This window comes from Rahnella sp. 1L-D-7-B-C2 (genome assembly GCF_057290995.1).
In genome coordinates, this window is the sequence record NZ_JBXAVQ010000022.1 from 1 (window position 1) to 57346 (window position 57346).

General features: G+C 51.5%; 55 protein-coding genes and 3 tRNA genes. 36 read left to right on the plus strand and 22 right to left on the minus strand.

Features of this window, described 5'->3' with window-relative positions:
* Positions 1-132: 132 nt before the first annotated feature.
* Entirely contained in the window at positions 133-1458 is a 1326-nt protein-coding gene (argA, locus tag AC0Z7K_RS21750; RefSeq protein WP_413530871.1) for an amino-acid N-acetyltransferase, read from the minus strand.
* A gap of 229 nt (positions 1459-1687) precedes the next feature.
* Here argA and amiC point away from each other — a divergent pair, with 229 nt between their 5' ends.
* A complete protein-coding gene (amiC, locus tag AC0Z7K_RS21755) occupies positions 1688-2938 on the plus strand; it encodes an N-acetylmuramoyl-L-alanine amidase AmiC (RefSeq protein ID WP_413530870.1) in 1251 nt (416 codons plus the stop codon).
* A 107-nt stretch (positions 2939-3045) separates the two neighbouring features.
* On the opposite strand, the gene AC0Z7K_RS21760 is transcribed toward amiC, so the two are convergent.
* The 3 genes from AC0Z7K_RS21760 to AC0Z7K_RS21770 all read right to left on the minus strand — a co-directional run bounded on the left by AC0Z7K_RS21760 (position 3046) and on the right by AC0Z7K_RS21770 (position 3420).
* Positions 3046-3122, minus strand: a tRNA-Met gene (locus tag AC0Z7K_RS21760).
* Between the two features lie 73 nt (positions 3123-3195).
* Positions 3196-3272, minus strand: a tRNA-Met gene (locus AC0Z7K_RS21765).
* A gap of 71 nt (positions 3273-3343) precedes the next feature.
* Positions 3344-3420, minus strand: a tRNA-Met gene (locus tag AC0Z7K_RS21770).
* Positions 3421-3642: 222 nt separating this feature from the next.
* Here AC0Z7K_RS21770 and mltA point away from each other — a divergent pair.
* Together mltA and tcdA are read left to right on the plus strand one after the other, a co-directional pair.
* Positions 3643-4755 (plus strand): murein transglycosylase A, encoded by a 1113-nt coding sequence (gene mltA, locus AC0Z7K_RS21775; RefSeq protein WP_413530869.1) that lies wholly within the window; start codon positions 3643-3645, stop codon positions 4753-4755.
* Positions 4756-4786: 31 nt separating this feature from the next.
* Positions 4787-5602: a tRNA cyclic N6-threonylcarbamoyladenosine(37) synthase TcdA gene (tcdA, locus tag AC0Z7K_RS21780; protein ID WP_485615927.1), complete on the plus strand. Its 816-nt coding sequence runs from the start codon at positions 4787-4789 to the stop codon at positions 5600-5602.
* Here the strand turns inward: tcdA and csdE are convergent.
* Positions 5590-6024 carry a cysteine desulfurase sulfur acceptor subunit CsdE gene (gene csdE / locus AC0Z7K_RS21785; RefSeq protein WP_485615929.1) on the minus strand — a complete coding sequence of 145 codons (435 nt, stop codon included), beginning with the start codon at positions 6022-6024 and terminating at the stop codon, positions 5590-5592. The two genes, tcdA and csdE, sit on opposite strands and share 13 nt — an antisense overlap.
* 33 nt (positions 6025-6057) lie before the next feature.
* Positions 6058-7263 carry a cysteine desulfurase CsdA gene (gene csdA / locus AC0Z7K_RS21790; protein WP_485615931.1) on the minus strand — a complete coding sequence of 402 codons (1206 nt, stop codon included), beginning with the start codon at positions 7261-7263 and terminating at the stop codon, positions 6058-6060.
* A gap of 189 nt (positions 7264-7452) precedes the next feature.
* Here csdA and AC0Z7K_RS21795 point away from each other — a divergent pair, with 189 nt between their 5' ends.
* The 4 genes from AC0Z7K_RS21795 (at position 7453) to rlmM (ending at position 10634) form a co-directional block, all read left to right on the plus strand.
* Positions 7453-7674 carry a YgdI/YgdR family lipoprotein gene (locus tag AC0Z7K_RS21795; protein ID WP_056781782.1) on the plus strand — a complete coding sequence of 74 codons (222 nt, stop codon included), beginning with the start codon at positions 7453-7455 and terminating at the stop codon, positions 7672-7674.
* A 450-nt stretch (positions 7675-8124) separates the two neighbouring features.
* Complete coding sequence (locus AC0Z7K_RS21800; protein ID WP_112168850.1) at positions 8125-9045, plus strand: transcriptional regulator GcvA; 921 nt, start codon at positions 8125-8127, stop codon at positions 9043-9045.
* Positions 9046-9139: 94 nt separating this feature from the next.
* A complete protein-coding gene (locus AC0Z7K_RS21805; RefSeq protein WP_413530865.1) occupies positions 9140-9535 on the plus strand; it encodes a DUF423 domain-containing protein in 396 nt (131 codons plus the stop codon).
* A complete protein-coding gene (gene rlmM, locus AC0Z7K_RS21810; RefSeq protein WP_413530864.1) occupies positions 9528-10634 on the plus strand; it encodes a 23S rRNA (cytidine(2498)-2'-O)-methyltransferase RlmM in 1107 nt (368 codons plus the stop codon). The genes AC0Z7K_RS21805 and rlmM overlap by 8 nt, the downstream gene beginning before the upstream one ends.
* An 86-nt stretch (positions 10635-10720) precedes the next feature.
* Here rlmM and xni read toward each other — a convergent pair whose 3' ends face one another.
* From xni to queF, 3 genes are all read right to left on the minus strand, one after another.
* Positions 10721-11473, minus strand: a complete 753-nt coding sequence (gene xni, locus AC0Z7K_RS21815) for a flap endonuclease Xni (protein WP_485615950.1) — start codon at positions 11471-11473, stop codon at positions 10721-10723.
* Positions 11474-11571: 98 nt separating this feature from the next.
* A complete protein-coding gene (ppnN, locus tag AC0Z7K_RS21820; protein ID WP_413530863.1) occupies positions 11572-12936 on the minus strand; it encodes a nucleotide 5'-monophosphate nucleosidase PpnN in 1365 nt (454 codons plus the stop codon).
* Between the two features lie 242 nt (positions 12937-13178).
* Positions 13179-14024 (minus strand): NADPH-dependent 7-cyano-7-deazaguanine reductase QueF, encoded by an 846-nt coding sequence (queF, locus tag AC0Z7K_RS21825; RefSeq protein WP_485615932.1) that lies wholly within the window; start codon positions 14022-14024, stop codon positions 13179-13181.
* A 79-nt stretch (positions 14025-14103) separates the two neighbouring features.
* Between queF and syd the strand changes: the two genes are divergently transcribed.
* The gene (syd, locus tag AC0Z7K_RS21830) at positions 14104-14655 is read left to right on the plus strand and encodes a SecY-interacting protein (RefSeq protein WP_485615933.1); all 552 of its coding nucleotides are present in this window, start codon (positions 14104-14106) and stop codon (positions 14653-14655) included.
* A gap of 660 nt (positions 14656-15315) precedes the next feature.
* Here syd and AC0Z7K_RS21835 read toward each other — a convergent pair.
* Complete coding sequence (locus AC0Z7K_RS21835) at positions 15316-16554, minus strand: MFS transporter (RefSeq protein WP_485615934.1); 1239 nt, start codon at positions 16552-16554, stop codon at positions 15316-15318.
* A 189-nt stretch (positions 16555-16743) separates the two neighbouring features.
* Here AC0Z7K_RS21835 and AC0Z7K_RS21840 point away from each other — a divergent pair, with 189 nt between their 5' ends.
* From AC0Z7K_RS21840 to AC0Z7K_RS21850, 3 genes are read left to right on the plus strand one after another with little or no spacing between them, the layout of a single operon-like run.
* Positions 16744-17058 carry a YqcC family protein gene (locus AC0Z7K_RS21840; protein ID WP_112168858.1) on the plus strand — a complete coding sequence of 105 codons (315 nt, stop codon included), beginning with the start codon at positions 16744-16746 and terminating at the stop codon, positions 17056-17058.
* A 1-nt stretch (position 17059) separates the two neighbouring features.
* Complete coding sequence (gene truC / locus AC0Z7K_RS21845) at positions 17060-17839, plus strand: tRNA pseudouridine(65) synthase TruC (protein ID WP_413530859.1); 780 nt, start codon at positions 17060-17062, stop codon at positions 17837-17839.
* Between the two features lie 53 nt (positions 17840-17892).
* Positions 17893-18342, plus strand: coding sequence for a flavodoxin (locus AC0Z7K_RS21850; RefSeq protein WP_485615935.1), 450 nt, complete (start codon positions 17893-17895; stop codon positions 18340-18342).
* A 94-nt stretch (positions 18343-18436) separates the two neighbouring features.
* Here the strand turns inward: AC0Z7K_RS21850 and AC0Z7K_RS21855 are convergent, their stop codons facing one another.
* The 4 genes from AC0Z7K_RS21855 to map form a co-directional block, all read right to left on the minus strand.
* Complete coding sequence (locus AC0Z7K_RS21855) at positions 18437-18826, minus strand: DUF3461 family protein (RefSeq protein WP_056781756.1); 390 nt, start codon at positions 18824-18826, stop codon at positions 18437-18439.
* 160 nt (positions 18827-18986) lie between these two features.
* Positions 18987-19811, minus strand: coding sequence for a 2,3,4,5-tetrahydropyridine-2,6-dicarboxylate N-succinyltransferase (gene dapD / locus AC0Z7K_RS21860; RefSeq protein WP_485615936.1), 825 nt, complete (start codon positions 19809-19811; stop codon positions 18987-18989).
* Between the two features lie 47 nt (positions 19812-19858).
* Positions 19859-22549 carry a bifunctional uridylyltransferase/uridylyl-removing protein GlnD gene (gene glnD / locus AC0Z7K_RS21865; RefSeq protein ID WP_413530856.1) on the minus strand — a complete coding sequence of 897 codons (2691 nt, stop codon included), beginning with the start codon at positions 22547-22549 and terminating at the stop codon, positions 19859-19861.
* A 95-nt stretch (positions 22550-22644) separates the two neighbouring features.
* Positions 22645-23436: a type I methionyl aminopeptidase gene (gene map, locus AC0Z7K_RS21870; protein WP_485615937.1), complete on the minus strand. Its 792-nt coding sequence runs from the start codon at positions 23434-23436 to the stop codon at positions 22645-22647.
* Positions 23437-23802: 366 nt separating this feature from the next.
* Here map and rpsB point away from each other — a divergent pair, with 366 nt between their 5' ends.
* The 21 genes from rpsB to AC0Z7K_RS21975 all read left to right on the plus strand — a co-directional run bounded on the left by rpsB (position 23803) and on the right by AC0Z7K_RS21975 (position 48065).
* Positions 23803-24528 (plus strand): 30S ribosomal protein S2, encoded by a 726-nt coding sequence (rpsB, locus tag AC0Z7K_RS21875; protein ID WP_056781750.1) that lies wholly within the window; start codon positions 23803-23805, stop codon positions 24526-24528.
* Between the two features lie 147 nt (positions 24529-24675).
* Entirely contained in the window at positions 24676-25527 is an 852-nt protein-coding gene (gene tsf, locus AC0Z7K_RS21880; protein WP_112168865.1) for a translation elongation factor Ts, read from the plus strand.
* A 169-nt stretch (positions 25528-25696) separates the two neighbouring features.
* Positions 25697-26428: a UMP kinase gene (gene pyrH / locus AC0Z7K_RS21885; protein WP_056781743.1), complete on the plus strand. Its 732-nt coding sequence runs from the start codon at positions 25697-25699 to the stop codon at positions 26426-26428.
* A 108-nt stretch (positions 26429-26536) separates the two neighbouring features.
* Entirely contained in the window at positions 26537-27094 is a 558-nt protein-coding gene (frr, locus tag AC0Z7K_RS21890) for a ribosome recycling factor (protein ID WP_112168866.1), read from the plus strand.
* Between the two features lie 161 nt (positions 27095-27255).
* Positions 27256-28452, plus strand: a complete 1197-nt coding sequence (gene ispC / locus AC0Z7K_RS21895; RefSeq protein WP_485615939.1) for a 1-deoxy-D-xylulose-5-phosphate reductoisomerase — start codon at positions 27256-27258, stop codon at positions 28450-28452.
* A 246-nt stretch (positions 28453-28698) separates the two neighbouring features.
* Positions 28699-29457 carry a (2E,6E)-farnesyl-diphosphate-specific ditrans,polycis-undecaprenyl-diphosphate synthase gene (gene ispU / locus AC0Z7K_RS21900; RefSeq protein WP_112168868.1) on the plus strand — a complete coding sequence of 253 codons (759 nt, stop codon included), beginning with the start codon at positions 28699-28701 and terminating at the stop codon, positions 29455-29457.
* 9 nt (positions 29458-29466) lie between these two features.
* Positions 29467-30315 carry a phosphatidate cytidylyltransferase gene (cdsA, locus tag AC0Z7K_RS21905; protein WP_485615941.1) on the plus strand — a complete coding sequence of 283 codons (849 nt, stop codon included), beginning with the start codon at positions 29467-29469 and terminating at the stop codon, positions 30313-30315.
* 42 nt (positions 30316-30357) lie between these two features.
* A complete protein-coding gene (gene rseP / locus AC0Z7K_RS21910; protein WP_413530852.1) occupies positions 30358-31713 on the plus strand; it encodes a sigma E protease regulator RseP in 1356 nt (451 codons plus the stop codon).
* A gap of 36 nt (positions 31714-31749) precedes the next feature.
* Complete coding sequence (bamA, locus tag AC0Z7K_RS21915; RefSeq protein WP_112168871.1) at positions 31750-34170, plus strand: outer membrane protein assembly factor BamA; 2421 nt, start codon at positions 31750-31752, stop codon at positions 34168-34170.
* Between the two features lie 154 nt (positions 34171-34324).
* Positions 34325-34822, plus strand: coding sequence for a molecular chaperone Skp (gene skp, locus AC0Z7K_RS21920; protein ID WP_056781728.1), 498 nt, complete (start codon positions 34325-34327; stop codon positions 34820-34822).
* Positions 34823-34824: 2 nt separating this feature from the next.
* Entirely contained in the window at positions 34825-35847 is a 1023-nt protein-coding gene (gene lpxD, locus AC0Z7K_RS21925) for a UDP-3-O-(3-hydroxymyristoyl)glucosamine N-acyltransferase (protein ID WP_413530849.1), read from the plus strand.
* Positions 35848-35961: 114 nt separating this feature from the next.
* Positions 35962-36450, plus strand: a complete 489-nt coding sequence (gene fabZ, locus AC0Z7K_RS21930) for a 3-hydroxyacyl-ACP dehydratase FabZ (protein WP_183850297.1) — start codon at positions 35962-35964, stop codon at positions 36448-36450.
* Positions 36451-36453: 3 nt separating this feature from the next.
* Positions 36454-37242 (plus strand): acyl-ACP--UDP-N-acetylglucosamine O-acyltransferase, encoded by a 789-nt coding sequence (lpxA, locus tag AC0Z7K_RS21935; RefSeq protein ID WP_056781724.1) that lies wholly within the window; start codon positions 36454-36456, stop codon positions 37240-37242.
* An 18-nt stretch (positions 37243-37260) separates the two neighbouring features.
* Entirely contained in the window at positions 37261-38409 is a 1149-nt protein-coding gene (gene lpxB / locus AC0Z7K_RS21940) for a lipid-A-disaccharide synthase (RefSeq protein ID WP_413530848.1), read from the plus strand.
* The gene (gene rnhB, locus AC0Z7K_RS21945; protein ID WP_413530847.1) at positions 38406-39002 is read left to right on the plus strand and encodes a ribonuclease HII; all 597 of its coding nucleotides are present in this window, start codon (positions 38406-38408) and stop codon (positions 39000-39002) included. The genes lpxB and rnhB overlap by 4 nt, the downstream gene beginning before the upstream one ends.
* Before the next feature lie 73 nt (positions 39003-39075).
* Positions 39076-42558: a DNA polymerase III subunit alpha gene (dnaE, locus tag AC0Z7K_RS21950; protein ID WP_413530846.1), complete on the plus strand. Its 3483-nt coding sequence runs from the start codon at positions 39076-39078 to the stop codon at positions 42556-42558.
* Positions 42559-42570: 12 nt separating this feature from the next.
* Complete coding sequence (gene accA / locus AC0Z7K_RS21955; RefSeq protein ID WP_413530845.1) at positions 42571-43530, plus strand: acetyl-CoA carboxylase carboxyl transferase subunit alpha; 960 nt, start codon at positions 42571-42573, stop codon at positions 43528-43530.
* A gap of 188 nt (positions 43531-43718) precedes the next feature.
* Positions 43719-45866 (plus strand): lysine decarboxylase LdcC, encoded by a 2148-nt coding sequence (locus tag AC0Z7K_RS21960; protein ID WP_485615944.1) that lies wholly within the window; start codon positions 43719-43721, stop codon positions 45864-45866.
* Positions 45867-45953: 87 nt separating this feature from the next.
* Positions 45954-46346, plus strand: coding sequence for a VOC family protein (locus AC0Z7K_RS21965; RefSeq protein ID WP_485615945.1), 393 nt, complete (start codon positions 45954-45956; stop codon positions 46344-46346).
* 4 nt (positions 46347-46350) lie between these two features.
* Positions 46351-47694 (plus strand): tRNA lysidine(34) synthetase TilS, encoded by a 1344-nt coding sequence (gene tilS / locus AC0Z7K_RS21970; protein WP_485615946.1) that lies wholly within the window; start codon positions 46351-46353, stop codon positions 47692-47694.
* A gap of 53 nt (positions 47695-47747) precedes the next feature.
* On the plus strand, positions 47748-48065 hold the full coding sequence (locus AC0Z7K_RS21975; RefSeq protein ID WP_485615947.1) for a c-type cytochrome: 318 nt from the start codon (positions 47748-47750) through the stop codon (positions 48063-48065).
* A gap of 66 nt (positions 48066-48131) precedes the next feature.
* Here the strand turns inward: AC0Z7K_RS21975 and rof are convergent, their stop codons facing one another.
* Positions 48132-48392: a Rho-binding antiterminator gene (rof, locus tag AC0Z7K_RS21980; protein WP_112168883.1), complete on the minus strand. Its 261-nt coding sequence runs from the start codon at positions 48390-48392 to the stop codon at positions 48132-48134.
* The gene (locus tag AC0Z7K_RS21985) at positions 48379-48579 is read right to left on the minus strand and encodes a YaeP family protein (RefSeq protein WP_112168884.1); all 201 of its coding nucleotides are present in this window, start codon (positions 48577-48579) and stop codon (positions 48379-48381) included. The genes rof and AC0Z7K_RS21985 overlap by 14 nt, the downstream gene beginning before the upstream one ends.
* Before the next feature lie 216 nt (positions 48580-48795).
* Between AC0Z7K_RS21985 and AC0Z7K_RS21990 the strand changes: the two genes are divergently transcribed.
* The 3 genes from AC0Z7K_RS21990 to nlpE all read left to right on the plus strand — a co-directional run bounded on the left by AC0Z7K_RS21990 (position 48796) and on the right by nlpE (position 50514).
* Positions 48796-49356: a YaeQ family protein gene (locus tag AC0Z7K_RS21990; RefSeq protein WP_413530840.1), complete on the plus strand. Its 561-nt coding sequence runs from the start codon at positions 48796-48798 to the stop codon at positions 49354-49356.
* A complete protein-coding gene (arfB, locus tag AC0Z7K_RS21995; protein ID WP_413530839.1) occupies positions 49323-49772 on the plus strand; it encodes an alternative ribosome rescue aminoacyl-tRNA hydrolase ArfB in 450 nt (149 codons plus the stop codon). Before AC0Z7K_RS21990 ends, arfB begins: the two co-directional genes overlap by 34 nt.
* A 64-nt stretch (positions 49773-49836) precedes the next feature.
* Positions 49837-50514 carry an envelope stress response activation lipoprotein NlpE gene (gene nlpE / locus AC0Z7K_RS22000; RefSeq protein WP_485615948.1) on the plus strand — a complete coding sequence of 226 codons (678 nt, stop codon included), beginning with the start codon at positions 49837-49839 and terminating at the stop codon, positions 50512-50514.
* Between the two features lie 82 nt (positions 50515-50596).
* Here nlpE and proS read toward each other — a convergent pair whose 3' ends face one another.
* From proS to metN, 6 genes are all read right to left on the minus strand, one after another.
* Positions 50597-52315 carry a proline--tRNA ligase gene (proS, locus tag AC0Z7K_RS22005; protein WP_485615949.1) on the minus strand — a complete coding sequence of 573 codons (1719 nt, stop codon included), beginning with the start codon at positions 52313-52315 and terminating at the stop codon, positions 50597-50599.
* A 118-nt stretch (positions 52316-52433) separates the two neighbouring features.
* Positions 52434-53141, minus strand: a complete 708-nt coding sequence (tsaA, locus tag AC0Z7K_RS22010) for a tRNA (N6-threonylcarbamoyladenosine(37)-N6)-methyltransferase TrmO (protein WP_413530836.1) — start codon at positions 53139-53141, stop codon at positions 52434-52436.
* On the minus strand, positions 53138-53545 hold the full coding sequence (gene rcsF / locus AC0Z7K_RS22015) for an Rcs stress response system protein RcsF (protein ID WP_413530835.1): 408 nt from the start codon (positions 53543-53545) through the stop codon (positions 53138-53140). The genes tsaA and rcsF overlap by 4 nt, the downstream gene beginning before the upstream one ends.
* A 166-nt stretch (positions 53546-53711) precedes the next feature.
* Positions 53712-54527, minus strand: a complete 816-nt coding sequence (locus AC0Z7K_RS22020; protein WP_112168890.1) for a MetQ/NlpA family lipoprotein — start codon at positions 54525-54527, stop codon at positions 53712-53714.
* A 63-nt stretch (positions 54528-54590) separates the two neighbouring features.
* The gene (locus AC0Z7K_RS22025) at positions 54591-55244 is read right to left on the minus strand and encodes a methionine ABC transporter permease MetI (RefSeq protein WP_112168891.1); all 654 of its coding nucleotides are present in this window, start codon (positions 55242-55244) and stop codon (positions 54591-54593) included.
* Positions 55237-56268, minus strand: a complete 1032-nt coding sequence (gene metN, locus AC0Z7K_RS22030) for a methionine ABC transporter ATP-binding protein MetN (protein WP_413530833.1) — start codon at positions 56266-56268, stop codon at positions 55237-55239. The genes AC0Z7K_RS22025 and metN overlap by 8 nt, the downstream gene beginning before the upstream one ends.
* A gap of 179 nt (positions 56269-56447) precedes the next feature.
* Between metN and gmhB the strand changes: the two genes are divergently transcribed.
* Complete coding sequence (gene gmhB / locus AC0Z7K_RS22035; protein WP_413530832.1) at positions 56448-57014, plus strand: D-glycero-beta-D-manno-heptose 1,7-bisphosphate 7-phosphatase; 567 nt, start codon at positions 56448-56450, stop codon at positions 57012-57014.
* Positions 57015-57346: the final 332 nt, after the last annotated feature.

Genomic DNA, 57346 nt, shown 5'->3' on the forward strand with positions numbered 1-57346 from the left:
GTGAAAGTTCCATTTAAAAAGGGTCCATGTTGAGCATGAACCCTTTTTACACGAGCCACTGGATCGGTCAACTGATCCTTAAACGATCGGCATTACGCGTTAGCGTCCTTTTTTATGGATGAAAATCAGAGTTCAGAGTTCGGAGATCAGGATTTTAGAACGGCGCTGGTAGTTATACATTTCCTGTTTCTGAATCGGCAGAACATCCACTTCGGCCGGTTTGAAGCCACGCTCCTGGAACCAATGGATGCTTCGGGTCGTGAGCACGAACAAACGGTTTAGCCCCATTTGCTTCGCCTGACTGGCCACTCGCTGCAACAGCATTTCGCCGCGTGATGAACTGCGGTAATCAGGATGCACGGCCACGCATGCCATTTCACCGATGCCTTCATCGTGGAACGGATACAGCGCCGCACAGGCGATGGTCAGGTTATCCCGTTCGATAATAGTGAATTTGTCGATTTCCATTTCCAGCTGTTCGCGGGAGCGGCGCACCAGAATTCCCTGTTGTTCCAGCGGACGGATAAGTTCGAGGATCCCGCCTATGTCGTTGATGGTAGCACGGCGAACCTGTTCGGCACTTTCCATCACGATTTGTGTACCGATACCGTCACGCGAGAACAGCTCCTGAATCAAAGCGCCATCTTCCTGGTAGCTGATCAAATGGCTACGACGTACGCCGCTGCGGCAGGCTTTCACGGCACCGCGCAGGAAGCGCACTGTACCGGAGAGGTAATCGCCGCTGGTTTCCATCGTATCAATACGAAGCTGCGCATCGTTTGGGAACAGCTCAGAAATGATATTGCCTTCTTCGTTTATCACGCCCTGTGAAGAACAGAAGCCGATCATCTTCTCCGCTTTCAGTTTGATGGCCAGCTGCGTCGCGACTTCTTCGGAAGTCAGGTTAAAACTTTCCCCGGTCACCGACACTGCAACCGGCCCCATCAATACGATGGCGTTGCTGTCGAGCTGGCGGTGAATGGCTTCTTCGTCGATGCGGCGAATACGGCCACTGTGGCAGTAATCAATGCCGTCATCCACGCCCAGCGGCTGAGCAATAATAAAGTTACCGGAAACGACGTTGATATGCGCGCCCTGTAGCGGAGTATTATTCAGACTCATCGACAGGCGGGCAGTGATATCCAGTTGCAAAAGTCCCGCCGCCTGCTTCACCAGTTCGAGGGCTCGGGCGTCGGTGACACGAATGTTTTTATGATAAATCGGCTCACAATTGTGGTCGGCGAGATTCTCGTCGATTTGCGGACGTGCGCCATAGACGACGACAAGCCGGATCCCTAAACTGTGTAATAGACCGATATCATTGACAATATTACTAAAGTTCTCATGTTCAATGGCTTCTCCACCAAGCATGACAACGAATGTTTTGCCACGGTGCGCATTGATATAGGGAACTGAGTGGCGAAATCCCTGAACCAGTTCAGTACTACGTTCCTTCACGGCAAAACCTCATTTGAATTTTTATTCGTAATTTCTGTATTTTTATTCTTTTAGGGCTGTGTGGCAAGTAAGAAATCTCTGTTTTTCTATTAACAACGATTACAAACATACAACAAATTGATATATCGAAATAATGTTTAGGAATGACATGCAGGGACGGATTGGTTAAAATTCCCAAACTGAGCTTTTTATCAACACTTTAAGACTTTAAAAATCTGCCTGAGACTGCATGACTGACGATAACCACAACCCCGGAAGACGACGACTCCTTCAAACCGTAGCGGCTTCCTGGATGCTCAGTGTGAGTAAAGTGGGGTTCGCTGCCAGTTCACAGGTTATTGCCGTGCGTATCTGGCCCTCTTCGACTTATACCCGCATCACGCTGGAATCCAGTACTCCTCTGAAGTATAAGCAGTTTCTGCTGAGCTCACCCGCACGCGTGGTGGTGGATATCGAAGGCGTTCACCTCAACAGCGTGCTGAAAGGCCTGGGGGATAAGGTCCAGCAAAGCGATCCTTATATTCAGCAGGCTCGGGTAGGGCAGTTTGATGCCAACACCGTGCGTATGGTGCTTGAGCTCAAACGCTCAATCAATCCTCACGTATTCACACTTAAACCGGTGGCAGAATTCCATAACCGACTGGTCGTCGATCTGTATCCGGAAGAAGGTGCGGTCAGCGCTGAGGATGATCCGCTGCTGGCATTACTGGAAGATTACAATCGTGGGGACGTGGAAAGGACTTTACCGCCGGAAGCGGTAAAAGACGGGCAGGCAGGTCGCAGCCGGCCTCTGGTCATCATGTTAGATCCCGGTCACGGCGGTGAGGACCCCGGTGCTATAGGCAAGTATAAAACGCGTGAAAAAGATGTCGTTTTGCAGATTGCCCGACGGTTACAAAAGCTTATCGCCCGTGAAAAGAACATGAAAGCGCATATGACCCGCAATGAAGACGTCTTTATTCCGCTGAAAGTGCGTGTCGCCAAGGCGCGAAAGCTGCGGGCAGATCTGTTTATCTCCATTCATGCCGACGCGTTTACCAGCCGAGCGGCTAAAGGCTCGTCCGTTTTTGCCTTATCGACTAAGGGCGCGACCAGCTCAGCAGCACGTTTTCTGGCGCAAACTCAGAACGAATCCGACCAGATTGGCGGCGTGAGTAAAAGTGGTGACAAGTATCTCGATCACACGATATTTGATTTGGTGCAGACTGCGACTATCAGCGACAGTCTTAAATTCGGCAAGGAAGTGCTGACGCGGATGGGCAAGATTAACCCTCTGCATAAAAACAAAGTGGATCAGGCCGGATTTGCTGTACTCAAAGCACCGGACATCCCGTCCATTCTGGTGGAAACCGCATTTATCAGTAACATTAATGAAGAGAAGAAACTGCGTACGGCTCATTTTCAGCAGCAGGTCGCGGAGTCTATACTGGCAGGGATTAAGGCCTATTTCGCTCAGGGTGGCATGTCTGCAAGGGGTTGAATATTTAAGGGGGCATCAGGAAGAAGGGGGAGAGGATTTTGTAGCCAAAATTCAGACACAAAAAAACACCGGTTAAGGTGCCTGATGTTTACTGGTTTTTTAGTAGTTGGTTGCGGGGGCCGGATTTGAACCGACGACCTTCGGGTTATGAGCCCGACGAGCTACCAGGCTGCTCCACCCCGCGTCCGTCACTACTTTGTACTGCATTTACTTCATCACATCATTCGAACTTTGCACATCATGCATAAGTCTCGAATTGGTTGCGGGGGCCGGATTTGAACCGACGACCTTCGGGTTATGAGCCCGACGAGCTACCAGGCTGCTCCACCCCGCGTCCGTAGCACTTCTTACTTCTTTACTTCATCGTTCAATTGAATCGGGCATTTTATTGCCTGCGAATCGAATTGGTTGCGGGGGCCGGATTTGAACCGACGACCTTCGGGTTATGAGCCCGACGAGCTACCAGGCTGCTCCACCCCGCGTCCGATGGAGGCGAACTATACTCCCCATGAGATTTCGCGCAACCCTTTATTTGAATTTATTCAAACAAAGCACTTAGTTGCTGGCTTTTTACCCACATCGTTGCTGTTTTGTACCCAATTTGGTTGAGGGCAATTTTTTCGGCTATGCCAATTCCTTTCTGATAGGCCGTTTGTTATCGTTTCGCCTGTCATTTCCCCTGAAAGTAAGAGAGCGCGGCAATAATGAAAGGACGTTGGAGTAAATATCTGCTGGGTGGTTTGGTGATTGCGGTGCTTGCAGGTTGTTCCTCGCGCCCGACCGACCGGGGTCAGCAATATAAGGATGGGCGGCTGGAAAACGCGCTGGAATACGTTAATGAGCCGAATGCGACAGGCAAACCTGTCAATGCCCTGGATTACTCCAATCAGGTCGCTGCCGTGCAAATCGCCTCTTCTTCCTTATATGGCCGAAATAATCCGACGTTTCAGGCTGTTCAGCAATGGCTGCGTTCCGGTGCAGATACCCGCAATCTAAGCCAGTACGGCATCAGTGCTTATCAGATGGAAGGTGCCGATAACTTCGGTAACGTTCAATTGACCGGGTATTACACGCCGGTGGTGCAGGCGCGCTATACCCGTCAGGGCGAATTCCAGTATCCGCTGTACCGCATGCCGCCAAAACGTGGCCGTCTGCCGGATCGCGCTGCCATTTATTCGGGCGCATTGAGCGAAAATTACGTCGTGGCCTGGACCAACTCCCTGATGGATAACTTCATGATGGAAGTGCAGGGTAGCGGCTATGTCGATTACGGCGATGGACGTCCTTATATGTTCTTTGGGTATGCGGGCAAAAACGGCCACGCTTATCGCAGTATCGGTAAAGTGCTGATCGATCGCGGTGAAGTAGCGCGCGAGAATATGTCCATGCAGGCAATCCGCCAGTGGGCCGATACGCACAGCGCCGCCGAAGTGCGCGAACTTCTGGAACAAAACCCGTCGTTCGTCTTCTTTAAGCCTGAACCTTTCGCACCAGTCCGCGGTGCCAGCGGCGTTCCATTGATCGCTAAAGCGTCCGTAGCGTCTGACCGTTCGCTCATCCCGGCCGGAAGCACTTTGCTGGCGGAAGTACCGGAGCTTAACGATAAAGGTAAGTTCACTGGAAAATATCACATGCGTCTGATGGTCGCGCTGGACGTTGGCGGAGCAATTAAAGGGCAACATTTCGATATGTATCAGGGGATTGGTACTGATGCCGGACACGCAGCCGGATTTTATAACCACTACGGCCGCGTCTGGGTGTTAAAATCAGCGCCAAATGGCAAACCGCTGTTCACCGCGTCTGCCCAGCCAAATTAAGTTTTCGACACGTACTGAGGTTCAGAAGGTCATGACAGCAACATACTCCGACGCATACCAGCAACGCTTTGGCGGCACTGCACGTCTTTATGGTCAGCAGGCACTGGCGTTGTTTTCGCAGGCACATGTTTGCGTGATTGGTATCGGCGGGGTAGGTTCCTGGGCAGCTGAGGCGCTGGCCCGCACCGGCATCGGCGCGATCACGCTGATTGATATGGATGACGTGTGCACCACCAATACCAACCGGCAGATCCACGCGCTACGTGAAAACGTCGGGCAGGCGAAAACCGAGGTGATGGCTCAGCGTATTCTGGCGATTAACCCGGAATGCCAGGTAACCTGCATCGACGATTTCATTACGCCGGATAACGTTGCAGAGATGCTCGATAAAGGGTTTAGCTACGTGATTGACGCCATCGACAGTGTGCGTCCGAAAGCGGCATTACTCGCGTATTGTCGCCGCTTCAAAATTCCTGTCGTGACCACCGGCGGTGCGGGCGGACAGATTGATCCGACCCAGATCGCGGTAGTCGATCTGGCGAAAACCATTCAGGATCCGCTGGCGGCGAAGCTGCGTGAGCGTCTGAAAAACGATTTCAACGTGGTGAAAAACAGTAAAGGTAAACTGGGGATCGACTGCGTATTTTCCAGCGAACCGCTGATGTACCCGCAGGCCGACGGTTCTGTCTGTGCGTCACGCGCCACGGCGGAAGGGCCAAAGCGTATGGACTGTGCGTCAGGATTTGGTGCGGCGACCATGGTCACCGCCACCTTCGGTTTTGTCGCGGTTTCCCATGTGCTTAAAAAGATGATGGCGAAACAGCAGCGTCAGGCTCAGGCGGTCTGACGGGCAAGACGTAATACGCCTTCTGCCAGCGCATTCAGCCCGCTGGCGCGGCTGGTGCTCAGCTGTTCCCGCAAACCTAAAACATCAAACAACGCCAGCGGATCCCGGTTCAGGATCTCGTCTGGCGTTTTGCCTTCTACCGCCGTCAGCAACACGGCCAACAAACCTTTGACGATCCTTCCCTCGCTGTCGCCGTAGAAATGCATTGTCCCATTTTCTGCTTTTTCTGCCCCCAGCCAGACCCTGTTTTCGCATCCCGACAGCTCATTTTCCGGCAGTTTCAGTGACGCATCCAGCGGCGGCAGAGATTTTGCCAGCAGGATTAACTGACGATAGCGATCTTCCCACTGACGGAATGCGGCAAATTTTTCCGTCAGCGAGGCTTCGGTGATCTCATGTCCAAAAGGATGTGGCGCGTGCATCGTATTCCTCAAAAAGCGTGTTTCTCAAATAAATTAATCGGCTAACAGACTGAGGGCATATTTTACCGCAGCGGTCAGGCGGACGACGTCATGCTCATTATTATAAGGCGCGAACGACGCACGTAATGTTCCGCTGATGCCCAATGCAGCCATCAGCGGCTGCGCACAATGTTGTCCGGCGCGCAGTGCGATGCCTTGTTCTGCCAGCAATGTCACCAGATCGCTGTGATGCACCCCGGCGATATCGAAAGCCAGCAGTGACGCGTTCTGAGCGCGGAAACTGCGGAAACCTTCGAACTGTGAAAGTTGTTCTTCTGCCAGGGTCGCCAGATTTTGCGCATAGCGCTCAGCGGCGTGCAGATCCACCGTTTGCAGCCATTTCAGAGCGGCCGCCATACCGATCACGCCGGCAATATTGGGTGTACCGGCTTCAAAACGATGCGGCACCGCCTGCGGTGTAAAGTCAGACATCGACGCCTGCGTCAGCATTTTCCCACCGCCGTGCCAGGGATCCATGCTGTCGAGTAATTCGGTTTTGCCGTACAGCACGCCGATGCCGGTTGGGCCATACAGTTTGTGGCCGGAAAACGCATAGAAATCGACGTCCAGCTGGCGGACATCCGGCGGCGAATGCACGACGCCTTGTGCGCCATCCACCAGAACCGGCGTGCCGTTGGCATGTGCCAGTGTGATCGCACGCGCAAGATCGGGCATGGCACCGGTGACGTTGGACATTTGCGTGACAGCCAGCAGCCGGGTGCGGGCGCTAAGCAAGGCGGGGAGCGCGGCGATATCGGGTGCGCCATGCTTGTCTACCGGCAGCGTGACGACCTGCGCCTGACACTGTTCCGCCAGCATCAGCCACGGGATCAGGTTCGCATGGTGCTCAGCCTGGCTGACAATAATTTCATCACCGGCCTGCAACCTTGGGCGCAAATAGCTTTGTGCCACCAGATTGATGGATTCCGTGGTGCCGCGCGTCCAGACGATATCGGCAGCTCTTGGGGCATGGATCCATTCCGCCACCAGAGCGCGTGCCTGCTCGTATTCATCAGTCAGCGTTTGCGCGGCGTGGTGTTGGCTGCGGTGAACCGTCGCGCCTTCCTGTGAATAGAAATTCACGGTGGCATCGATGACCGCTTGCGGTTTCAGTGCAGTAGCTGCGCTGTCGAGATAGCACTGGCACTGTGAGAGCGCGGGGAAGCGTTGACGAAAATCAGCGGCGTTAAAGTCTGTCATGCAAGATTAAATCCTTCGGCTGCGGGGTAAAGAGTACAAACTTTCCGTTTGTGCAAACCATCTATTCATTTTAGGAATGGTTACCTGGAAATATATCAGAGGTTTGTTATGCTGAATTACGAAGACTAGACGCATTACCCTGGGGGCTTCCCGGGAATTGAAAGCATTTTAATCTGCAAGGAGTCTACAATGAAAAAGATCGTCGCCGTAATTTCAGCCGCACTGCTGACCACTACACTTGCCGCCTGTTCGAGCAACTACGTGATGCACACCAACGATGGCCGTACTATCGTTGCTGAAGGCAAACCAAGCACCGACAGTGATACCGGTATGATCAGTTATACCGATGCGTATGGCAACAAGCAGCAGATCAATAAGTCTGAAGTGAAAGAGATGGCTGAAGGGAAATAATCCCCTGAGTGACACCACCTTCGGGTAACCTCACTGCGCCTCACGACAAAACCGGATACGTATGCGACGTAGCCGGTTTTGTCACATATGTACGTAGTGATTTTGGCGGGATGGCCGAAATCCGGACAAAAAAAAGCACCGCAAAATGCGGTGCTAAAAAATCACTTTGGACAGACAGGGTAATGTACAGGAAGTGAAAAGTTTGTAGCATTCAAGCTACGAGTCCGGATTGCCGGACAATTGCAAACACAACATCACAACCACAAGCCAAAAGTATTTCAGCATCCTCATACCAATCTACTTTTCGTTCCGGCTCAGGAAGTGGCGCCACTATAGGTTTTTGCCTGTACATCCTCAACGGACAAATTATAATGTCTCGGATTAAAAAAACTAATATCCAGAGCCACGGACAGGCGTCCCGCTGACCGGCACACAACAAGTATCCTATCTATGTCAAAACGTTTACCGCCTCTTAACTCACTGCGTGTGTTTGACGCCGCAGCGCGCCACCTTAGTTTTACTAAAGCGGCAGAGGAATTGTTCGTCACGCAAGCTGCCGTTAGCCACCAGATTAAGTCACTTGAAGACTTTTTGGGGCTAAAACTGTTTCGTCGCCGTAACCGCTCTTTGTTACTGACCGAAGAAGGGCAGAGCTATTATCTAGATATCAAAGAGATATTCTCATCGCTGAATGAAGCGACCCGTAAACTTCAGGCGCGCAGTGCGAAAGGTGCGCTGACGGTCAGTTTGCCGCCGAGCTTTGCTATCCAGTGGCTGGTGCCAAGATTGTCTGGCTTTAACTCAGCTTATCCGGGTATCGATGTGCGGATTCAGGCTGTTGACCGCGAGGAGGACAAATTGTCTGACGATGTGGACGTGGCGATTTTCCATGGGCGAGGCAACTGGCCGGGTCTGCGCGCCGAACGTTTATATGCGGAGTACTTAATCCCCGTTTGTTCTCCGTCTTTATTGATGGGCGATAATTTGTTGAAAGAACCTGCCGATCTCGGGCATCACACTTTGCTGCACGATGCGTCCCGCCGCGACTGGCTGGCTTACACCAAACAGCTGGGGCTGCAACAGGTGAATGTTCAGCAAGGGCCGATTTTCAGTCACAGCGCGATGGTGGTGCAGGCCGCCGTACACGGGCAGGGGGTGGCGCTGGTGAATAATGTGATGGCGCAGACTGAAATCGAAGCCGGTCGTCTGGTATGTCCGTTCAACGAGGTTTTAGTCAGTAAAAACGCTTTTTATCTGGTTTGTCATGACAGTCAGGCAGAACTGGGTAAAATAGCCGCCTTTCGCCAATGGATCCTTGCGCGTGCAGCCAGCGAGCAGGAAAAACTGCGCTTTCGGTTTGATCAGGCCTGAGGTCTGAATACCGGAAACTGATGGACATGAACGTACTGATGAGCCTGATTATTCAAGGTTTCCATCATTAAACAACGATAACAGGTAACGTATAATGACCAGCCGTTCAATGCTGATCTTCGCCGCGATCAGCGGTTTTATCTATGTGGCGTTTGGTGCCTTCGGCGCACACGTACTGAGTCAGTCGCTGGGAGAAGCCGAACTGGCCTGGATCCATACCGGCCTGACCTACCAAAGTATTCACACGCTGGCGGTGATGATTTTAGGCGTTGCGATGCAGCGTCAGCGTAATGTGTGGTTCTACTGGAGCAGCGCGTTTCTGGCGCTGGGAACCGTGTTATTCAGCGGCAGCCTTTATTGTCTGGCGCTGTCTCACCTCCGTTTATTTGCTTTTGTGACTCCGATTGGCGGTACCTTGTTTCTGGTCGGTTGGATTTTGATGTTGATCGGCGCACTGCGCCTGAAGAAAAAGGCCGAACGCCATGAATAAAGTTGCTCTCTACTGCCGTCAGGGTTTTGAAAAAGAATGCGCAGCAGAAATTACGGACAAAGCCGCGAAGATGGAAATCTTCGGTTTTGCCCGTGTAAAAGATAACAGCGGTTATGTGCTGTTTGAATGCTATCAGCCGGACGACGCCGATCGTCTGGCAAAAGAACTGCCTTTCCGCGAGCTGATCTTTGCCCGTCAGTTGATCGTTGTTGGCGAGTTGCTGAAAGACTTACCACCTGAAGATCGTGTTTCGCCGATCGTGGGCATGGTACAGAACGTCATCACCAACGGCGGTGAATTGCGCGTTGAAGTGCCGGATACTAATGAAAGTAAAGAGCTGACCAAGTTCTGCCGCAAATTGACCGTGCCATTGCGTACTGCGATGCGTGAACGCCGTGTGCTGGGCAAACGTGAAAACCCGCTGCGCCCGGTTGTGCATGTGTTCTTTATTGCCTCGGGTTGCTGCTATGTCGGCTACTCCTACAGCAACAACAACTCACCGTATTACATGGGGATCCACCGTCTTAAATTCCCTTCCGAGGCGCCAAGCCGTTCTACGCTGAAGCTGGAAGAAGCGTTCCACGTGTTCATTCCTGCCGATGAGTGGGAAGAGCGTCTGGCAAGCGGAATGTATGCGACGGATCTGGGGGCATGCCCGGGTGGCTGGACCTATCAGCTGGTGCAACGCAGCATGATGGTCACTGCAATTGATAACGGTCCTATGGCACCAAGCCTGATGGAAACCGGTCAGGTTATTCACCTGCGTGAAGACGGCTTCCGCTATAAATCCACCAGTACCAAGAACTACTGGCTGGTGTGCGACATGGTAGAAAAACCGGCGAAAGTGGCCGCACTGATGTGTGACTGGCTGGTCAACGGCTGGTGTCGTGAAGCGATCTTCAACCTGAAATTACCGATGAAGAAGCGCTACGAAGAAGTGTCTAACATTCTTGCGCGCATTGACGAACGTCTGAAAGAAAATGGTGTAAACGCCGAGATCTTTGCCAAGCAGCTTTATCATGACCGTGAGGAAGTGACAGTGCATATTCGTCGTTTCTGGTCAGCCATCGGTGGCCGTCGTGATGAACGCGATCACTGATCATCGCTAAGTGAATTCTGACGTGATGTGAAAAGGCGCTTTCTTCGGGAAGCGCCTTTTTTTTGGCCGCAGGTCGTGTGTCGGGGTTACGGCAGGCGCAGCTGCTGCAAATTTCCGTCGAGAACAATATCTGTTTGCAGTGTCGAAACCCGTTTACAGGCATACGCCAGTTCACGATGTTCCTGCAATTTAGACTGCCACTTTTCTGGCACGCCGCTGAGATTGTCATACAGCGCATCCAGCGAACCGGCCTGCGTCAGCAAGGTCACGGCGGTTTTGGGGCCAATCCCAGGTACGCCCGGAATTTTGCTGCTGCTGATCCCGGCAAGCCCCCAGTAATCGGTGAGCTGATGGGGCAGAACGCCGAAGGTATCACGCACAAACGGCATGTCCAGCCAACGTTTTTGGAAGTAGTCGCGAATTTGTACGTTAGGGGCCAGCAGTTGGCAGTAACCCTTGTCTGTCGAAACGATGGTTACCTGATGTCCGCCGGATGACACTTTGTCCGCCAGCGTGGCGGCTAAATCATCGGCTTCGTTGCCGGCGGAGTGCCAGCAGGTGATCCCCTGCGCTTCAAACCCGGCCTTCAGGCTGGGCATTTCGGCGAAAAGATTATCCGGCATCGGTGAGCGTCCGGCTTTGTAATCTGGCAGACACTGATGACGCCAGCTGTCGGCGCGATCGTCTTCATCAAACACTGCCACCGCATGGGTCGGCTGGGTATGTTGGATCAGTTGTCCAATCGCATTCTGACAGGTAACCAGGCAAGGCGAACCCTGCACCGCGTGAATACGGCGGATAAGGTTCAGGGCATCAATAATCAGCAGATGTATCGCCATCGGCAAACTCCATAATCCATTCTCCATAATCTATTCTTTATAAAAATCAGGGCGACATTTCGTCGCCCTGAAGTCTGCTTAAATTCGTACCCTCAACATCAGGCACAAATTTCATAGCAAGGAATATACGCACTGCCCGGCAATTTCATGCGGTGCTGTGCGACGAAGCCCTGCAACAGACTGTCCATTTTCTTCATTAACGCCGGATCGCCGTGCAACTTAAAGCGCCCGTGCTGTTCGATAGCGTGAATACCAAACTCTTTAACGTTACCGGCCACAATACCGGAGAAGGCGCGGCGCAGGGCGGCGGCCAGTTCCTGTGGCGGCTGGTTCGGATAGAGGTTCAGGTTCGCCATGTTTTCATGGCTTGGCTCGAACGGATGCTGCAAGTCCGGCGCAATGCGAATCGACCAGTTAAAGCTGTATGCATCACCGCTGTTACGGCGGTTCTCTTTCACCAGCGGCATCGCACGTTTCATCTGACGGGCGACTTCTGTCGGATCATCCACAATGATGGTATAGAACTTAGCGGCATCCTCGCCCAGCGTAGATTTAATGAAAGCATCGAGTACGTGGAAGTAATCTGCACTCTCTTTCGGTCCGGTCAGGATCAGCGGTAATACCTGATCGCTGTTTTCCGGATCCATCAGAATGCCCAACAGATACAGCAATTCCTCCGCTGTACCGACGCCGCCGGGGAAGATAATAATTCCGTGAGCGATACGAACAAACGCTTCAAGGCGCTTTTCGATATCCGGCATGATGATCAGTTCATTGACCAAAGGATTTGGCGGTTCCGCAGCAATAATGGAAGGTTCAGTCATACCGATGAAACGGCCTGCTTTGTAACGTTGCTGCGCATGGCCGACGGCGGCACCTTTCATCGGGGCTTCCATCGCGCCAGGGCCGCAGCCAGTGCAGATGTTCAGTTCACGCAGGCCCAGTTGGCTGCCGACATTGCGGGCATACTGATATTCCACCTCATTGATGGAATGCCCGCCCCAGCAAACGACCATATTCGGATCTTCATCGAGATGGAGTGCGCGGGCGTTGCGTAAAATGGAGAACACCATATTGGTGAGGTGTGCCGCATTGTCACTGTTAAAGTTTTCAAAGCGGGGGTTGCTGGCGATTTGCGCATTAACGAACAGGATGTCTCGCAGCACGGCGAACAGGTTTGCTTGTAATGAACGAATTATCCGTCCATCGACAAAGGCATCTTCTGGGGGATTGACCAGTTCGAGTTTCACGCCACGCTCGCGGCGCAGCACGTTAATATCAAAGCTTTCGTAACGTTCGAGGAGTTCTTTACTGCTGTCGGTCTGGCTGCCGCTGTTGAGGACGGCCAGTGAGCAATTTCGGAAAAGACGGTACAAGTCGCTGCTCGCAGTACGCTTGAGCATGTCGACTTCCAACTGCGACAACAAATCCATGGAGCCCAACGGGCTGATATGTGTAATCAAAGTTGCTCCTTGACACCAATCGGTGCTGTGATTATTTCTGCTGCCGGACGCCGTGCATGATTTTTCGGATCATGTTTTTTGCATCGCAAAGCGTTGGGCAAACAAAAACAATTATCTGTTAACAGAAAGGATGAACGGTGCAGGTTTGCCCGCCATCTCTTTCTGATTTAACAGTAACCTTGTCGTCCGGCTTTTACCAATACTCCCAGAGCGTTAGCGTAAAACTTGAGCAATGCCTCGCATTATTGCCTGACGAGTCTCGCGGTTGCAGGTTCAAACGGGAAGTTAGACCGCCACGGATTGATGTCCAGACCGCCGCGACGGGTATAGCGGGCGTACACGGCGAGTTTCTCAGGCTGACAGAAACGCAGGAGATCGTTGAAAATTCGCTCGACGCACTGTTCGTGGAATTCGTTGTGATGGCGGAATGACACCAGATAGCGCAGCAGGGCTTCTCGATCGATTTTCGGGCCACGATACTGGATTTGCACCGAACCCCAGTCTGGCTGGTGAGTAATCAGACAGTTGGATTTGAGCAGATGGCTGACCAGTGATTCTTCAACAATTTCATCGCCTGCAGCACTTGCCAGAAAGTCGGTGCTGAATTCGTAGCTATTGATTTCGATGTCCTGATCGTCAATGCATATTCCTGCAAAATGCCCGACCGGTGTGCCTTCAATTTCTGACAGGCGGCTGACTGTCACTTTGACATCGCCCTGCGCGCAGGCGCTTAAATCACGCGTTAAGGTTTCTTCGACGGTGCGCCAGTCCGGGAAAACGGTTTGATTAAAGCTGTTGAGGTAAAGCTTAAAGCTTTTGGATTCAATCAGATTCTGGCTGTTGGCATTCAGGCTGATTTCGCCGACGGCGACCTGTGGCAATCCTTTGGCATTGAGCCATGACAGTTCGTACAGGGTCCAGATATCTGCGCCATGAAAAGGCAGGTTATCTGGGAACAGGCCCAGCGGTTCACGGTTCATACTGCGGGGAACGGCTTGCAATAAAGAAGCATCGTAGTGATCGACGTAAGCCGTGCTTTTGCCCAGCGTCAGTTGCGCCAGTACGGGGTTATCCTGATAAGAGGACATGGTGTCACCTTGCTAAGAGATCGGTACAATAGAGAATAGTGACTAGTTTACCCCAGCCTTACCTGAAGATGAGAGAATTATGGAGTCTGAAGTTTCTGTAGCATTGCGTGAATTTACTCAGCGTTATGTCGATCTATGGCAACAGAAAACCGGTATGCCACCGTCGAGTGAGGCGTTGTTTGGCGTCGAATCCCCCTGTGTTGTGAAAACCGACGAAGACAAAGTGTTCTGGCTGACACACACCTTCAGCCCTGAAAGTACGCTGGAAAATGTCGAACGCGCGATGGAACTGCAGTTACGCCCGGAAGCGCATCAGTTCTACACCACGCAATTTGCTGGCGACATGACTGCCGAATGGCAGGGAAATGCATTGACGCTGCTGCAGGTCTGGAGCCTGGAAGATTTTACCCGCTTGCAGGAAAACCTGATTGGTCATCTGGTGACACAAAAGCGTCTGAAGCTGACGCCGACGGTGTTTCTGGCGACGACCGATTCAGAGCTGGATTTGGTTTCATTGTGTAATGTGACCGGTAATGTTTTTCTGGAGCAGTTCGGCAGCAAAAAAAGAACGATACTCTCGCCATCATTGTCGGAATTCCTTACAATGCTGACCGCTATCAACCCTATCTGATATTATCGGCAGAAGAACCCATTCCCGCAGAGCACAAATGGCTCACACGCGTGTGAGAGATCTCTCACAAAGACTGTAAGAGATCTCGCTAATTTGACTTAATCCCTCCCCATTTCAAATAATAAACTCATTGTAATTCAGATTGTTATATTGATCTCCTCTGTGAGTCGACTGACATTCCTCTATTTTGGCTTACAGCCTGTATTGCCTGAGAGGCCAAAATCAACGATTCTAGTCGGGCAGAAGGGAAGCATGAAACGGAACATCAGGATGATGGCTGTTTCATAAAGCAGGGGATGACTCAGGGTGAGTCAGGACGGCATCGGATTATGCCAGGATGTTTCAGGACGAAACCAGGGACACCTCCAGGACGGAGAAGAGAGCTCACAAAGGAAGCTGAGCGGGTCACAGATGACCAGGATGCGAGTCAGGATGGCTCAGGATAAACCGTCAGGATGAAAGTTGGACGATGCAAAGGACAGCAGGTTAGGATAACCGCAGGAAAAGTTTTCAGGGATTGAGCAGGGAGCACTTTGGTAGCTGGATTGCTATAAAACGAACCGGGGGCACTGTGAAAACAGTGCCCCCAACTTTTTGTCTGAATTTTGTGGTTTGATGAAAAACAAACGGACGCTCCGGCGTTAACCGAAGCGCCCGGCGTTAGCCAATAGCGCCCAGCACGTCATCCTGCCCCTGCTTTTTCGGTAACAGGAATAACGTCGCAAAGATATCCAGCAGGTAGATGGCGGCCAGTAAAGAAATGGCTGCGGTGAAAGAAACCTGCGCCACCAGCATCCCGATCACCAGCGGTCCAAAACCACCCACACCACGCCCCATGTTGAACAACAGATTTTGTGCCGTTGCCCTGACGCGTACCGGATAGAGATCGGAAATCAGCCCGCCGTACCCACCAATCATACCGTTCACGAACATCCCCATCACCGCGCCCGCGAACAGCATCAGCGTTGGGTCAGAAAGCTGCGCGTAACACACCACCATCACCACAGCGCCCACCTGATAGATCAGGAAGATTTTCCAGCGCGGAAAACGGTCAGATAAGACGCCAAACAGCCAGATTCCAAAAGTCATACCGATGACGGTCACCGCCGTCCATAAACCCGATTTAGTCAGCGAGAAGCCAAAGTTCTTCGACAGGTAGCTCGGCATCCAAATCATCAGGCCGTAATAACCAAAATTCTGCACAGAACATAAAATGAAAATACCGAGGCTGGCTTTGGTGGTCGCTTTATCGCGAAAGAGCAATTTGATGCGGCTGAAGAGTGAACCACCGTTGTCGGTGGAAGCGCTTTTCACGAACGCTTCTGGTTCGCCCATGGTCCGGCGGATCAGGAAGGACGCCAGCGCCGGTAACAGGCCGACCAGGAACATACCGCGCCAGCCGATTACGTCGAGCAATAATGGCGTGAGGAAGGCAGCGAGTAACACCCCGAGCTGCCAGCCCATGCCGACATAGGCAGACGCGCGGTTACGTTTTTCAGCCGGCCAGGCTTCAGCGATCAATGCCATACCGATACCGAATTCGCCGCCGAGCCCGATACCAGCCAGCGTGCGATAAATCAATAAGTCCCAATAACCTTGAGCGAACGCGCATAAACCGGTAAACACTGAGAACATCAATATGGTGAAAGTGAGTACGCGTATACGGCCAAAGCGATCGCTGATCGGGCCGAAAATCACGCCGCCGAGCACTGCACCAATCAGGGTCCAGGTCACCAGTGAACCACTTTGCGAGGAACTCAAACTAAATTCGCTGGAGATGGCCGGGAGCATGAAACCGAGGATGAGCAGATCGAAGCCGTCCATCGCGTAGCCTGTCACGGAGGCCAGCATCGCTTTGGCGGGTGTTGCGTGTGCTTTTTGAGTGTGTTGAGCGGACATAGGTACACATCTGTAAAGAAAAAAGTGGCGGTAGTTTGCCCGTATCGGGCACCTTTCGCCACTATGAAAAACGTATGGAAGGAGCGATATACCGGACAGGATGCAGAAAGTTGGGGCAACAGGTCTTCAATGTTATGCTTTGCGCCCCCGGCGGAGGCTGCCAGGGGCCATGAATGAAGAGAGCGACTCATGAATACAGAAAAACAGGTTCGTCAGATTTTAGAAGATATCGAACAGGCGATGCGCAATGCGAAACTCTGGCATGCCACGCCACCTGATACGGACGCTTTTGAAAGCCAGGAGCCATTTTCAGTCGATACCATGTCTGCGGAACAATGGCTGCAATGGGTGCTGGTGCCCCGAATGTACGCCCTGCTGGAAGCCGGTGCGGCGTTACCAACCCGTTTTGCCATCACACCTTATTTTGAAGTGGCGATGCCTGAAGCAACGATGTTGTTGAGTCAGCTGCAACGTCTCGATGATTTACTGAATATAGAAGACTGACATGCTGGAAATTTTGTATCAGGACGAACATCTGGTCGCAGTGAATAAACCTGCGGGCATGCTGGTTCATCGCAGTTGGCTGGATCAACATGAAACGGTGTTTGTGATGCAAACATTGCGGGATCAGATTGGTCAGCACGTGTTTACCGTTCACCGCCTGGATAAACCGACATCGGGTGTGTTGCTGATGGCGTTGTCGAGTGACGTGGCGCGGTTGTTGTCCCAGCAGCTAGAAAATCACCAAATGAAGAAGGTGTATCACGCAGTGGTTCGCGGCTATGTCAGCGAAGACGGTACGATCGATTACGCCCTGACGGAAGAGCTGGATAAAATTGCCGACAAGTTTGCTAATCCCGATAAAGCGCCGCAATCCGCAGTCAGCCATTATCGCGTGGTGGCGCAGGTCGAAATGCCGGTCGCCATTGGCCGCTATGACACGGCCCGTTACAGCCTGGTCGAACTAAAGCCGGAAACCGGACGTAAGCATCAGCTGCGTCGTCATATGTCACATTTGCGTCATCCTATCATCGGGGACAGCGCCCATGGCGATCTCAAGCAAAACCGCGGAATGACCGAGCATTTTGGCTGTTCCGGCCTGATGCTGCACGCCAGTCATATGCAGTTACCACATCCGGTCACCGGTGAATTACTGTCTTTGCAGGCGCGCTGGGATAATCGCTGGCAAAGCGTGGTCGAACAGTTTGGCTGGCAGGGGAAAATCCCTGAGCTTGAAAGGGTTGAAGTTGCCCCCGCTTGCGGTCAGGATAGTGAACAAATTTAAAGCCTTCGGACGCATTTGCGAAAGAGTGAGTCGAACGACACAGGAGTGAAGCCATGGCAGAAGTCGGAATTTTTGTCGGTACGGTATACGGCAATGCGTTACTGGTAGCGGAAGAAGCGGAAACCGTGCTGAAAAGCCAGGGTCATGAGGTGAAGCTGTTCGAAGAAGGAACGCTGGAAGCCTGGCAGTACTACCGTCATCATTTCGTTCTGATAGTAACCTCCACGACCGGCCAGGGTGATTTGCCGGATAGTATTGCGCCGCTGTACGTTGCTGTGCGCGATACTGTTGGCTACCAGCCCGAACTGCGTTACGGCGTGATTGCGCTAGGTGACAGCAGTTACGATCATTTTTGCGGCGGCGGTCATAAGCTGGATGATTTATTGCAGGAGCAGGGCGCGGCGCGTATCGGCGATTTGCTGGAAATAGATGCTATGGAAAATCCGGAGCCGGAAACGGTGGCCATTCCGTGGGTCGAGAAGTGGGCGTTATTGTTGAAATAAAGTACTGCGCTGCAAATAATAAAGAAGGTCAGGGGAGTTAACCTGACCTTTTTGCATTTCTGCATGGCATCAATGAGGCCATGTATTAATGGAATTAACGACCGCTGGTAAGTTTTTCCAGATCAGATTCGATCTCGGTAATTTTATTGGCTACCACGGATTCCAGATGACGTAAATCGTCGAGGATTTTACGTTTGAGATCAACTTCAACCTGATCGCGCTGGCAGATTTGATCTAACTCATCAATCACATAACGCAGATTCGGACTGATTTCGTGAATTTCTTTGTAACCCTGCCCCGCATTATCAGCGACGATGGTTTTACGCTGGCGCGGATATTTAAATTTCACGCTTTTGGCAAAAAATTCGCCTTTGTCTCTGCGGAAATAAATCTTCAGGATGTCGTTATTCGCCTCCTGACGCAGGCTGTAACGATCAATATCGTCGGGATTATTAATGCCCAGGCTTTTCAGATTGTCATACATAGCGCTACCTTCGTTTAGGAGAATATTTGATCATCATGATGAACCGAACGGCGGTTCGAATCGTTGATTAATGACACAATTTGCCATCAACAAGATAAAAAAATAGCGGGTATTGTTGTAAATACAAAAATTGACCCGCTATTTCTCAGTACTGCTCAGTTTAGTCGATGTTACGCAACAACTCATTCAGGCCGGTTTTGCCTAATGTTTTCGCATCCACTTTTTTCACGATCACGGCGCAGTACAGGCTGTAGCTGCCATCTTTAGACGGCAGATTACCGGAAACCACGACGGAGCCCGCAGGAACTCGGCCGTAATGCACTTCACCGGTTTCTCGGTCGTAAATCTTGGTGCTCTGGCCGATGTAAACGCCCATGGAAATCACGGTGCCTTCTTCCACGATAACGCCTTCAACGATTTCTGAGCGCGCACCGATGAAGCAGTTATCTTCGATGATGGTTGGGTTAGCCTGCAACGGCTCCAGTACGCCACCAATGCCAACGCCACCGGACAGGTGAACGTTTTTACCGATCTGCGCGCAGGAACCGACGGTCGCCCAGGTATCAACCATGGTGCCTTCATCAACGTAAGCGCCGATGTTGACGTAAGAAGGCATCAACACAGTGTTGCGGGCGATGAATGCGCCTTTACGAACGGCAGCCGGTGGCACTACGCGGAAACCTTCACGTTGAAAACGCGCTTCATCGTAGTCAGCGAATTTCATTGGCACTTTATCGAAGTAACGGCTTTCACCGCCTTCCATGACCTGGTTGTCATTAATTCTGAAAGAGAGCAGTACCGCTTTCTTCAGCCACTGATGCGTTACCCATTCGCCATTAATCTTTTCAGCCACGCGCAGTTCGCCGCTGTCGATTTTGTTGATGACCTGAGTGATCGCGTCGCGCGTTACGCTGTCTACGTTTGCCGGAGTAATGTCTGCACGGCGCTCGAAGGCTTGTTCAATAACGGTTTGTAGTTGCTGCATCCTGTTCTCTTTCCTGAAGTGATGTTAAATAGACAACCGTACTTGTATCACATTTTATCGCCGGGGTTGAGTGCCTCGGTTAATCGGCGTGTGATTTCCTTGCGCGTCGGCTTGTCGAGCGCGCGACGTTCGGAGTTCGCCAGAATGAATAAATCTTCCACCCGCTCGCCGATGGTCGAAATGCGTGCGCCATGCAACGATAATCCCAAATCAGAGAAGACTTCCCCAACGCGGGCCAGCAGGCCAGGTTGATCCAGCGCGACCAGCTCCATATAGGTGCGGCGATCGGTATGCGTCGGCAGGAAACTGACGTCGGTCTGCACGCTGAAATGGCGCAGTTTTGGCGAAGGGCGGCGCGCGCGCGGGGGTTGATATGCCTGCGTCATCGACTGTTCCAGCGCGTAACGGATTGCTTCATGACGATCCTGCGCCAGCGGGCTGCCGTCCGGTTCGAGCACAATAAAGGTGTCCATCGCCATGCCATCGCGGTTAGTGAAAATCTGCGCGTCATGAATGCTCAGGTTGCGCCGGTCCAGCTCGCCTGCAACCGTGGCAAACAGGTAAGGGCGGTCAGGGCTCCAGATGAAAATCTCCGTGCCGCCGCGCGTGGCCTGACGGCTCACCAGCACCAGTGGTTTGGTGGAGTCATGTTCCAGCAGATGTCGCGCATGCCACGCCAGCTGATTGGGCGAGTGACGCAGGAAGTAATCCGCACGGCAGCGGCTCCAGATGCGGTGCAGCGCTTCTTCATCAATATTATCCATACGCAACAACGCCAGCGCCTGCAGGCGGTGATGGCGCACGCGTTCGCGCAGATCCGGCGTATTTTGCATACCGCGACGCAGCTGTTTTTCTGTTGCGAAATACAGTTCGCGTATCAGGCTTTGCTTCCAGCTGTTCCACAGGGTTTCATTGGTGGCGCAGATATCGGCCACCGTCAGACTGACCAGATAACGCAGGCGAACTTCGGTTTGCATTTCTGCGGCGAACTGCTGGATCTCGTTAGGATCCTGAATATCGCGACGCTGTGCCGTTACTGACATCAGTAAATGAACGCGCACCAGCCATGATACCAGCTGAGTTTCCCGCGAGTTCAACCCGTGCAGTTCGGCGAACTCGAGTACGTCCTGCGCCCCGAGAATGGAGTGATCGCCGCCACGGCCTTTGGCGATATCGTGGAACAGCGCGGCCATCAGCAAAAGTTCTGGCTGCGGCAGCCGCGGATAGAGCTCTACGCACAGCGGATGTTTCGGACGCGTTTCTTCATGAGCGAAGCTTTCGAGCTTTTGCAGCACACGAATGGTGTGCTCATCCACGGTATAAGCATGGAATAAATCGAACTGCATCTGACCAACGATTTGACCCCACTGCGGCATATATGCCCACAGCACGCTGTGACGATGCATCGGCACCAGCGCGCGCGACACGGCGCCCGGATGGCGCAGAATCGACATAAACATCTCACGCGCCTGCGGGATCATACATAAAGGCTCTTTGAGATGACGTCGCGCGTGACGCAGCAGACGCACGGTGGTGGAGTAAATACCTTTGATTTCGCGGTGACGTACCATCAGGTGGAACATGCCGATAATGGTTTCCGGCTGGCGTTCGAACAGCGATTCGTCACGCAGGTCGATCAGATCGCCTCGCAGCTGGAAATGCTCATCCAGCGGACGTGGCTTTTCATTCGGGCCAATCGCCAGAATCGCTTCATCAAACAGCTGTAACAGCATCTGATTCAGCTCGCCGACCCGGCGGGTCATGCGATAGAAATCTTTCATCATGCGTTCGACCGGCTGATTGCCTTCGCCCTGATACTGCAAAAGCTGGGCGACGTTGAGCTGTCTGTCGAACAGCAGACGGTTGTCGTAACGCGGCAGAACTAAGTGCAGAGCGAAGCGGATGCGCCACAGGAAGCTCTGACATTCCAGCAACTCATTGCGCTCAGCTTTGGTTAGAAAACCAAACGCAACCATTTCATCGAGCGACGTCGCACCGAAGTGACGGCGCGCGACCCACAGAATAGTATGGATATCGCGCAGGCCGCCGGGGCTGCTTTTGATATCAGGCTCCAGATTGTAGCTGGTGCCGTGATAGCGCAGATGGCGTTCGTTTTGCTCTTCAATTTTGGCGCGGAAGAAGTTGGGCGAAGGCCAGAAACCGTCGCTGAAAACGTGTTTCTGCATGCTGAGGAACAGCGCCACATCGCCGCAAATCAGACGCGATTCAATAAGGTTGGTGGCAACGGTGAGATCCGCCAGTCCTTCCAGCAGGCATTCTTCCAGCGTGCGAACGCTGTGCCCGACTTCCAGCTTCACGTCCCACAGCAGGGTGATCAGTTCACCGATGCGTTGCGCCTGTTCATCATTGAGGCGTTTCTGGCTCAGGACCAGCACATCGATGTCGGAAAGCGGGTGCAATTCACCACGGCCGTACCCACCTACGGCGACCATCGCGGTTTCGGGAATGTTGTCGAAACCGTAGAACGTCCAAAGACGTTGCAGAAGCTGATCGATGAAATGCGCCCGCGCATCAACCAATTCTTCGGCACGCAGTCCGGCATTGAATGCATCCGCCAGCCAGCCCTGAAACTGTTCCATATGTTGCTTGAGGTTCTGACGGTTTAAATCATCATCCGGATAGACGGCAGGGGAGACAGGCTGTGGCGGGCACGCCAACGGCAATTCCTGAGAGAGTTCAGGTTGCAGGCGCTTTTCAGCAGAGAAGTTTTCAGTCATAGATGCGCAGCCCATTCCTACACGTTAAAGATAAAAAAACCGGCTTTCGCCGGTTTGATTGACAGATTTAACCGCGCTTCGCAGAGCGGCAACTGTTATTCGTGCGTCAGAATTGCCGGGATGGTGTCATCCTTACGCAGCGTCATAATTTCACAACCGTTATCAGTCACCACAATAGTATGCTCGTACTGAGCCGACAAGCTGCGATCTTTAGTTTTTACTGTCCAGCCATCTTTCATGGTACGGATGCGAAAATCACCCGCGTTGACCATAGGTTCAACGGTGAAAGCCATACCGGCCTGTAAAACTACGCCGCCGTCGTCTGCATCGTAATGCAGAACCTGAGGTTCTTCGTGGAAACCTTCCCCAATGCCGTGACCGCAGTATTCGCGTACGACGGAAAATTTCTCCGCTTCCACGAACTTCTGGATCTCTTTCCCCAGGGTACGCAGACGGATACCCGGTTTGATAAGACGCAGTGCCAGATACAGGCTTTCCTGCGTCACGCGGCACAGACGCTCACCCAGAATCGTCGGTTTACCCGCGATGAACATCTTGGAGGTGTCGCCGTGGAAACCGTCTTTAATAACCGTCACGTCGATGTTAACTATATCGCCGTCTTTAAGAATTTTGTCGTCACTTGGAATACCGTGACACACCACTTCGTTAATGGAGATACAGACGGATTTCGGGAAGCCGTGATAGTCCAGGCAGGCAGAAATGGCTTTTTGGTTATTCACGATGTGATCAGAACAAATGCGATCCAATTCACCGGTACTAACGCCAGGTTTGACGTGAGGCTCAATGATTTCCAGCACTTCCGCAGCCAGACGGCCAGCGACGCGCATTTTTTCGATATCTTCAGGGGTTTTGATTGAAATGGCCATGAGTCTTCCTGCAGGTTTGTACATCCGGTGTGCTGTATTTCTACACCGTTGTCATCAATAATTAGCTGTGGCTTATGGTATCAGCCCTGATATTAGCTGCCAAACTATCATTTCCCGGGGCGCAATTCGGCGAACAAAAGTTGCTGCCTGGCCGTTATTTGTGGTATAAAACGCGCCGGCAATCCGCTCTGGGTCCCAGACTCCGGGGGATTAAAGCCGAATTCACTCATATGTGTACTTATTAACGTAAGTAATAACACACACGTATCGACACATACGCCGGGGTGCCTTGGGAATTTATTCTGCAGGGTCGGTTGTATGGGATACGTGGAGGCATAACCCCAACTACTTAATAGAGGTTTTATCATGGCAACTGTTTCCATGCGCGACATGCTCAAGGCCGGTGTTCACTTCGGTCACCAAACCCGTTACTGGAACCCGAAAATGAAGCCATTCATCTTCGGCGCTCGTAACAAGGTTCACATCATCAACCTTGAGAAAACTGTTCCAATGTTCAACGAAGCCCTGGCTGAGTTGCAGAAGATCTCTGCCCGTAAAGGCAAGATCCTGTTCGTTGGTACTAAACGCGCAGCAAGCGAAGCGGTAAAAGACGCTGCACACAACTGCGACCAGTTCTTCGTGAACCATCGCTGGTTGGGCGGCATGCTGACTAACTGGAAAACCGTTCGTCAGTCCATCAAACGTTTGAAAGACCTGGAAATTCAGTCTCAGGACGGCACTTTCGAGAAGCTGACCAAGAAAGAGGCGCTGATGCGTACTCGCGAACTGGCTAAGCTGGAAAACAGCCTGGGTGGTATCAAGGATATGGGTGGTCTTCCTGACGCACTGTTCGTTGTCGACGCTGATCACGAACACATCGCAATCAAAGAAGCTAACAACCTGGGTATCCCGGTATTCTCCATTGTTGATACCAACTCCGATCCGGATGGCGTTGACTTTGTTATCCCTGGTAACGATGACGCAATCCGTGCAGTAAATCTGTACCTGAGCGCTGTTGCTGCCACTGTCCGTGAAGGCCGTTCGCAAGATCTGGCTGTACAGGCAGAAGAAAGCTTCGTAGAAGCTGAATAATAAGGCAAGCTCAGCAGAGCCCTTATTAACCAGGTATTGAAATATGTTGGTTAGGGGGCCTTTATTGGCCCCCTTTGCTTATCTTAAATGCGAGAAATATCTCACCGCAAAAAGCCTTTTTGCACTGAGATAATCGAGGAAAATACAATGGCTGATATTACCGCTGCCCTGGTAAAAGAACTGCGCGAACGTACTGGCGCTGGCATGATGGATTGTAAGAAAGCTCTGGTTGAAGCTAACGGCGACATCGAGCTGTCCATTGAAAATATGCGTAAATCTGGCGCGATCAAAGCGGCGAAAAAAGCAGGCAACGTAGCTGCTGACGGCGTGATCAAAACTAAGATTGAAGGCAACTACGGCGTGATTCTGGAAGTTAACTGCCAGACTGACTTCGTTGCTAAAGATGCCGGTTTCCAGGCATTTGCTGACAAAGTACTGGATGCTGCTGTTGCAGGCAAAATCACCGACGTTGAAGTTCTGAAAACACAGTTCGAAGAAGAACGTGTGCAACTGGTTGCTAAAATCGGTGAGAACATCAACATCCGTCGCGTTTCTTCCCTGGAAGGCGAAGTGTTGGGTAGCTACCTGCACGGTGCACGCATTGGCGTTCTGATCGCTGCTAAAGGCGCTGACGAAGAGCTGGTTAAGCAGATTGCTATGCACGTTGCTGCAAGCAAGCCTGAGTTCGTTAAACCAGAAGATGTGTCTGCTGAAGTGGTAGAAAAAGAGTACCAGGTTCAGCTGGACATCGCGATGCAATCTGGCAAGCCAAAAGAAATCGCAGAGAAAATGGTTGAAGGCCGCATGAAGAAATTCACCGGCGAAGTTTCTCTGACTGGCCAGCCTTTCGTTATCGACCCAAGCAAAACTGTTGGTCAGATTCTGAAAGAGCATAACGCCGACGTTATCAACTTCATCCGCTTCGAAGTGGGTGAAGGCATCGTTAAAGTTGAGACTGACTTTGCTGCAGAAGTTGCAGCGATGTCCAAACAGTCTTAATCAGTAACTGATGCACTATAAAATGGAACCGCTGCACGTTGGCGGTTCCGTTTTATCCAGCCCCAAATTCCAATGACATTGTGCGATGTGCTGTAGCAACACCCGGCAACAACGCTATGATGTAAAGATTGAATTCTCATTAAGACACATTGCTTCTAGGACAGACACCATGGCTACCAATGCGAAACCCGTTTATCAGCGTATCCTGCTCAAACTCAGTGGCGAAGCCCTGCAGGGCAGTGAAGGTTTTGGTATCGACGCGAGTGTATTAGATCGTATGGCTCAGGAAGTTAAAGAGCTGGTCGAACTCGGCATTCAGGTAGGCGTTGTGATCGGCGGCGGTAACTTATTCCGCGGCGCGGGTCTGGCGCAGGCGGGCATGAATCGTGTTGTAGGCGACCATATGGGTATGCTGGCGACTGTCATGAACGGCCTGGCAATGCGTGATGCATTACACCGTGCCTATGTTAACGCGCGTCTGATGTCTGCAATTCCTTTGAACGGTGTTTGTGATAATTACAGCTGGGCTGAAGCCATCAGCCTGCTGCGTCATAACCGCGTGGTCATTTTCTCCGCCGGTACCGGTAATCCTTTCTTTACTACCGATTCTGCAGCCTGTCTGCGTGGTATCGAAATTGAAGCCGATGTGGTATTAAAAGCCACCAAAGTCGACGGTGTATATTCCGCTGACCCGGTCAAAAATCCGGAAGCAACGCTGTACGAAACATTGACCTATCAGGAAGTGCTGGAACAGGAATTGAAAGTGATGGACCTGGCGGCGTTTACGTTAGCCCGCGATCACAATCTTCCGATTCGTGTTTTCAACATGAACAAACCCGGTGCACTGCGCCGCGTGGTGATGGGTGAAAACGAAGGGACGCTGATTTCTAACGCTGAGTGATCCTTCGCCATTGAACATTGCGTTCAGCCAGCCAGTGCTGGCATAAGTATTCACGGACTATACTGATGGTATGGTCTGCCAGGTAACCAGCTCTCAAGGGTTCACAACGTGATTAACGAAATCAAAAAAGACGCTGAAATTCGTATGGAAAAATGCGTTGAAGCATTTAAAACCCATATCAGCAAAATCCGTACAGGCCGCGCTTCTCCCGGCATTCTCGACGGCATCATGGTGGAATACTATGGTTCTGCTACGCCACTGCGTCAGCTGGCTCAGGTGACGGTGGAAGATTCCCGTACTCTGGCTATTTCTGTATTTGACCGCTCTATCAGCGCTGCCGTTGAAAAAGCGATCATGACTTCTGATTTGGGTCTGAACCCATCTTCAGCAGGCGCGACTATCCGCGTTCCATTGCCTGCATTGACTGAAGAGCGTCGTAAAGACCTGATCAAAGTCGTGCGTGGCGAAGCAGAGCAGGGCCGTGTTTCTGTGCGTAACGTCCGCCGTGACGCTAACGACAAAACCAAAGCACTGTTGAAAGATAAAGAAATCAGTGAAGATGAAGATCGTCGTTCTCAGGACGATATCCAGAAGCTGACAGACATCTTTATCAAGAAAATCGATGTAGCTTTGACTGAGAAAGAAGCTGAGCTGATGGAGTTCTAATAAGACTCGTTTGTTCTCATATAAAGCGTCGCAAATGCGGCGCTTTATTTTTTTACGGGTCTCAAATCTTTTCTCCGCTGCCACAATCTCATGGACAAGCCGGATAAGAGGTTTCAGACTGTGCACTATTCTGAATTGATGGCGTTATCCCGGGCATTTTCATGAAACAAATGACTATTCTTGGTTCGACAGGGTCTGTCGGCACCAGTACGCTTTCCGTTGTCCGGTCCAATCCCGACGCTTTCGCAGTCAAAGCCCTGATTGCAGGACATAATGTTGATGTGATGGCGCAGCAATGTATCGAGTTTCGTCCGGCCTATGCGTGCATGGCTGATGAGACTTCAGCCCGAGCTCTGCGAACCATTCTGGCTGAACAGGGTGTGAAAACTGAAGTGCTCTCCGGCGAAAACGCAGCCATTGAACTGGCTGCGCTGGATGATGTCGATCAAGTGATGTCAGCCATTGTAGGTGCTGCCGGCCTTTTACCGACGCTCGCCGCCGTGCGCGCAGGTAAGCAGATCCTTCTGGCGAATAAAGAGTCACTGGTTACCTGTGGTCGTATCTTCATGGATGCTGTCCGTGAAAATCAGTCCCAACTCCTGCCTATAGACAGTGAACATAACGCGATTTTCCAGAGTTTGCCTGAGTCCGTGCAGCAGCAACTGGGCTATGCTTCACTTGAAGAAAACGGGATTTCCCGCATCGTCCTAACCGGGTCCGGCGGGCCTTTTCGTGAGTTACCGTTAAACCACTTTAACGATGTGACACCGGATCAGGCGTGCGCGCATCCTAACTGGTCCATGGGGCGTAAAATATCCGTCGATTCCGCCACGATGATGAACAAAGGCCTGGAGTACATCGAAGCTCGCTGGTTGTTCAATGCGTCCGCGGCCGAAATGGAAGTGATTATCCATCCGCAGTCGGTGATCCACTCGATGGTTCGTTACCGTGACGGCAGCGTACTGGCGCAGCTGGGGTCGCCGGACATGCGTACGCCTATTGCACATGCGATGGCGTACCCGCGCCGTGTCGCTGCTGGCGTGCAGGCATTAGACTTCTGTAAAATGGGCGAACTCTCTTTCTCTGAGCCGGATTATGCGCGGTATCCTTGCCTGCAACTGGCTATCGAAGCCAGCAACACCGGACAGGCTGCGACGACGGCGCTGAATGCAGCGAACGAAATTTCCGTAGCGGCATTCCTCAATGGTGAGATTCGTTTCACCGATATTGCTTCGATTAATCGTCAGGTAATGGAAGAGCTGGTGAGTGCTGAACCGGAGTCTGTGGATGCAGTGCTGGAAATTGACAAACAATCGCGCGCATCCGCTCAACAAAAACTTCGCACATTTGCGGCCTGACGCTAAGTTTACTGCTTATGCAGCAGTTTGTTAGCATCACATTGAAATGGTATAGTCTGCGCCACGCTGACAGTAGATTCAGGTTTTTAGTCTCTGGATCTGACATGTGGAATCGGTAAGCTGTCAGAGTAGCCGTGCCCGCAAGGGAGACACGGCTTTTTTGCGCGTGTTATTGCGCCCGCGTTTGAACTGCAACGCCAGCTAAAAAAGCCGTCGTGTTCTGATAAAAGGAAATGAGTACGCGTTATGTCCCTCGAAAATCAACAGATGTCTGATACGTCCTGCGCTCAGCCGCGCCATGTCGCCATTATTATGGACGGCAACGGACGTTGGGCAAAACGTCAGGGTAAAATGAGGGTGTTTGGTCATAAAGCGGGCGTAAAATCAGTGCGCAAAGCCGTGAGTTTTGCAGCCAATCATCAACTTGATGCGCTTACGCTTTATGCCTTTAGTAGTGAAAACTGGAATCGCCCGGCTCAGGAAGTCGCCGCATTGATGGAACTGTTCGTACGTGCACTCGACAGTGAAGTCAAAAGCCTGCATAAACATAATGTCAGGTTGCGGATCATTGGCGATGTCAGTCGCTTTAGTGCTCGTCTGCAGGAACGCATTCGTCGTTCAGAAACACTTACAGAAAATAACGACGGTCTTACGCTGAACATTGCTGCGAATTATGGTGGGCGATGGGATATTATTCAGGGCGTTAAGACGCTGGCGGGTCAGGTTGAAGCCGGTACCCTGCGGGCAGAGCAAATAACAGAAGACATGCTGGATTCAGCCGTCTGTATGAGCGAACTGGCACCAGTCGATTTGGTGATCAGAACCGGTGGGGAACATCGAATCAGTAACTTCCTGCTGTGGCAAATTGCCTATGCGGAGTTTTACTTTACGGATGTCCTCTGGCCTGATTTTGATGAAAATACCTTTGAAGATGCGCTGGATGCTTTTGCACAACGCGAGCGCCGCTTCGGGGGGACTACACCTATCGGCGCCAATGCGTCCTAGGGAGAACATTTGCTGAAGTATCGCATTATCACAGCTCTGATTTTAATACCGATTGTTATTGCTGCACTCTTTTTATTACCGCCTGTCGGTTTTGCCATTGTCACGTTAATCGTGTGCATGTTGGCGGCGTGGGAGTGGGGGCAACTAGCGGGTCTCGGAAGCCGTAATCAGAGGATCTGGCTCGCCATCCTCTGTGGTTTTCTGCTGGCAGCCATGATGCTAAGCATTCCAGCCTATCATCACAACGCGCAGTTGCCGCTGGTAAGTGGATCCCTATGGGCTGCACTCGCCTGGTGGTGTGTGGCGCTGGTGTTAGTCGTGGGATATCCGGTTTCAGCTGCATTCTGGCGGCACTCGCGCGTGCTGCGGGTGCTTTTTGGCGTACTGACGATAGTGCCGTTCTTCTGGGGCATGGTCGCGCTGCGTCAATATGGTTACGTTGAGAATCCTCATACTGGCGCATGGTGGCTGTTATATGTGATGCTACTCGTCTGGGGTGCGGATTCCGGTGCATACCTGTTTGGTAAGCTATTCGGCAAGCACAAGCTGGCACCTAAAGTTTCGCCGGGGAAAACCTGGGAAGGGTTCATCGGTGGGTTACTGACATGTGCGTTGATTGCCTGGCTGTTTGGCCGCTATGCACCGCTTACCGTGCAGCCGTCTGTATTATTGATTTGTTCCGTGGTTGCTGCGCTGGCTTCAGTCTTAGGCGACCTGACCGAGAGTATGTTTAAACGCGAAGCCGGGATCAAAGACAGTGGTCATATGATCCCAGGGCATGGTGGAATATTGGACCGTATCGACAGCCTGACTGCTGCGGTTCCTGTATTTGCCTGCCTGATGCTGTTAGTGTATTAATCCGTCGCTGACGGTGAAGTTTTCTAAGGAATAGTTGGACATATGATGAACATACTCTGGAGCCTGGCCGCCTTTATCGTTGCATTGGGGGTGCTTATCACCGTGCACGAGTTCGGCCATTTCTGGGTTGCTCGTCGCTGTGGCGTACGCGTTGAGCGGTTTTCCGTAGGTTTCGGTCGTGCGCTATGGCGTCGAACCGACAGCCGCGGCACTGAATATGTCCTTGCTATCATCCCCCTCGGCGGTTACGTCAAAATGCTCGATGAGCGTTTAGAAACCGTACCGCCTGAGCTAAAAAATCTTACTTTCAACAGTAAGACTGTCTGGCAGCGTGCCGCAATTATCAGCGCGGGTCCGATAGCCAATTTTATCTTTGCGGTTTTTGCTTACTGGATCATTTTTATTGTTGGTGTACCAACAGTACGGCCTGTAGTGGCCGAAATCATGCCTCAATCCATTGCCGCGCAAGCCAAAGTTTTGCCAGGGATGGAACTTAAGTCTATTGGCGGTATCGAAACGCCTGATTGGGATTCAATTCGAATGTCGTTGATGGGTGAAATTGGCAATAGCCAAATGACGCTCGGGGTAGCCGAGTTAGGCTCATCAACGATAATTGAAAAAGTTGTCGATTTGCGTGAATGGTCGTTTGATCCTGAAACGCAAGATCCGGTGGTCGCGTTGGGGATTATTCCGCGTGGTCCGCAGGCAGAACCCGTATTATCTGAGGTGCAATCAGCCTCCGCCGCTCAAAAGGCAGGTTTGCAAGCGGGCGATCGGATCGTTAAAGTTGACGGTCAGGTTTTGGCGAGCTGGCGTGATTTTACGTTACAGGTTCGCGATAATCCGGGTAAGCCCATTGCGTTAGACATTGAGCGTAATGGCGAGGCTCTGGCATTGACCCTGACACCGGAAAGTCGGACGTTGGGTAAAGGTATTGTACAAGGTTTTGCCGGGGTGGTTCCCAAAGTCATACCGTTGCCTGAAGAGTACAAGACAGTTCGTCAGTATGGTCCGTTTGTCGCTTTATATGAGGCGGGTGATAAAACCTGGCAACTGATGAAGCTTACAGTCAACATGCTGGGCAAATTGTTTACCGGTGATGTGAAGCTGAACAATCTGAGTGGCCCAATTTCCATCGCACAGGGCGCAGGAATGTCAGCAGAGTATGGTTTAGTGTCGTACCTGACGTTTTTGGCGCTTATCAGCGTCAATCTCGGTATCGTAAACCTGTTCCCATTACCGATATTAGATGGTGGACACTTGGTTTTTCTGGCAATAGAAAAACTAAAAGGTGGTCCAGTTTCCGAGCGAGTTCAAAACTTCAGTTATCAGGTCGGTGCGGTATTGCTGTTCCTGGTAATGGGGCTTGCACTTTTCAATGATTTCTCCCGTCTTTAAGGCTGGAGATTAGGTTAGGAAGAACGCATAACAACGATGGCGATCAAAAAGTTGCTCATAGCGTCGCTGCTGTTTGGCAGCGCCACCGTATACGGTGCAGACGGTTTCGTAGTGAAAGATATTCATTTCGAAGGCCTGCAGCGAGTTGCCGTCGGTGCGGCGTTACTCAATATGCCGGTTCGCGTCGGTGATACGGTGACTGACGATGACATCAGTAATACCATTCGTGCATTGTTTGCCACTGGCAACTTTGAGGACGTTCGCGTCCTGCGCGATGGCGATTCTCTGATTGTTCAGGTTAAGGAACGTCCAACGATTGCCAGCATCACTTTCTCCGGTAACAAATCGGTGAAAGATGACATGCTTAAACAAAACCTGGAGGCCTCTGGCGTCCGTGTTGGCGAAGCGCTTGACCGTACAACAATCGGCAGTATCGAGAAAGGTCTGGAAGACTTCTATTACAGCGTTGGAAAATACAGTGCGTCGGTAAAAGCGGTTGTTACCCCTTTGCCACGTAACCGTGTCGACCTGAAATTAGTCTTTACCGAGGGTGTTTCTGCCAAAATTCAGCAGATCAACATCGTAGGTAACCACGCCTTCAGTACTGATGAACTGATTTCACATTTCCAGCTTCGTGATGAAGTGCCATGGTGGAACGTGGTTGGCGATCGCAAATACCAGAAACAGAAACTGGCGGGTGACCTTGAAACCCTGCGTAGCTTCTATCTGGATCGCGGTTACGCCCGTTTCAACATTGATTCGACGCAGGTCAGCCTGACGCCGGACAAAAAAGGCATCTACATCACGCTGAACATCACAGAAGGTGAGCAATACAAACTTTCTGGCGTTGAAGTCACTGGCAGCATGGCCGGTCACTCAGCAGAAGTGCAAAGCCTGACTAAGATTGATAAAGGCGAGCTGTACAACGGCGCTAAAGTCACCAAGATGGAAAACGACATCAAGCAGATGCTGGGTCGTTATGGCTACGCCTATCCACGTGTGAACACGCAGCCAGAAATTAATGATGCAGACAAGACCGTCAAACTGCATATCAACGTAGATGCGGGTAACCGTTTCTATGTACGTCACATCCGCTTTGAAGGTAATGACACCAGTAAAGACAGCGTTCTGCGCCGTGAAATGCGTCAGATGGAAGGTGCCTGGTTAGGTAACGATCTGGTCGATAAAGGTAAAGAGCGTCTGAACCGTCTTGGCTACTTCGAAACGGTAGATGTGGATACGCAACGCGTTCCGGGTACACCGGATCAGGTTGATGTGGTCTATAAAGTTAAAGAGCGTAACACCGGGACATTCAACTTCGGTGTGGGCTACGGTACAGAAAGTGGTGTCAGCTTCCAGGTCGGCGTCCAGCAGGACAACTGGTTGGGTACAGGTAACTCTGTCGGCATCAGCGGTACTAAAAACGACTATCAGACGTATGCAGAATTCACGATCACTGACCCGTATTTCACCGTTGACGGTGTAAGTCTGGGCGGCCGTATCTTCTATAATGATTTTAAAGCGGATAATGCTGATCTGTCTGACTATACCAACAGAAGTTATGGTATTGGCGGCAACCTTGGTTTCCCAATCAATGAGAACAACTCATTGCGTCTGGGTCTGGATTACGTACATAACGATCTGTCCAATATGGAACCTCAGATCGCCATGTTCCGTTATCTGAATTCAGTGGGCCTTAAACCTGCGGTCACCACCAGCGACAACGCTGATGCAGATTTCAGTGCTGATGACTTCTTCGTGAACCTTGGTTGGGGGTATAACAACCTCGACCGTGGCTACTTCCCTACGTCAGGGACCAAAGCCAGCCTGAACGGTAAAGTCACCGTTCCGGGTTCTGATAACGAATATTACAAAATCACTTTCGATTCAACCAGCTATATGCCGCTGAATCAGGATCGTGATTGGGTACTGATGGGCCGCGCGCGTGCAGGTTATGCAGATGGTCTGGGCGGGAAAGAAGTACCGTTCTACGATAACTTCTATGCCGGTGGTTCAAGCAGTGTTCGTGGTTTCCAGTCGAACACCATTGGTCCAAAAGCAGCGTATTACAAATGTACTACGGCTAATACCTCGTACAGCGGTTGTCCGATCGATAATTCGGATGATGCGGTGGGCGGTAATGCAATGGCAGTACTGAGTGCAGAACTGATTGTTCCAACTCCGTTCGTTAGCGAAAAATACGCTAACTCATTGCGTACTTCCCTGTTCGTGGATAGCGGTACTGTCTGGGATACAGGTTGGGAAAACACCCCGCAGACTATGGCTGCCGGTGTGCCTGATTACAGTAAACCAGGCAACATTCGTGTTTCTTCAGGTCTTGCGTTGCAGTGGATGTCTCCGCTGGGGCCATTGGTCTTCTCATACGCACAACCAGTTAAGAAATACGAAGGCGATAAAGCAGAGCAGTTCCAGTTTAACATTGGTAAAACCTGGTAACGGCCTGCCTGAACAAGAGTTATTCAGCAGAATCGCAATCGCCTGATTGCGGAACTGGATACACGGGTTTCGGCCCGTGTATCGTTTTAAAGTCAGGTGTTTTGTGTAATTTACTGTGCCAGATGGCACAAACGGGTGATGGAAGGAGTTTATAGTGAAAAAGTGGTTATATGCCGCAGGCCTCGGTTTAGTTATGGCTTCTTCAGCTAGCGTTCAGGCTGCTGACAAAATTGCTATCGTTAACGTCGCTAGCATTTTCCAACAGATGCCAGCGCGTGAAGCTGTGGCCAAACAACTCGAAAATGAGTTCAAAAGCCGTGCAACTGATTTGCAATCTCAGGAACGTGATCTGCAAACAAAAATGCAACGTCTGCAACGCGATGGCTCAACCATGAAAGCCAGCGATCGTTCTAAACTTGAAAAAGACGTGATGGCTCAGCGTGAAGCGTTCTCCGCTAAAGCGCAGCAGTTTGAGCAAGACAACCGTCGTCGTCAGGGCGAAGAACGTAACAAAATCCTGAGCCGTATTCAGGACGCTGTGAAATCTGTTGCAAGCAAAGAAGGTTATGATGTTGTTATTGATGCAAATGCAATCGCGTATGCAAGCAATGACAAAGATATTACTGCTGATGTGCTGAAACAGGTTAAATAAACATGTCTTCAATTCGACTGGCTGATCTCGCACAGCAGTTGGATGCACAATTGCACGGTGATGGCGAAATTGCCATCACCGGCGTTGCTTCAATGCATTCCGCACACTCTGAGCAAATCACGTTTTTATCAAACAGCCGTTACCGTGAACAGTTGGCCTCCTGCAGTGCAGGCGCCGTAGTGTTGACGGAAGCGGATCTGCCATTTTGCCCTACAGCGGCACTAGTGGTTAAAAACCCTTACCTGACCTATGCGCGTATGGCGCAACTGCTGGATACCACGCCGGCACCGGCACAAGATATTGCTGCGAGTGCGGTGATTTCTGAAAGTGCTTCTTTAGGTAAGAATGTCTCGGTTGGCGCTAATGCAGTTATCGAATCAGGCGTTGTGTTGGGCGATAACGTTATCGTTGGCGCAGGTTGTTTTATCGGTAAAGAAGCTAAAATAGGAGCAGGTACCCGTATCTGGGCCAATGTTTCTATTTATCATCGCGTTGAGATTGGCGAGCAGTGCCTGATTCAGTCAGGTACGGTGATCGGTGCTGACGGTTTTGGTTACGCAAACGAACGTGGTAACTGGATTAAAATCCCACAGCTGGGCACCGTGATCATTGGTGATCGCGTTGAGATTGGTGCTTGTACCACCATTGACCGCGGTGCGCTGGATGACACTATTATCAGCAACGGTGTCATCATTGATAATCAATGTCAGATTGCACACAACGTCGTGATTGGAGACAATACGGCGGTTGCTGGCGGCGTAATTATGGCCGGTAGTCTGAAAATCGGACGTTACTGCCAGATAGGCGGAGCCAGTGTTATCAATGGTCACATGGAGATTTGTGACCAGGCCGTGGTGACAGGAATGGGAATGGTAATGCGACCAATCACCGAACCTGGGGTATACTCCTCCGGTATTCCGTTACAACCGAATAAAGTTTGGCGTAAGACGGCTGCATTGGTAATGAATATTGACGAGATGAATAAGCGCTTGAAAGCTGTCGAGCGTAAAATCGAAAAAGACTAATTACCACTTACGGTGCTGCAATGTGTTCCCTTTACGGGTGAACCTGCGGCATTCGTTCCTATTTGCGGCCTGCCTGATGACCTTTTTTTTGGGGTCTGGCAGGCCGTGTTTTTGATGCCATCAGTTTTTATAGACAGGAAGAGTATTTTGACTACTGACACTCATACTCTGCGTATTGAAGAGATACTGGATTTACTGCCACACCGCTACCCGTTTTTGCTGGTTGACCGCGTGTTGGATTTTGAGAAAGGGAAATTTTTGCGCGCAGTGAAAAACGTTTCCTTTAACGAACCATTTTTCCAGGGGCATTTCCCAGGCAAGCCGATTTTTCCAGGTGTTCTGATTCTGGAAGCCATGGCACAGGCCACCGGTATTTTGGCGTTTAAAAGCGTTGGAAAACTGGAACCGGGCGAGCTGTATTATTTTGCAGCAATTGATGATGCACGCTTCAAACGTCCGGTGTTGCCGGGTGACCAGATGATTCTGGAAGTTGAATTCATTAAAGAGCGTCGTGGTGTTGCTCGTTTTAAAGGTGTCGCAAAAGTAGATGGTGAGATTGCTTGCGAGGCATCAATGATGTGCGCCCGTCGCCGGGAGTCTTAATACATGATAGACAAAACCGCCTTTATACATCCAAGCGCTATTGTTGAAGAAGGCGCCGTTATCGGTGCTGGTGTTCATATCGGTCCTTTCTGCTATGTCGGTTCCCAAGTGGAAATCGGCGAAGGTACTGAGCTTAAATCACACGTAGTTCTTAATGGCGTGACCAAAATTGGTCGCGATAACCGCATCTTCCAGTTCGTATCCATTGGTGAAATTAACCAGGATCTGAAGTATGCCGGTGAACCAACACGCGTTGAGGTCGGCGATCGCAACAATATTCGTGAGAGCGTGACCATTCATCGTGGGACCGTTCAGGGCGGTAGTCTGACAAAAGTGGGCAGCGATAACCTGTTAATGGTTAACGCGCATATCGCCCACGATTGCGTCATTGGTAATCGCTGCATTCTGGCTAACAACGCGACCCTTGGCGGCCACGTTGAGATTGACGATTTCGCTATCATTGGCGGTATGACCGCGGTGCATCAGTTCTGCATCATCGGCGCACACGTCATGGTTGGCGGGTGTTCTGGAGTTGCTCAGGACGTGCCCCCGTTTGTGATTGCGCAGGGTAACCACGCGACACCTTTCGGTATTAACATCGAAGGGCTTAAACGTCGTGGTTTTGAGAAAGCAGACCTGCACGCTATCCGTAATGCTTATAAGTTACTGTATCGCAGTGGCAAAACGCTGGAAGAAGCACAGCCGGAAATCGCTGCGATCGCCGCTGAATTCCCGAAAGCTAAACCTTTCAGTGATTTCTTCAGCCGCTCAACCCGCGGTATTATTCGCTGATCTGCGCTACGGAAAATAATGCAAAAGCCTGTTCTGACAATTGGCCTGGTGGCCGGTGAAACGTCCGGTGACATTCTTGGCGCCGGGCTGATTCGAGCCCTGAAGAAGCACCATCCGGACGCACGCTTTGTGGGCGTCGCGGGGCCGCTGATGCAGGCGGAAGGGTGTGAAACCTGGTACGAAATGGAAGAGCTGGCGGTAATGGGCGTGGTGGAAGTATTAGAGCGTCTGCCACGCTTGTTGAAAATCCGCAAAGATTTGACCCAACGTTTCAGCGAACTTAAGCCTGATGTGTTTGTGGGCATCGACGCCCCTGATTTTAACATCACGCTCGAAGGTCGTCTGAAGCAGCGCGGTATCCGCACCATCCACTACGTCAGTCCGTCCGTCTGGGCATGGCGACAAAAACGCGTTTTCAAAATTGGTAAAGCCACCGATCTGGTCCTGGCGTTTCTGCCTTTTGAAAAAGCGTTCTACGATAAATTCAACGTACCTTGCCGTTTTATCGGCCACACGATGGCTGATGCGATGCCGCTGCATCCGGACAAACAGGCTGCCCGCGTGTCTTTGGGCATTCCTGATGACGTGCATTGTCTGGCTCTGCTGCCGGGAAGTCGTCATGCGGAAGTAGAAATGCTCAGTGCTGATTTCCTAAGAACGGCGCTGCAACTGAGGCAGACGTATCCTGATTTGCACATCGTTGTGCCGTTGGTGAATGCCAAACGTCGTGAACAGTTCGAACGTATCAAAGCTGAAATTGCACCAGACCTTCCTGCGCACTTGCTCGATGGCAAAGGGCGCGAAGCGATGATCGCCAGCGATGCCGCGCTACTGGCGTCCGGTACGGCAGCACTCGAGTGTATGCTGGCGAAATGCCCGATGGTGGTAGGTTACCGCATGAAGCCGTTTACCTTCTGGCTCGCAGAGCGTCTGGTGAAAACGCCCTACGTTTCATTGCCCAACCTGCTTGCCCGACGTGAAATTGTCACTGAGCTGCTACAAACTGAATGCGTGCCGGATAAACTTTCCGCTGCGCTGCTGCCTTTGCTGGCCGGCGGTGAGAAGAGCCAGGAACTGCGTAATACTTTTCTGGAATTGCACGAAAGCATCCGCCGTGATGCTGATGAGCAGGCCGCTCAGGCCGTAATGGAGCTGGCAAGCCGATGAGTGACGTGTTTATCTATCCACAGGCCGTGTGCATTGCCGGTGTGGATGAAGTGGGTCGTGGCCCGCTGGTGGGCGCTGTAGTGACCGCAGCAGTGATCCTGGATCCAGCCAATCCGATTAAAGGTCTGGCGGACTCCAAAAAGCTCAGCGAGAAACGCCGCGAAGCGTTGTATATCGAAATTAAAGAAAAGGCGCTTGCGTGGAGTCTTGGCCGCGCGGAACCGCATGAAATTGATGAACTGAATATTTTGCACGCCACCATGCTGGCAATGCAAAGAGCTGTCGCCGGACTTGGCGTTACGCCAGATATGGTGCTGATCGATGGCAATCGTTGCCCAAAACTTCCGATGGCTTCTCAGGCCGTGGTGAAAGGGGACAGTAAAGTTGCCGAAATCAGTGCGGCGTCCATTCTGGCGAAAGTCACCCGCGATCGCGAAATGGTTGAACTGGATCTGCAGTTCCCTGAATATGGTTTTGCGAAACATAAAGGCTATCCGACGCCGGTGCATCTTGAGAGCCTCGCCAGACTTGGCGCGACAGCGCATCATCGCCGCAGTTTCGCACCAGTGAAACGCGCACTCGGGCTGGCGTAACGCGTCGCCTTGTTCCTTTCCTGCCTTAGCGGGAGATACAAACCCTTAATTCACTCATTTCTGGACTCTGGATATGGCCGAACCTCGTTTTATTCATCTGCGTGTACATAGCGACTATTCCATGGTGGATGGACTCGCGAAAGTGGGTCCGCTGGTGAAATGCGCAGCGTCACTCGGCATGCCCGCTCTGGGGATCACTGACTTCACCAATCTGTGTGGTCTGGTCAAATTTTACGGTGCTGCACACGGCGCTGGCGTTAAGCCGATTATCGGTGCTGATTTAAATATCCAAAGCGAGATCCTTGGTGACGAGCTGGCGCAACTGACGGTGCTGGCGATGAATAATCAGGGATATCAGAACCTGACGCTACTGATCTCCCGGGCTTATCAGCGCGGTTATGGTGCAGCGGGCCCGATTGTTGATCGTGAATGGCTGGCCGAACTGAATGAAGGGTTGATCCTGATTTCAGGCGCTAAAATGGGCGATGTCGGCAAGTTTCTGATGCGCGGTAACGATTTGCAGGTCGAGCTGTGCCTGGACTTTTATCAACAATATTTCCCGGATCGCTATTACCTTGAACTGATCCGCACTGGCCGCGCCGAAGAAGAAAACTATCTGCACGCCGCCGTGGCGCTGGCCGCCGAGCGCGGCCTGCCGGTTGTGGCGACCAACGATGTGCGGTTCATGCTGCCGACAGACTTTGACGCCCATGAGATCCGCGTAGCGATCCACGATGGATTTACTCTTGACGATCCCAAACGCCCGCGTAATTACACTGCTCAGCAATATATGCGCAGTGAAGATGAAATGTGCGAGCTGTTTGAAGACATTCCCGAAGCGCTGCAAAACAGCGTAGAGATTGCTAAACGCTGCAACGTCACCATCCGGCTGGGCGAGTATTTCCTGCCGCAGTTCCCGACCGGTGACATGACTACAGAAGATTTCCTGGTCGATAAATCGAAAATCGGCCTCGAAGAGCGCCTCGAGTTTTTATTCCCCGATCCTGAAGTTCGGGCCCAGCGACGCCCTGAGTATGACGAGCGTCTGGATATCGAACTCAAAGTGATCAACCAAATGGGCTTCCCGGGCTACTTCCTGATCGTGATGGAGTTTATCCAGTGGTCAAAGGATAACGACGTGCCGGTCGGACCGGGACGTGGTTCCGGTGCGGGTTCTCTGGTGGCCTATGCCCTAAAAATTACCGATCTGGATCCGCTCGAATTCGACCTGCTGTTCGAACGTTTTCTTAACCCCGAACGTGTCTCCATGCCTGACTTCGACGTTGACTTCTGTATGGAAAAACGCGATCAGGTTATCGATCACGTGGCAGAAATGTATGGTCGTGAAGCGGTTTCGCAGATCATTACCTTCGGTACGATGGCCGCCAAAGCGGTTATCCGCGACGTAGGCCGCGTGCTGGGACACCCGTACGGGTTTGTCGATCGTATTTCCAAGCTGGTGCCGCCCGATCCGGGCATGACGCTGGAAAAAGCCTTTGCTGCTGAACCGCAATTGCCGGAAATTTACGAAGCGGATGAAGAAGTTAAGTCGCTGATCGACATGGCGCGTCAGCTGGAAGGTGTCACGCGTAACGCCGGTAAACACGCAGGCGGTGTAGTGATCGCACCGACCAAAATTACCGATTTCGCGCCACTTTATTGTGATGCCGAGGGTAATCACCCGGTCACACAGTTCGATAAAAACGACGTGGAATATGCGGGGCTGGTCAAATTCGACTTCCTTGGCCTGCGTACGCTGACCATCATCGACTGGGCGCTGGGGATGATTAACGCCCGCCGTGCGAAAGCGGGCGAGCCGCCGCTGGATATCGCAGCCATTCCGCTCGATGACAAGAAAAGTTTCGACATGCTGCAACGCTCGGAGACCACGGCAGTCTTCCAGCTTGAATCCCGCGGCATGAAAGATTTGATCAAACGCCTGAAGCCCGACAGCTTCGAAGATATGATAGCCCTTGTGGCGCTGTTCCGTCCGGGGCCGTTGCAGTCAGGCATGGTAGATAACTTTATCGACCGTAAACACGGTCGCGAAGAGCTCTCCTATCCGGATATCCAGTGGCAGCACGAATCCCTGAAACCGGTACTGGAGCCGACTTACGGCATTATCCTGTATCAGGAACAGGTTATGCAGATTGCTCAGGTTCTGGCGGGCTATTCGCTGGGCGGCGCGGACATGCTGCGTCGTGCCATGGGTAAGAAAAACCCGGTGGAGATGGCGAAACAGCGCGGTGGCTTTGAAGACGGTGCGAAAGCGCGCGGCATCGACGGCGAGCTGGCGATCAAAATTTTCGACCTGGTGGAGAAATTCGCCGGTTATGGCTTTAACAAATCCCACTCCGCCGCTTATGCGCTGGTGTCTTACCAGACACTGTGGCTGAAAGCGCATTACCCTGCTGAATTTATGGCGGCAGTAATGACCGCGGATATGGATAACACCGAGAAAGTTGTCGGGCTGGTAGATGAATGTTGGCGTATGGGGCTGAAAATCCTCCCGCCGGACATTAACAGCGGGCAGTATCATTTCCACGTGAATGACGAAGGTGAAATCGTTTACGGTATCGGTGCGATCAAAGGCGTGGGTGAAGGCCCGATCGAAGCGATCATTGAAGCGCGTAATGAAGGTGGCTACTTCAAAGAGCTGTTTGACCTTTGCGCCCGCGCGGACGTAAAAAAACTCAACAAGCGCATCCTGGAAAAACTGATCATGTCCGGGGCGTTCGACCGTTTAGGTCCCCATCGCGCGGCATTGATGAGTTCATTGCCGGATGCCCTGAAAGCCGCCGACCAGCACGCCAAAGCCGAAGCTATCGGTCAGGTGGATATGTTTGGTGTTCTGGCCGAAGCGCCGGAGCAGGTGGAGAAATCCTACGCCAACGTCATGCGCTGGCCGGAACAGACGGTGCTGGACGGTGAGCGCGAAACGTTAGGGCTATATCTTACCGGCCATCCGATCACGCAATATCTGAAAGAAATCGAGCGTTATGGCGGCGGTCAGCGTTTGAAAGACATGCACCCGACCGATCGGGGAAAAATGACAGTTGCAGTGGGGCTGGTTCTCGCTGCACGGGTTATGGTCACCAAACGCGGTAACCGCATTGGGATCTGTACGTTAGATGACCGCTCAGGTCGTCTGGAAGTGATGTTGTTCACCGAAGCGTTGGAAAAATTCCAGCATTTGTTGGAAAAAGACCGTATCCTTATCGCCACAGGACAGGTCAGCTTTGATGACTTCAGCGGCGGGCTTAAAATGATGGCCCGCGATATTATGGACATCAGTGAAGCACGGGAAAAATATGCTCGCGGTCTTGCTATCTCGCTGACTGACAGGCAAATTGATGACCAGCTTTTGAACCGTCTCCGCCAATCGTTGGAACCTCACCGATCGGGGACGATACCAGTACATCTGTATTACCAACGAGAAAACGCAAGAGCCCGGCTTCGATTCGGGGCGTCATGGCGTGTTACGCCAACGGACAAACTGTTGCTGGATTTGCGAGGCCTGGTCGGTAGTGAGCAGGTGGAACTGGAATTTGACTAAAATAGGAATGCTATGAGTCTGAATTTTCTTGATTTTGAACAGCCGATTGCGGAACTCGAAGCGAAAATTGACTCGCTGACTGCAGTCAGCCGTCAAGACGAAAAATTGGATATTAATCTGGACGAGGAAGTTGCACGCTTGCGCGAGAAAAGCGTTGAACTGACTCGTAAGATTTTCTCTGATCTGGGCGCCTGGCAGGTTGCTCAACTGGCGCGCCATCCACGTCGCCCTTACACCCTGGATTACATCAAACATATCTTCACTGATTTTGATGAGCTGGCTGGTGATCGTGCATTCGCTGACGATAAAGCTATCGTTGGCGGGATTGCTCGTTTGGGTGAGCGTGCCGTGATGATCATTGGTCATCAGAAAGGCCGTGAAACAAAAGAGAAAGTCCGTCGCAACTTCGGAATGCCTGCGCCAGAAGGGTATCGTAAAGCGTTACGCCTGATGGAAATGGCCGAACGTTTCAAACTGCCAATCATTACCTTCATCGACACTCCGGGTGCTTATCCTGGCGTCGGTGCAGAAGAACGTGGTCAGTCTGAAGCGATCGCCCGTAACCTGCGTGAAATGTCACGTTTAAACGTGCCAGTTATCTGCACCGTCATTGGTGAAGGTGGTTCTGGCGGCGCACTGGCTATCGGCGTGGGTGATAAAGTTAACATGCTGCAGTACAGCACCTACTCGGTTATCTCGCCGGAAGGCTGTGCGTCAATTTTGTGGAAGAGTGCGGATAAAGCACCTCTGGCAGCAGAAGCTATGGGCATCATTGCGCCACGTTTGAAAGAACTGAAGCTGATCGACTCGGTGATCCCTGAGCCTCTGGGCGGCGCTCACCGTAACGTTGAAGCAATGGCGGCTTCATTGCGCGCGCAACTGGAAGCTGATCTGAGCGATCTGGATGTGCTGAGCACTGAAGAATTACGTAACCGTCGTTATCAGCGTCTGATGACTTACGGCTATTGCTGATTCAAACCCAGTTTCCGAAAGGCCATGCAAACGCATGGCCTTTTTTATTGTCTATTTTTCTTCGTCAGCCTTTCCTGCATTCTTAATTTCCCTCCGCCAGCCAGAAAATCAATGCTAAAGGGTACACACCCGGCGCTAACCGTGTTTCTATAAATAAATGAGATACCAATAACAGAAGGATTTGTCAGATGAATATTATCGCTATCATGCGCCCGGAAGGGGCTTACTATAAAGAAGAGCCAATCCGCGAACTGAATAGCGCCCTGACGCTTCTCGGATTCCAGGTGATTTATCCACGTGACCGCGCTGACTTACTGAAACTGATTGAAAATAACGCCCGAATTTGCGGGGCTATTTTTGACTGGGACGAACATAGCGAAGAGCTGTGTACAGAAATTAATGAGCTGAACGAATATCTGCCGCTGTACGCGTTCATCAACACGCATTCGACGCTGGACGTGGATGTGAATGAAATGCGAATGGTACTTTATTTCTTCGAGTATGCGCTGACCGCCGCAGACGACATCGCCAAACGCATCCGCCAGTATACTGACGAATATATTGATACAATCACGCCGCCACTGACCAAAGCGCTGTTCAAATACGTCGAGGAAGGTAAGTATACGTTTTGTACGCCTGGGCATATGGCGGGCACGGCGTTTCTGAAAAGCCCGGTCGGCACCCTGTTCTATGATTTCTTTGGCGCCAAAACGCTGAAGGCCGACGTGTCTATTTCAGTCACTGAACTCGGTTCCTTACTCGATCACACCGGTCCGCATCTTGAAGCCGAAGAATATATCGCGCGCACTTTTGGAGCCGAGCAAAGTTACATCGTGACGAATGGTACCTCGACGGCCAACAAAATTGTCGGGATGTACGCCGCGCCGGCGGGAAGCACGGTTCTGATTGATCGTAACTGCCATAAATCGCTGGCGCATCTGATGATGATGACTAATATCGTGCCGATTTATCTGCGTCCGCACCGAAACGCTTACGGTATTCTTGGCGGGATCCCCAAACACGAATTCTCCCGTGAAAGTATCGAAGAGAAAATCACGCAAACGGAAAATGCTACCTGGCCGGTGCATGCCGTCATCACTAACTCCACTTACGATGGTCTGTTGTACAACACCGACTACATTAAAAGTACGCTGGACGTGGCGTCGATTCATTTTGATTCAGCCTGGGTGCCTTATACCAATTTCCACCCGATCTACGAGGGTAAAAGTGGCATGAGCGGCGAACGCGTGCCTGGTAAAGTCATTTACGAAACCCAGTCTACGCACAAGTTACTGGCTGCTTTCTCGCAAGCCTCGATGATCCACATTAAAGGTGATTACAATGAAAGCACTTTTAATGAAGCTTACATGATGCACACCACGACATCGCCTAACTACGGCATCGTGGCCTCAGCGGAAACGGCAGCCGCGATGCTGCGCGGTAATCCGGGGCGGCGTCTGATCAACCGTTCCGTTGAGCGCGCGCTACATTTTCGTAAAGAAATCCAGAGACTGCGCGAGGAAACGGACGGCTGGTTCTTCGATATCTGGCAGCCGGAGCACATTGATGAAGCTCAGTGCTGGCCGCTGAATCCGGATGACAACTGGCACGGCTTTGCCAATGCGGATACCGAGCATATGTATCTGGATCCGATCAAAGTGACGATCCTCACGCCCGGCATGAATGAAATGGGCAAGCTGGAAGAAGAGGGGATCCCGGCGGCGCTGGTGGCGAAATTCCTTGATGAGCGGGGCGTGGTGGTTGAAAAAACCGGCCCTTACAATCTTCTGTTCCTGTTCAGCATAGGCATTGATAAAACCAAGTCCATGAGCGTGATGCGCGGGCTGACCGATTTCAAACGCAGTTATGATCTCAATCTGCGCGTTAAAAATATGCTGCCCGACCTTTATGCAGAAGATCCTGATTTCTATCGCAATATGCGGATTCAGGATCTGGCGCAGGGGATTCACAAGCTGATCGTCCGCCACGATCTGCCGCGCTTAATGCTCGAAGCCTTTGATGTCCTGCCGGAAATGAAAATGACACCGTACGAAATGTTCCAGCATCAGGTGCGCGGACATATCGACGAATGCGATATCGACGAACTGATCGGTAAAGTGTCGGCCAATATGATCCTACCTTATCCGCCAGGCGTGCCGGTTGTGATGCCGGGCGAGATGATCACCGAGGAAAGCCGCGCCGTGCTCGATTTCCTGATCATGCTTTGTTCGATTGGTGAACGTTATCCGGGCTTTGAAACGGATATTCACGGTGCGCGGCTGACCGAAGACGGACGCTATCTGGTGAAAGTCCTTAAACTCCCGGATGCGGAATAACCCATAGCCCTCATGATGAGGGCTTTTTATTGACGTCTGCGGGTGTGCTGAGTAACGTGCACCACAAGAATCTACGGGACAAACGCCATGCTTAAACTACGCCAAATTCATCACATCGCCGTTATCGGGTCTGATTATCAGGCCAGTAAACGCTTCTACTGCGATATCCTCGGTTTCACGCTGGTGGCGGAGTTTTATCGCGAAGAGCGTGATTCATGGAAAGCGGATTTAGCGTTGAATGGCCAATATATCATTGAGCTCTTCAGCTTTCCGACTCCCCCGGCACGCCCAAGTCGCCCGGAAGCCTGCGGACTACGCCATCTGGCGTTCAGCGTGGATGATATTGCGCAGTCTGTTGCCGCGCTGGAGCAGGCGGGCGTGGACTGTGAACCGGTTCGCGTTGATCCCTATACCGGCAAGCAGTTTACCTTTTTCAACGATCCTGACGGCCTGCCGTTAGAACTGTACGAATCCCGGTAATTCTATGAATTCACATTCTGCGGCCAGCTTTCTGTCAGAGCATCTGCACCAAAAAATTGGCGATGCGAGAAAGCTTTGTGTGGCGTTCAGCGGCGGGCTGGATTCCACCGTGCTGCTCGCTGGTCTGGCAGAGCTGCGTGGTACTTTGCTGCCGGAGATTCAGCTGCGTGCGCTGCATGTTCATCATGGCTTAAGTCAGTTTGCCGATAACTGGGTGGCACATTGTCAGAGATTTTGCCTGCACCATGACATCGCATTTTCTGTCGTTCATGTGCAGGTAAATGCCCATTACGGCGGTATTGAAGCGGCGGCGAGAACCGCGCGCTATCAGGCATTCTCAAACAGTCTCGCGGAAGATGAAGTACTACTGACGGCGCAGCATCTGAACGATCAGTGTGAAACGTTTATGCTGGCGCTCAAACGCGGCAGCGGGCCTGCGGGATTGTCGGCGATGAGCGAAGACAGCCTGACGCCGCGTTATCGTCTGTTACGCCCTCTGCTGGATCTCAGTCGTGCACAGCTGGAAGGCTACGCCAGTCAGCATCAGCTGAACTGGATCGAGGACGACAGCAATCAGGATCCCCGTTTTGACCGTAACTTCCTGCGGCTTAATATTCTGCCGGAGCTGTATCAGCGCTGGCCGCACTTTGCACAGGCTACCGCCCGCAGCGCAGCGCTGTGTGCGGAACAGGAGTCTCTTCTGGATGAACTGCTCAGTGAAGCTCTGAGCGCATTAACGGATTCGCAGGGCAGTCTGGCGGTAGAAGGGCTGCTCGACGTTTCTGACGTGAAACGTTCTGCCTTACTGCGCCGCTGGCTGGCCGCACGCGGCGCGAAGATGCCTTCGCGGGAACAGTTACAAATGATCTGGAATGAAGTTGCGCTGAGCCGGGAAGATGCGCAGGCGCAGTTAAGATTGGGCGCGTTGACCGTACGTCGCTTTCGTCAACGCTTGTATCTGTTACCAGAATTTCAGCCTTTAAAAGACGTCGTGCTGAGCTGGGATCCTGTCCAGTCTTTAACACTGCCGGACGGACTGGGTACTCTGTCTATCGCTTCCTCTCCTGTTGCGCGCGTTGAAAACTCATTTTTTCGCCAGCCGCGCGCCGGTGAAATCGTCTCCATACGTTTTCAGGCACACGGGAATATCGAAAAAGTCGGGCGCGACCGTGCGCGACAGGCCAAAAAATTATGGTCTGAACTCGGTGTGCCGCCGTGGCAGCGTGATCGTATTCCGTTGATTTACTACAATGAGCAACTTATTGCCGCGCCGGGCTGGTTTATTACCCGTCAGGCATTGGCTGAAGACCATGAAGCGCAATGGCAGGTCATCTGGTCCGTTGCCTGAGAAGAAATGAGATGATTAATTTGGGCGGACATTCTAAGCCCGCGGGAGAAGTAATGCGTATCGTTGCAGGTATTTTGGCGCTGCTGGTGGTAAGTTCGCCGGTTTTCGCCAAGGGAAACAGTGCGGACGGACAGTCTAAGTCGGCCAGTTGTGCCGCCTGTCATGGTGCAAACGGTAAAGCGACAAATTCGATTTACCCTAACTTAGCCGCGCAAAATGCAGATTATCTGGCGTTGTCGTTACAGGCATATAAGAAAGGTGAACGCAGTGGTGGGCAGGCGGGGGTGATGCAGGCGTTTACGGCATCGCTTTCAGATCAGGATATCAACGATTTGGCGGCATATTACGCCAGCCTCGAGCCGCTGAAATAGCGGGAGCTCAGAAATGCAAACGGGCAATCCTGAGATTGCCCGTTAGTTTGACGTGTGGAGGACGCGCTACTCGGCGCTGACCACCACGGTGCCAATTTCCGGATGACTAAAGCTTTCGATGTAATCCAGACGCAGATCGCGTTGTTCGCCGTTCACCTCGGCCACCAGATATTCTACTTTCTTACGCATCAGCAGATCGTTAGCCTTCGCCTCAACGATTTCTCCGCTACGCAGCTTCAGTGTCAACACCAGGTGACTCTGGCAGGCGAGCTCGAGATTATCGTAGTCATCACAATTGATGGGTTGGTACTCATCATTCATCGACATAATCGCTCACCAATAAGTTAGCGGCGGCATAGGCCGCCTGGTCCCTAACGGAGGACGGAAGGTCAGCGTTTGCTGCCACTTCGTCCAATGCTTTCAATACACAGCCCAATGCATCGGGCACATATCCCAGATCGCCGCTGGCAATCTCTGAATATTTACGGCGTACCAACTCACAGTATTGTTGCATAGGTTCTCCCTTAAAAGCGTATCCCTCTGAGGAAAGCGCAGAAAGATAAGCTCTCAGTATTTATCGACTATAGCACAGGAGAGTCTCAGTTATTAGACAACCCACAAAGGTTTATCGTTTGCGTTGAAACGGTTATTCAGAAGGACCTGCGGGGTTAAACTGGTCGCGACATGACGCTTTCAAGTACACTGTGCGTCTATCATCAAGAGGTTTCCCATGGCGTTAAAAGCAACTATTTATAAAGCAGTGATCAATATCGCTGATATGGATCGCAATTTCTTTCACGACGCTAACCTGACATTGGCCCAGCATCCCTCAGAAACAGAACAACGCATGATGCTGCGCCTGCTCGCCTGGATTTACCATGCCGATGAGCGACTGACATTTACCCGTGGATTAAGCGCAGAGGATGAACCGGAAATCTGGCGTAAAAATGACCATAATGGCATCGAGTTATGGGTCGAATTAGGGCTGCCCGATGAGAAGCGTCTGAAAAGAGCCTGTAACCAGTCGCGCGAAGTGGTGCTTTACGCTTACGGTGAGCGGGCGGCCAGAGTGTGGTGGTCGCAAATCGAAGGCAAAGTCAGAGGTTTTGAGAATTTGCGCATTCGTTATATCGACGATGAAATGCTCACTCAGCTGACCGCCTTTGGCAGCAGAACCATGGATTTACAGGCGACGTTGCAGGACGGAACTATTTGGCTTTCTGATGCTCAGAGTAATTTAGAAATACACTTTTCTGAATGGAAAGAGTCTGTCGTAAAAGAATCAAGGTAATCGTTGTGCTTATCCTCTCCGGTAAACTTGAAATTCCCGACAGTGAAATTGAATTAACGGCGATCCGCGCTCAGGGCAACGGTGGCCAGAACGTCAATAAAACATCAACGGCAATACATTTACGCTTTGATATTAAAGCCTCAAGTTTGCCAGACTACTATAAAGAGCGGTTGATCGCGTTCAATCATCATTCCATCACGGCTGACGGTTGGGTGGTCATTAAGGCGCAGGAATCCCGGAGCCAGGAACAGAACCGCGAAGCGGCGCTGGCCCGGTTGAGCACTCTGATCGCGCAGGCGATGGTGGTGGAAAAACCCCGGCGTGCGACTAAGCCAACCCGTGGTTCTAAGATCCGTCGGGTAGAAAGTAAAGTGCGCAAAGGCGCGACAAAAGCATTGAGGGGCAAAGTTCGATAGCCTTACATCGTGTTGCAGGACAATTTTTATCGCAACACTCAGGAAAAGCAGTAGGGGAGAGACTGTGAAAAAAATCATCATAACCGCAGTGCTGGCGCTCGGGGCGTTATCACTGTTTGGTTGCCATACCGCCGCCTTCAATCAGGAAAAACCCTTGCAGGCGATGCAGCAAAGTTACAGCGGTATCTTGCCGTGCGCCGATTGCGGAGGGCTGGAGACATCCTTATTCCTCCAGCAGGATGGGACTTATGTTCTGCAGGAAATTTATCAGGGCGCGAAAGACGGCGACCAAACTTTTGCCAGTTATGGCAGTTGGGCGAGAACCGCAGACAAACTGGTCCTGACCGATGCGAAAGGTGAAAAGCGTTACTTCCATCCGAAAGATGAAAATCTTGAAATGCTTGATACCCGTGGTGCGCCGATTGTTTCGTCGCTCAATTACACGCTGAAACCTACACAGCAGAGTTTGCCGAAGACCCCCATGCCGTTGACCGGTATGATGCAGTACAGCGCCGACGCTGCTTCTTTCCAGGATTGTGCGACAGGTAAAGTTTTCCCAATGTCTGCCAGCAAATCGCTGCAACAGGGATATCTCGCGGCGCGTAAGGCACCAAATCAGCTGATCTTTGTAGCGATGGACGGTCATTTCATGACGGAACCATCGATGGAAGAAGGCCAGATGCAGAAAGCCGTAGTGGCAGATAAAAACGTAAAGTTTGATGCAACCAAAGCTTGCCCGTAATGACTGTTACTAAGCGAAAAGCACAAATAAAAATGCCCGCTCAATGCGGGCATTTTTATATACAACGATCTTTGGCCGAACCTTAACGCGGGATCTGGCCCAGCAGATAAGAAACGATATCGCTTTGTTTGATCATTTGTTTTTCACCGGAGCGACGGTTTTTGTATTCCAGTTCCTCAGCATCCAGATTACGATCGCCAATCACTACGTGATGCGGAACACCGATCAGTTCCATATCAGCAAACATTACGCCCGGACGTTCTTTACGATCGTCGAGGATCACGTCAATACCGTGTGAACGCAGTTCTGCATACAAGGCTTCTGCCGCATCTTTCACGCGGAAAGATTTGTGCATGTTCATTGGGAGAATAGCGACCTGGAACGGAGCAATAGCATCCGGCCAGATGATACCGCGATCGTCGTGATTTTGTTCGATAGCGGCAGCAACCACGCGGCTCACACCGATACCGTAACAACCCATGGTCATCACCTGATTACGGCCATCTTCACCCTGAACGGTTGCATTCATCGCTTCTGAATACTTGGTGCCCAGCTGGAAGATATGGCCGACTTCGATACCGCGTTTAATCACCAGCGTACCCTGACCATCCGGGCTTGGATCACCAGCCACCACGTTACGCAGATCCGCCACTTCTGGCAGCTCAGCGTCGCGATCCCAGTTAATGCCGAAATAATGTTGGCCGTCGATGTTGGCACCCGCGCTGAAATCACTCATGGCAGCAACCGTACGATCAACAACAACTGGCATTGGCAGATTGACCGGACCGAGTGAGCCCGGGCCAGCTGCAACGATTTCACGGATTTCCGCTTCGGTAGCAAAAGTCAGTGGCGTTGCAACTTGTGGCAGTTTTTCCGCTTTGATTTCGTTTAGTTCATGATCGCCGCGAATAAGCAGTGCAATCAGTTTATGGCCGCTTTCTGCCGTTGCATGAACCATCAGGGTCTTCACGGTTTTCTCAACCGGTACCTGGAACTGTTCTGTCAGTTCAGCAATGGTTTTTGCATTTGGCGTTTCAACGATACGCATCTCTTCGGTCGCCGGGCCGCGAGCTGTGGTCGGGGCCAACGCTTCTGCGAACTCGATATTGGCAGCGAAATCTGAAGAGTCAGAGAATACGACATCATCTTCGCCGCTCTGCGCCAGAACCTGGAATTCGTGAGACGCGCTGCCGCCAATAGAACCGGTATCAGCCAGTACTGCACGGAAATCCAGACCCATGCGGTTGAAAATCTGGCTGTAGGCTGCGTACATTGCATCATACGTTTCCTGCAAAGATTCTTGGGTCGTGTGGAACGAGTAGGCATCTTTCATCAGGAATTCACGGGAACGCATCACACCAAAACGCGGGCGAACTTCGTCACGGAATTTGGTCTGGATCTGGAAGAAGTTCAGCGGCAACTGTTTGTATGAGCTGACTTCATTACGGATCAGGTCGGTAATGACTTCTTCATGGGTTGGACCCAGAACGAACGGACGATCACCACGGTCAACAAAACGCAGCAATTCAGGGCCGTATTGTTCCCAACGTCCGCTCTCCTGCCACAGGTCGGCGGGCTGCACTACCGGCATCGACACTTCGATGGCGTTCGCGTTGTTCATTTCTTCGCGCACGATGTTTTCAACTTTTCTGAGAACACGCAGGCCGGTCGGCAGCCAGGTGTACAGGCCGGAAGCCAGTTTGCGGATCATCCCCGCACGCAGCATCAGCTGATGGCTGATAACTTCCGCGTCGGCTGGCGTCTCTTTCAGAGTAGAGAGCAGATATTGAGTAGTACGCATGATGTGTTGATTCCGTTAGCACTGCAAATTGCAATCAGGCGGCTAAAAGCCGCCAAAACGTAAAAAGTGGTTTAGTTTACCAGCGAGTTGGTGTCGCCAAAAGAGACGCAGAGGAAATTTAGTCTTTGTCGAGCGACAATACCTGATTCACAGAGCCTGTCACCCGCCAGCGTACATTAAACTCCAGCAGGCGAACGGCATAGTCCCGTTCGGTGGCTTCGCCCTTGCGATAGGCCGGGCGAGGATCTTGCCCCAGCACTTGCGTGATGAACCGGCGCAGCTGAGGGTATTGATGAATGTGCTCGGCCATCTGCTGTTCGGCCTGAGGCAAAAACTCTACCGGCATATCAGCGTCTGGTGCGTGCTGAGCAAAGCCTGCGCGAGCATCCGGGTGGCTTTCCGCAAAGGGCAGATAAGGTTTGATATCTACCACCGGCGTGCCATCGACCAGATCCAGACTGCCGAGCTGCAGGATGACGTTTTGCCCCTGGCAGTGGATCCCTTTCAGCTCAACCAAAGACATTCCTAGTGGATTAGGGCGAAAGGTTGAACGTGTAGCAAATACGCCGGTTCGCGCGTTACCGCCAAGGCGGGGAGGGCGCACTGTCGGACGCCATCCACCATCCATCGTCTGATGAAAAATAAACATCACCCAGAGATGGCTGAACTCATCCAGCCCGCGAACGGCTTCGGGCTGGTTATACGGCGCGTGCAAATGTAATTCACCGCCGCCATCCTGAATCAGACCAGGCTGGCGGGGGACAGCAAATTTCTCTTTATAGGGCGAGTGGATGGTCCCTATTTGCTCAAAAGAAAATGAAGTCATTTAAAGGTGACGTTCAGGGCAGAGCCCTGACAAATTGCCTGCTGGAAGCAGCCTGGTACACCGCCAAGGATCTGGCACTGATGTAAAAGCACTGCGTTGGCTTTCATATAGGATGCCCGGGTCAGCATTCTTTTACGTGCTGTGGCAAGGCTCGGCGGAGCATCATTCTGATCGGACTGACATGATTCTCCGGAGACTTCGCCTAAGTCACGGAATGGTGTGCCGACCAGCGCTTCTGCATCTTTATACAGTTTTACTGGAGCCGGGCGAACTGGAGCCGGTTTGGGTTTGACGGGTTTTGGCTCTTCTTTAACAACAGGTGCAGTGGTGATTGGCTGTGTGTGTGGAGTCAGGGAACAACCCGCCAGCAAAAGTGCCGACAAACAGAGAGGTAAAGCACGCATGGTAAATCCTCTGCTTTTTAATATGTTTACAGGAATGAATGTGGCGTTATTGAACCAAGGTATTGAGAAAATAACAAGGCGGGCATATGCCCGCCTTGTACTTATTTAAGAAATCTATATTTCACAGGAGTTTTCAGGCGTAATACTGAGTTCCTGACGGCAGGTATTACCAGCCTTTCACTGCGCCGCCGTTGAAGATTTTGTTCGCTGCAGCGTTTACTTCATCAGACTGGTAAGCCTGAACGAATTTCTTCACGTTTTCAGCGTCTTTGTTATCTTCGCGGGCAACAATCAGGTTCACATACGGTGAGTTTTTATCTTCAACAAAGATACCGTCTTTCTCTGGCGTCAGGCCAATCTGGCTGGCGTAAGTCGTGTTAATTACCGCCAGTGCGATTTTGGCATCATCCAGTGAACGTGGCAGCTGTGGTGCTTCCAGCTCAACCAGTTTCAGGTTTTTAGGGTTCTCAGTCACATCAAGAACGGTAGGCAGCAGGCCAACGCCGTCTTTCAGTTTGATGAGACCTTGTTTTTGCAGCAGCAATAAAGAGCGGCCGAGGTTAGTTGGATCGTTTGGCAATGCCACCTGATCGCCTTCTTTCAGTTCATCAACAGATTTGATTTTCTTGGAATAGCCCGCGATCGGGTAAACAAAGCTGTTACCGACTGGCACCAGTTTGTAACCACGGTCTTTGATCTGCTGATCCAAATAAGGTTTGTGCTGGAAGGCGTTAACATCGATATCACCCTTGCTCAGCGCTTCATTCGGCAGAACGTAATCGTTGAAAGTCACCAGTTCAACGTCCAGACCGTATTTTTCTTTCGCTACTTTCTGTGCAACTTCAGCTACCTGCTGCTCAGAACCGACAATCACGCCCACTTTAATGTGGTTTGGATCTTGTTCTTTTGGCCCACAGCCCGCTAAAGCCAGCGATCCCAGAAGCGCGCCGACAACAGCAATGGATTTAAATTTGTTTGACATGTCCTTTCCTCAATAAGCGGATAAAAATCATTCGCAGGGTTACGTTTTACAGTTGTTATTTCGTTATTTATGCGTGACTGCTTTTACGATGCGGTCGCCACAAAACTGAATTAAATACACCAAAACCACTAACAGGACTAACACCGTATTCATGACGGTCGCGTCGTAACCGATGTAACCGTACTGATATCCGATTTGCCCCAGACCACCGGCACCTACGGCACCGCCCATCGCAGAGTACCCGACCAAAGTGATCAGAGTAATAGTGGCTGCGTTAACCAGACCCGGCAAGGCTTCCGGCAACAGAATTTTGCGGATGATTTGCATCGGCGTGGCACCCATTGCGCGGGAGGCCTCAACCAGACCGCTTGGAATTTCAAGCAGCGCATTTTCCACCATACGTGCAATAAATGGCGCAGCGCCTACGGTCAGCGGAACAATCGCCGCTTGCAATCCAATGGAGGTTCCCACAATGACGCGGGTAAACGGAATCATCCAGACCAGCAGAATAATGAATGGAATCGACCGGAATATGTTCACCAGCGCAGACATCACGCGATAGACATTTTTATTCTCAGCAATTTGCCCCGGACGGGTGACGTACAGCAGCACACCAAAGGGTAGCCCGAGCGCAAAACCAAAGAAGCCAGAGGTCAGTGTCATGATGACAGTTTCCCAGATACCCCGGCCCATTAACCACATCATTGCCTCAGACATAACCGAGCACCTCAACTTTCACCTGATTCTCATGCAGGAAATGAATCGCAGCCTGAGTGTTTTCTTCTGAACCGTGCATTTCTGTCAGCATAATCCCGAACTTCACGCCACCTGCATAATCCATCTGAGCACTGATAATATTATTGTTTACATCGAAACGTCGTACGGCTTCGGAAAGCAGTGGAGCATCAACGGACTGACCGGTAAATTCCAGACGCAATAAAGGCACGCGGCCTTGTTCCGGGGCGGGCACCAAACGTATTGCGTAATCTTCCGGAATATCGAGATGTAGCGTTGACTGAATAAATTGCTGAGCCAGCGGGGTTTTGGGATGTGAGAACATCTCGCTCACTTTATCCTGCTCAATCAGTTTACCGTCGCTTATCACCGCAACCTGATCGCAAATTCGTTTTACCACATCCATCTCATGGGTGATCAACAGGATGGTTAATCCCAGACGGCGGTTGATGTCTTTCAGTAATTCAAGGATGGATCGGGTAGTTGCCGGGTCTAATGCGCTGGTCGCTTCATCACACAGCAGAACTTTAGGGTTACTCGCCAGTGCGCGCGCAATCGCTACGCGCTGCTTCTGTCCACCGGAAAGGTTGGCAGGGTAGGCATCATGTTTATCTTCCAGTCCAACCAGTTTCAGCAGCTCCGAAACGCGTTGCTTAATTTCGGCTCCTGAGAGGTTATCCAGCTCCAGCGGCAGTGCGACGTTGCCAAAAACGGTGCGGGATGACAGCAAATTAAAATGCTGAAAAATCATGCCAATCTGGCGCCGCGCGCGGGTCAATGCTTTTTCTGAAAAGGACATCAGATCCTGGCCATCGACCAACACCTGGCCTTCGGTCGGACGCTCGAGCAAATTTACGCAGCGGATTAATGTACTCTTACCTGCGCCAGATGAGCCGATCACGCCATATATTTGTCCTGCAGGGACGTGAAGACTCACGTCGGAAAGCGCGACGATCTGGCGCGCTCCCTGCTGGAAAACTTTGGTGATATTTGAAAGTTTAATCATATTATTTTTTATTCTGTCTTTTTGACGTCACATGATGAATTTAACTCTGCGAGGGTGACCCCCGTAGCATGTCGTGGATGCTAAGGCGTCTAGACGGCTAAGTCAACCAGGTTAACATTCTCACTGACATTGAAAACATGCGATACTGACGCCGTTAATCAGCCATCAGGAGCAAATACGTGGCACAACCTGTTTCAGCAATCTTTCTCGACCGTGATGGCACTTTGAATGTCGATCACGGTTATGTACATGAAATCGATGAATTCCAGTTTATCGACGGTGTAATCGATGCCTGCCTTAAGTTAAAGGAAATGGGCTTCTTACTCGTGTTAGTGACGAATCAATCGGGAATTGCACGCGGCAAGTTTACCGAAGACCAGTTTATGACACTGACCGAATGGATGGACTGGTCTCTCGCCGATCGTGGTGTCGATCTCGATGGCATCTATTTCTGTCCGCATCATCCTGAAGGATCGGTGAAAGAGTTTACTCAGGTTTGTGACTGCCGTAAGCCTTTGCCTGGGATGTTCTTAACGGCGAAAGAAGAGCTAAATATTGATATGGCCTCTTCTTATATGGTGGGCGACAAGCTTGAAGACATGCTGGCTGCTACCGCCGCAGGCGTGGGCACTAAAATTTTAGTGCGTACAGGGAAGCCTGTGACAGCGGAAAGCGAAAGTGCAGCAGACGCAGTACTTGAAAGCCTTACCGCCTTGCCTTCCTTTATAGCAAAAGCACTAAAATAACCGTCTTTGGATAAAAAAACGGCAAACGAAATAAAACTGTATTTATTCGCTTGCCATTAAAATTCAACTCCCTATAATGCCGCTCCATCGACAGGGAACAACGTGAACAACATCACGAAGTAACCGGGTCGGGAAAGATTAAAAACAGCGGCATCCGGCGAAATAAACGGTTGACACTGAATGAGGAAAGCGTAATATACGCCACCTCGAGTTGCCAAGCGAAAGCGCGTAACTCACTGCTCTTTAACAATTTATCAGACAATCTGTGTGGGCACTCACAAGACGATATCAGCCACCTCGGTGGCAAAAAATATCAAGTCTTAGAGTGACCA

What these genes read in the sequence shown, in the direction of transcription:
- AC0Z7K_RS21800 (WP_112168850.1), top strand. Translation starts at nt 8,125, where the DNA reads ATGTCAAAACGTTTACCGCCTCTTAACTCACTGCGTGTGTTTGACGCC.
- csdA (WP_485615931.1), bottom strand. Translation starts at nt 7,263, where the DNA reads ATGACAGACTTTAACGCCGCTGATTTTCGTCAACGCTTCCCCGCGCTC.
- AC0Z7K_RS21975 (WP_485615947.1), top strand. Translation starts at nt 47,748, where the DNA reads ATGCGTATCGTTGCAGGTATTTTGGCGCTGCTGGTGGTAAGTTCGCCG.
- proS (WP_485615949.1), bottom strand. Translation starts at nt 52,315, where the DNA reads ATGCGTACTACTCAATATCTGCTCTCTACTCTGAAAGAGACGCCAGCC.
- AC0Z7K_RS21960 (WP_485615944.1), top strand. Translation starts at nt 43,719, where the DNA reads ATGAATATTATCGCTATCATGCGCCCGGAAGGGGCTTACTATAAAGAA.
- rnhB (WP_413530847.1), top strand. Translation starts at nt 38,406, where the DNA reads ATGAGTGACGTGTTTATCTATCCACAGGCCGTGTGCATTGCCGGTGTG.
- AC0Z7K_RS22025 (WP_112168891.1), bottom strand. Translation starts at nt 55,244, where the DNA reads ATGTCTGAGGCAATGATGTGGTTAATGGGCCGGGGTATCTGGGAAACT.
- lpxA (WP_056781724.1), top strand. Translation starts at nt 36,454, where the DNA reads ATGATAGACAAAACCGCCTTTATACATCCAAGCGCTATTGTTGAAGAA.
- truC (WP_413530859.1), top strand. Translation starts at nt 17,060, where the DNA reads ATGCTGGAAATTTTGTATCAGGACGAACATCTGGTCGCAGTGAATAAA.
- rseP (WP_413530852.1), top strand. Translation starts at nt 30,358, where the DNA reads ATGATGAACATACTCTGGAGCCTGGCCGCCTTTATCGTTGCATTGGGG.
- lpxD (WP_413530849.1), top strand. Translation starts at nt 34,825, where the DNA reads ATGTCTTCAATTCGACTGGCTGATCTCGCACAGCAGTTGGATGCACAA.
- ispC (WP_485615939.1), top strand. Translation starts at nt 27,256, where the DNA reads ATGAAACAAATGACTATTCTTGGTTCGACAGGGTCTGTCGGCACCAGT.
- mltA (WP_413530869.1), top strand. Translation starts at nt 3,643, where the DNA reads ATGAAAGGACGTTGGAGTAAATATCTGCTGGGTGGTTTGGTGATTGCG.
- AC0Z7K_RS22020 (WP_112168890.1), bottom strand. Translation starts at nt 54,527, where the DNA reads ATGTCAAACAAATTTAAATCCATTGCTGTTGTCGGCGCGCTTCTGGGA.
- ispU (WP_112168868.1), top strand. Translation starts at nt 28,699, where the DNA reads ATGTCCCTCGAAAATCAACAGATGTCTGATACGTCCTGCGCTCAGCCG.
- syd (WP_485615933.1), top strand. Translation starts at nt 14,104, where the DNA reads ATGGAGTCTGAAGTTTCTGTAGCATTGCGTGAATTTACTCAGCGTTAT.
- tcdA (WP_485615927.1), top strand. Translation starts at nt 4,787, where the DNA reads ATGACAGCAACATACTCCGACGCATACCAGCAACGCTTTGGCGGCACT.
- amiC (WP_413530870.1), top strand. Translation starts at nt 1,688, where the DNA reads ATGACTGACGATAACCACAACCCCGGAAGACGACGACTCCTTCAAACC.
- AC0Z7K_RS21965 (WP_485615945.1), top strand. Translation starts at nt 45,954, where the DNA reads ATGCTTAAACTACGCCAAATTCATCACATCGCCGTTATCGGGTCTGAT.
- metN (WP_413530833.1), bottom strand. Translation starts at nt 56,268, where the DNA reads ATGATTAAACTTTCAAATATCACCAAAGTTTTCCAGCAGGGAGCGCGC.
- queF (WP_485615932.1), bottom strand. Translation starts at nt 14,024, where the DNA reads ATGTCCTCTTATCAGGATAACCCCGTACTGGCGCAACTGACGCTGGGC.
- AC0Z7K_RS21990 (WP_413530840.1), top strand. Translation starts at nt 48,796, where the DNA reads ATGGCGTTAAAAGCAACTATTTATAAAGCAGTGATCAATATCGCTGAT.
- rof (WP_112168883.1), bottom strand. Translation starts at nt 48,392, where the DNA reads ATGTCGATGAATGATGAGTACCAACCCATCAATTGTGATGACTACGAT.
- AC0Z7K_RS21985 (WP_112168884.1), bottom strand. Translation starts at nt 48,579, where the DNA reads ATGCAACAATACTGTGAGTTGGTACGCCGTAAATATTCAGAGATTGCC.
- glnD (WP_413530856.1), bottom strand. Translation starts at nt 22,549, where the DNA reads ATGACTGAAAACTTCTCTGCTGAAAAGCGCCTGCAACCTGAACTCTCT.
- AC0Z7K_RS21855 (WP_056781756.1), bottom strand. Translation starts at nt 18,826, where the DNA reads ATGTATGACAATCTGAAAAGCCTGGGCATTAATAATCCCGACGATATT.
- rlmM (WP_413530864.1), top strand. Translation starts at nt 9,528, where the DNA reads ATGAATAAAGTTGCTCTCTACTGCCGTCAGGGTTTTGAAAAAGAATGC.
- AC0Z7K_RS21850 (WP_485615935.1), top strand. Translation starts at nt 17,893, where the DNA reads ATGGCAGAAGTCGGAATTTTTGTCGGTACGGTATACGGCAATGCGTTA.
- pyrH (WP_056781743.1), top strand. Translation starts at nt 25,697, where the DNA reads ATGGCTACCAATGCGAAACCCGTTTATCAGCGTATCCTGCTCAAACTC.
- AC0Z7K_RS21835 (WP_485615934.1), bottom strand. Translation starts at nt 16,554, where the DNA reads ATGTCCGCTCAACACACTCAAAAAGCACACGCAACACCCGCCAAAGCG.
- fabZ (WP_183850297.1), top strand. Translation starts at nt 35,962, where the DNA reads ATGCCATCAGTTTTTATAGACAGGAAGAGTATTTTGACTACTGACACT.
- tsaA (WP_413530836.1), bottom strand. Translation starts at nt 53,141, where the DNA reads ATGACTTCATTTTCTTTTGAGCAAATAGGGACCATCCACTCGCCCTAT.
- dapD (WP_485615936.1), bottom strand. Translation starts at nt 19,811, where the DNA reads ATGCAGCAACTACAAACCGTTATTGAACAAGCCTTCGAGCGCCGTGCA.
- AC0Z7K_RS21805 (WP_413530865.1), top strand. Translation starts at nt 9,140, where the DNA reads ATGACCAGCCGTTCAATGCTGATCTTCGCCGCGATCAGCGGTTTTATC.
- xni (WP_485615950.1), bottom strand. Translation starts at nt 11,473, where the DNA reads ATGGCGATACATCTGCTGATTATTGATGCCCTGAACCTTATCCGCCGT.
- map (WP_485615937.1), bottom strand. Translation starts at nt 23,436, where the DNA reads ATGGCCATTTCAATCAAAACCCCTGAAGATATCGAAAAAATGCGCGTC.
- bamA (WP_112168871.1), top strand. Translation starts at nt 31,750, where the DNA reads ATGGCGATCAAAAAGTTGCTCATAGCGTCGCTGCTGTTTGGCAGCGCC.
- dnaE (WP_413530846.1), top strand. Translation starts at nt 39,076, where the DNA reads ATGGCCGAACCTCGTTTTATTCATCTGCGTGTACATAGCGACTATTCC.
- arfB (WP_413530839.1), top strand. Translation starts at nt 49,323, where the DNA reads ATGGAAAGAGTCTGTCGTAAAAGAATCAAGGTAATCGTTGTGCTTATC.
- rpsB (WP_056781750.1), top strand. Translation starts at nt 23,803, where the DNA reads ATGGCAACTGTTTCCATGCGCGACATGCTCAAGGCCGGTGTTCACTTC.
- tilS (WP_485615946.1), top strand. Translation starts at nt 46,351, where the DNA reads ATGAATTCACATTCTGCGGCCAGCTTTCTGTCAGAGCATCTGCACCAA.
- lpxB (WP_413530848.1), top strand. Translation starts at nt 37,261, where the DNA reads ATGCAAAAGCCTGTTCTGACAATTGGCCTGGTGGCCGGTGAAACGTCC.
- rcsF (WP_413530835.1), bottom strand. Translation starts at nt 53,545, where the DNA reads ATGCGTGCTTTACCTCTCTGTTTGTCGGCACTTTTGCTGGCGGGTTGT.
- csdE (WP_485615929.1), bottom strand. Translation starts at nt 6,024, where the DNA reads ATGCACGCGCCACATCCTTTTGGACATGAGATCACCGAAGCCTCGCTG.
- accA (WP_413530845.1), top strand. Translation starts at nt 42,571, where the DNA reads ATGAGTCTGAATTTTCTTGATTTTGAACAGCCGATTGCGGAACTCGAA.
- AC0Z7K_RS21795 (WP_056781782.1), top strand. Translation starts at nt 7,453, where the DNA reads ATGAAAAAGATCGTCGCCGTAATTTCAGCCGCACTGCTGACCACTACA.
- tsf (WP_112168865.1), top strand. Translation starts at nt 24,676, where the DNA reads ATGGCTGATATTACCGCTGCCCTGGTAAAAGAACTGCGCGAACGTACT.
- AC0Z7K_RS21840 (WP_112168858.1), top strand. Translation starts at nt 16,744, where the DNA reads ATGAATACAGAAAAACAGGTTCGTCAGATTTTAGAAGATATCGAACAG.